We start from the raw sequence: 54,776 nt of genomic DNA, 5'->3' as shown, positions 1-54,776 counted from the left end.
GCCGGCCAGGAGCCGAACCGCCGGCTGGCCGACGAACTGATCGCGGCTGGCATGAAGGTGCACGTGATCGGCGGCGCCGACGTGGCTGCCGAACTGGACGCCAAACGTGCCATTGCCCAAGGTACCCGCGTGGCCAGCGAAATCTAGGCCCGACACGGCGGCGCCACTGCCAGGTGGGCAGCGGTGCCGATCGCAAAAAAAGAAAGCGCCCCGCAGGGGAGACGCATCGACATGGGTTCAGGGGGGGAGTTGAACCAGATGTCGTATTTAGCGTCGCTGCGGGGCGAGGGCCGCCGCCACTAGGGGGGAGGGGAAGTGGCGGGACGAGAGTGATTTTATGATCGACGCAATAAAGTATCTAATATATATTTAGCGCCTTATTAATTTGAAATCACTATATGTTTGATCTTCGCCAATTGCGCTATTTCGTTGCCGTCGCCGAGGAGCTCAGCTTCACCCGGGCGGCGCTGCGCCTGCACCTTTCCCAGCCGCCGCTGTCGCAGCAGATCCAGTCGCTGGAACAGGATCTGGGGGTGCGCCTGCTGGAGCGCACCAAGCGCAGCGTGGCGCTGACCGAGCCGGGCCGGATTTTCCTGGAGCAGGCCCGGCAGATTCTGGCCAAGGTCGACGAAGCACGCAGCCAGGTAGTGGCTGCGGCGGCAGGTTACAGCGGCCAGTTGCGGCTGGCCTATACCGTCTCGGTCTCGTTCCATCCGGCCATGCCGCAGGCCTTGCTGCGTTTTGGCCAGATCGCGCCCAACGTGCGCCTGCAACTCAGCGAGATGTATACCGAACCGCAGTTCGCCGCCCTGCTCGCCGGCCAGATCGACGTCGGCTTTGTTCGCGATGAGCCAGCGCATGAACAGGACGCGCGCGGCCTGCGGCTGAGCATGATCGATCGCGAGCCCTTGCTGCTCGCCCTGCCCGCCGGCCATCCCATGGCCAGCCGCGACAGCCTGCGCCTGGCCGAGGTGGCCGGCGATGCCTTCGTGTCGCAACCGCGCGAACTGGCTTCCACGCTGTACGACCGGCTGGTGAAACTGGCGACGCGGGCCGGCTTCCAGCCATCGATCACCCAGCACGCACAACAGATCAACGGCTTGCTCGCCCTGGTTGCCGCCGGCTTGGGGTTGGCCCTGGTGCCGGCCAGCATGCGTACCGTGCGCCTGGCCGGGGTCTGCTACGTGCCGCTGGAAGATCCCGATGCCTACCTGCTGCTGGCCGTGGCCTGTCGGGCCGACGACCATTCCCCGGCCCTGCAGCAATTCCTGGCCACGGTGGCGGAAACGGCCGTTGCACCGGGCTTGTGATAAGTCATTGGGGCCGTTACACTTGCGTGCTTACATTTTCGTTTAGTGTCAGGAGCTGGCCGTGAAGGTGCTTAACTCTTTGAAGTCCGCCAAGGCGCGGCATCGCGACTGCAAGATTGTGCGCCGTCGCGGCAAGGTGTTCGTGATCTGCAAGAGCAATCCTCGTTTCAAGGCTCGCCAGCGCTGAATCCAGTCTGGCGATGCCATGAGAAAGGCCGCGCAGGCGGCCTTTTTTGTGGGCGTTGATCAGGGCTCCGGCGACAATGCCCCGGAGCCCTCGACCACAGTCACGAGTAACGGACGTCGATGATTTCGTAGTGCTTGACGCCGTTCGGTGCGGTGAATTCGAAGCTGTCGCCGGCACTCTTGCCGATCAGTGCGCGGGCGATCGGCGAGGACACCGCGATCAATCGCTGCTTGATGTCCGCTTCCAGGTCGCCGACGATCTGATAGGTCACTGCCACGCCGGAATCCTCGTCCTCCAGGTCCACGGTGGCGCCGAACACTATGCGGTTGCCCGGTTTCAGCCGGGCGACATCGATCACCTCGGCGGTCGACAGCAAGCCCTCCAGTTGGGCAATGCGGCCTTCGGTGAAACTCTGCAGTTCGCGGGCGGCGTGGTATTCCGCGTTCTCCTTGAGATCACCGTGTGCGCGCGCTTCGGCAATCGCCGCGATGATGCGCGGGCGGTCGGCGGACTTCAGCCGTTCCAGTTCCGCGCGCAAACGCTCTGCGCCGGTCTTGGTGATGGGGGGGCGACTCATGCGATGAGCTCCTTGTGCAGTTCCTGCAGGCTGTGCACCTCGCCATCGCTGTGGAAATCCAGCGAATGCACGAGCGCACGGGCGCCTGCCACGGTAGTGGAATACGTGACGCGGTGCTGCAGTGCCTCGCGCCGTATCGAGAACGAGTCGGCGATCGCCTGCTTGCCCTCGGTGGTGTTGACGATGTAGACGATCTCGCCGTTCTTGATCAGATCGACGATGTGCGGGCGGCCTTCGAGCACCTTGTTGATCCGCTCGCAGGCCACGCCGTGCTCGGCCAGGTAGCTGGCGGTACCGGAGGTCGCCACTACGTTGAAACCGCGCGCGATGATTTCCCTGGCCACCGGCAACAGGCGTTCCTTGTCGCCATCGCGTACCGACAGGAATGCCTTGCCGATCATCGGTGCCTTGATGCCGGCCGCTTCGTGGCCACGCGCGAAGGCCGCGCCGAAACTGCGGCCCACGCCCATCACTTCACCGGTCGAGCGCATCTCGGGGCCGAGGATCGGATCGACGTTCTGGAATTTCAGGAACGGGAAGATCGCCTCCTTCACCGAGTAGTACGCCGGGATCACCTCGCGCGTCGCGTTCAGGCTGGCCAGCGAACGACCGGCCATGACGCGCGCGGCGATCTTGGCCAGCGGCACGCCGGTGGCTTTGGACACGAACGGCACCGTGCGCGAGGCACGCGGGTTCACTTCCAGGATGAATACCGTGTCGCCCTGAATCGCGAACTGGGTGTTCATCAGGCCGATCACCTTCAGTTCCCTCGCCATTGCGCTGACCTGGCGACGCATTTCGTCCTGGATGTCCGCGCTCAGCGAATACGGCGGCAGCGAGCAGGACGAATCGCCCGAATGCACGCCGGCCTCCTCGATATGTTCCATGATGCCGCCGATCAGCACGTTGCCCTCGGCGTCGGCGATCACGTCCACGTCGACCTCGACCGCGTGGTCGAGGAAGCGGTCCAGCAGCACCGGCGAATCGTTCGACACCTTCACCGCATCGCGGATGTAGCGCGACAGGTCGGCGTCGTCGTGCACCACTTCCATCGCGCGGCCGCCGAGCACGTAGCTCGGCCGCACCACCAGCGGGTAGCCGATCTCGCGGGCCAGCGCCAAGGCCTCATCGGCGTTGCGCGCGGTGCGGTTCGGCGGCTGCTTCAGGCCGATCTTCTCGATCATGTGCTGGAAGCGCTCGCGGTCCTCGGCCAGGTCGATCGAGTCGGGGCTGGTGCCGATGATCGGCACGCCGGCCGCTTCCAGCGCGCGCGCCAGCTTCAGCGGAGTCTGCCCGCCGTACTGCACGATCACGCCCTTCGGCTTCTCGACGTGGACGATTTCCAGCACGTCCTCCAGCGTCAGCGGCTCGAAGTACAAGCGGTCGGAAGTGTCGTAATCGGTGGAGACGGTTTCCGGGTTGCAGTTGACCATGATGGTCTCGTAGCCATCCTCGCGCAGCGCCAGCGACGCGTGCACGCAGCAATAGTCGAACTCGATGCCCTGCCCGATCCGGTTCGGGCCGCCGCCGAGCACGATGATCTTGTCGCGCTCGGTCGGCGCCGCCTCGCACTCTTCCTCGTAGGTCGAATACATGTAGGCGGTGCTGGTGGCGAACTCGGCCGCGCAGGAATCCACCCGCTTGTACACCGGGCGCACGCCCAGCGTATGGCGCAGGTGGCGCAACGAGGCTTCGTCGGTATTGAGCAGTTCGGCCAGGCGAGCATCGGCAAAGCCGAGCCGCTTGAGTTCGCGCACGCGCGGTTCGTCGAGCGCGGTGATGCCTTGCGCCACGACATCCGTCTCGGTCAGCACGATGTCCTCGAACGCCGCGAGGAACCACGGATCGACCCGGCTGAGGCTGTGCACCTCCTCCAGCGTCAGGCCGGCGCGGAACGCGTCGGCGAGATGGAAGACGCGATCGGGGCGCGGTTCGCGCAACTCGCGCTTGAGCGAAGCCAGGCCGTCCGCCGTGCTGATGTCCAGCCCGGTCGGGTTGAGCCCGGTCTTGCCGATCTCCAGTCCGCGCAGCGCCTTCTGCAGCGACTCGTGGAACGTGCGGCCGATCGCCATCACCTCGCCCACCGACTTCATCTGGGTAGTCAGGCGCGCGTCGGCGGCGGGAAATTTCTCGAACGCGAAACGCGGGATCTTGGTGACCACGTAGTCGATCGACGGCTCGAACGACGCCGGCGTGAGGCCGCCGGTGATGTCGTTTTTCAGCTCGTCCAGGGTGTAGCCGACCGCCAGCTTGGCGGCGATCTTGGCGATCGGAAAACCGGTGGCCTTCGATGCCAGCGCCGACGAGCGCGACACGCGCGGGTTCATCTCGATCACTACCACGCGGCCGTCCTCGGCGTTGATGCCGAACTGCACGTTGGAGCCGCCGGTGTCCACGCCGATCTTGCGCAACACGGCGATCGAGGCGTCGCGCAGGCGCTGGTATTCCTTGTCGGTGAGCGTCTGCGCCGGCGCCACCGTGATCGAGTCGCCGGTGTGCACGCCCATCGGGTCGAGATTCTCGATCGAGCACACGATGATGCAGTTGTCCGCGGTGTCGCGGACCACTTCCATCTCGAACTCCTTCCAGCCGAGCACGGATTCCTCGACCAGTACCTCGCCCACCGGCGACAGTTCCAGGCCGCGCTTGACGATCTCCTCGAACTCCTCGCGGTTGTACGCGATACCGCCGCCGGAGCCGCCAAGCGTGAAGCTGGGCCGGATGACCGTGGGAAAACCCACCTTGGCCTGTGTTTCCAGCGCCTGCTCGAACGTGCGCACGACCTCGGCCTTCGGGCACTCCAGCCCGATCTCGCCCATCGCCACGCGAAACAGTTCGCGGTCCTCGGCCATGCGGATCGCTTCACGCTTGGCGCCGATCAGCTCGACGTTGTACTTCTCCAGCACGCCGTGATCGGCGAGGTCCAGCGCGCAATTCAGGCCGGTTTGGCCACCCATCGTGGGCAGCACCGCGTCCGGGCGCTCCTTGGCGATGATGCGTTCCACCGTCTGCCAGTTGATCGGCTCGATGTACACCGCGTCGGCGGTGTCCGGGTCGGTCATGATCGTGGCCGGGTTGGAGTTCACCAGGATCACCCGGTAGCCCTCTTCCTTCAGCGCCTTGCACGCCTGCGCGCCGGAATAGTCGAACTCGCAGGCCTGGCCGATCACGATCGGGCCGGCGCCGATGATGAGGATGCTCTTGATATCGGTACGCTTAGGCATGCGTGCGGGCCTCCTGCATCAGTGCGGCGAAACGTTTGAACAGATAGCCGATGTCGAGTGGGCCCGGACTCGCCTCGGGATGGCCCTGGAAGCAGAACGCCGGGCGGTCGGTCAGCGCGAAACCCTGCAGCGAACCGTCGAACAGCGAGGTATGCGTGACTCGCACGTTCGCCGGCAACGTGGCCGGGTCCACCGCGAAGCCGTGGTTCTGCGAGGTGATCAGCACGCGGCCGTCGTCCAGGTCCTTGACCGGGTGATTCGCCCCGTGGTGGCCGAACTTCATCTTCAGCGTCTTGCCGCCCAGCGCCAGGCCCATCAGCTGATGGCCGAGGCAGATGCCGAACAGCGGGATCTTCGCGTCGAGGAATTGCCCGGTCGCCGCGATGGCGTAATCGCAGGCTGCCGGATCGCCGGGGCCGTTGGACAGGAACACGCCATCGGGCTGCATCGCCAGCACCTCGTCGGCAGGCGTCTGCGCCGGCACCACGGTGACCTCGCAGCCCTGCTCGGCGAGCAGGCGCAGGATGTTGAGCTTGGTGCCGAAGTCGTAGGCGACCACCTTGAAACGCGCCGCGGGCTGATTGAACGCGGTGCGGTCGAGGTCGTACACGCCCTGATTCCACACATACGGCTTGGCGGTGCTGACCACCTTGGCCAGATCCATCCCGTTCAGGCCGGGGAACGCGCGCGCCTTGGCCAGCGCGGCTTCGGTATCGACCTGCTCGCCGGCCATGATGCAGCCGGCCAGCGCGCCCTTGTCGCGCAGGATGCGGGTCAGCCGACGGGTGTCGATGCCGGCGATCGCCACGGTGCCGTGGCGCTTCAGGTAATCCGGCAGGCTTTCAGTGCTGCGCCAGCTGCTGGCCCGGCGCGGCACATCACGCACGATCAGGCCGGCAGCGTGCACGGCGGTGGATTCGACATCCTCGGCGTTGATCCCGGTGTTGCCGATATGCGGATAGGTCAGCGTGACGATCTGGCGCGAGTAGGAAGGATCGGTGAGGATCTCCTGGTAACCGGTCATGGCGGTGTTGAAAACCACCTCGCCAACGGTTTCGCCAACGGCGCCGGCGGCGTGACCATGGAACACGCTGCCGTCTTCGAGGGCCAGCAGGGCAGGAATAGGCATACGGTAACCGCCTTTTGGATGCAGCAAAGTCCGCAAGCCGCACGATTGCTGGCTTGTGGAGCTTGGAAGGGAAAGGATCTGGGCGGGTGGAAATGATAAGCGGCGACGCCGTTTCTGTCCACCTTACGGCGCATGAATCTTGCGATTCTTGGTCCATCTCCGCCGATCGGTCGGCGCTACACTAGGCCACATTTCGCCGGAGTCCGATGTCCCATGAGTGCTGCTGTCCTGCTCGATCCCGCCCGTCTCGATCGCCCGGATACCACGGTGCAGCACCAACCCTTTCCGTTCATGGTCGCGCATGGCCAGCTGCCGGATGAGGTGCGTGGCGACCTGGATCGCGATTTTCCGCGCTATACCAGCGCCGGCTTCTTTCCCTACGACCCGGCCGATTGCGGCCCGAGCGTCAATGCGCTGATCGAGAACATGACTTCGCCGGCATTTGCCGGCGCGATCGGCCAGCGGTTGGGCATCGACAATCTCGGCCAGTACCCGACCCTGGTGACCCTGTGCCGCCTGCTCAACAAACGCCACGGCACCATCCATACCGACAGCAAGTCCAAGGTAGCCACCGCGCTGATCTACCTGAATACGCGGTGGCCGGACACCAGCGATGGCTGCCTGCGCTTCCTGCACAAGATCGACGACATCGACAGCATCGCCGCCCCGGAGTTGGCGCCGCTCTACGGCGAGTTCGCCGTATTCAAGCGCTGCGAGAACTCCTTCCACGGCCATCTTCCCTACGAGGGTGAGCGGCGGGTGATCCAGGTCGCCTGGCTGATCAGCGAGGAAGAGAAACTGCGCAAGACGAAGCGTGGAAACTTCTCACGCACGTTCAAGAAATTGTTCGGCCGCTTCGATACCCGACTGGGCGCGGGCCGCGATCGCAACGCCTCGCACCGCGACTGAATCGACTGCGTCGTCATGATTGCGCTGCTTGGCGCAGGGCGAATCAGCGCAGCGTCGCGATCACGTCGTCCAGCTGCCACTGCCCCGGCGCACGACCCGCCAGCCAATGCGCCGCGTGCAAGGCGCCACGCGCAAAGATCGAGCGGTCGGTGGCGCGATGCACGAGTTCCAGTCGTTCACCCGGCCCGACCAGCATGGCGCTGTGTTCGCCCACGATGTCGCCGCCGCGCACCACGGCGAAGCCGATGCTGCCGTTGATCCGCTCGCCGGTGTGGCCTTCCCGGCCGTAGACCGCTGTTGCTTCCAGCGTGGTGTTGCGTGCCGCCGCTGCCGCCTGGCCAAGCGCTAGCGCGGTGCCGGACGGCGCGTCCTGCTTGCGGCCGTGATGCGCCTCGACGATTTCCAGGTCCCAGTCCGGCAGCGCCGCCGCCGCCTCGCGCAGCAGGCGCGCCAGCACCGCCACGCCGAGGCTGAAGTTGGCGGCGCGCAGGATCGCGATGCGCTGACCTGCATCGGCCAGGCGCGCTTCCAGCGCGGCGTCCACACCGGTGGTGCCGCTGACCAGGGCCGTGCCGTGCGCCAGGCAATGATCGAGCGCCAGCGCCAGCGCGGCCGGGCTGCTGAAGTCGACGATGACGTCGATCGGCGGCGCCTGTGTCCAGTCGTGCGCGTACCGCAATGAACCCGTGGTGCAGGCTGACACCGGCTGGCCATCGTGGGGCGAACCCGGCGCCACCACCGCATGCACCAGTTCGAAGCGGGCGTCATCGCCGAGCAGGCTCAGCAACGCATGGCCCATGCGGCCGGAGGCGCCGCTGAGGGCGAGGCGAAGGGGTCGGGTCATCGGCGGCGCTCTCCAGTGGTCGATCCGCACATGCTAGCGGGGGCGATGGCTTTTACGCGGTGACCCGCGACCAGAATTTCTTCACGCCGTCGACCCAGCCCTTGGCGCGCGGGGTGTGCTTGCCTGCGTCGCTGCTGTCGAAGGTGGCCTCCAGCGACTCCAGCAATTCTCGCTGCTGCTTGGTCAATCGCACCGGCGTCTCCACCACCACGCGGCAGATCAGGTCGCCGTGGCGACTGCTGCGCACCGACTTGACGCCACGGCCGCGCAGGCGGAACTGGGTGCCGGTCTGTGTCTCCGGCGGAATGCTGACCGGCACTTCGCCTTCCAGCGTCGGCACCGGCAGTTCGGCGCCCAGCGCCGCCTGCGAGAAGCGGATCGGCAATTCGCAGTAAAGGTCGTTGCCGTCGCGCTGGAAGATCGCGTGCTCGCGCACGTGCACTTCCACGTACAGGTCGCCGGCCGGCGCACCGGCCGGGCCCGCCTCGCCCTGCCCGGTCAGGCGGATGCGGTCGCCGTTGTCGACACCCTCGGGGATTTGCACGGACAGCGTGCGGGTTTCCTCGATGCGGCCTTCACCGTGGCATTTCCTGCACGGCTTCTCGATCGCCTGGCCGCTGCCGCCACAGTGCGGGCAGGACTGCTGGATCGAGAAGATGCCGTTCTGCATGCGCACCTGGCCGTGGCCGTTGCAGGTCTTGCACTTGCTGACCTTGCCGTCCTCCGAGCCGCTGCCGTTGCAGTGGTGGCAGTTGACCTGGGTCGGCACCTCGATCTGCCGGCTGACGCCGAACACGGCTTCCTCCAGGTCCAGCTCCATGATGTAGCGCAGGTCGGCGCCGCGCCGCGGCCGGCCGCGCCCGCTGCCACTGCGGCCGAAGATGTCGCCGAAAATGTCACCGAAGATGTCGCCGACGTCGCCGAAACCGGCACCGCCGCGGCCGCCCATGCCGTTCTCGAAGGCGGCGTGGCCGTGCTGGTCGTACATCGCGCGCTTCGAGGCATCGGACAGTACTTCGTAGGCCTCCTTGGCCTCCTTGAACTTGTCCTGTGCCGTGGGATCGTCCGGGCAGCGGTCCGGATGGTATTTCATCGCCAGCCGGCGGAAGGATTTCTTCAGTTCGGCTTCGCCGACGCTGCGCTCGACGCCCAGCACCTCGTAGTAGTCACGCTTGCTCATTCATGCATCCACACTGCTTGTCGCTGCCCTGTCCGGAGAAGTCGACGGTTCCGTATTCCGCTCAACAGACAGCCCGTACCGGGGGTTCCCGGCACGGGCTGGTTCATCGGCCGTGCCGACAACGGTGGCCAATTACTTCTTGTCGTCCTTCACTTCGGTGAACTCGGCGTCGACCACGTCGTCGGGCTGGGCCGAGCCGCCCGGTGCGGATTGTGCGCCGGCATCGGCCGGGCCACCACCCTGTGCGGCGGCGTAAAGCGCTTGCGCCACCTGCTCCAGTTTCTCCACCTTGGCCTCGATCGCCGCCTTGTCGTCGCCGTCCTTGACCTTCTCCAGATCGGACAGCGCGCCCTCGATGCTGCTGAGCTGATCGGCCGGCACCTTGCCGCCGTGCTCCTTCAGCGCGCTGCGGGTCGCGTGCACCAGCTGATCGGCCTTGTTGCGCGTGGCGACGAGCTCGTGGAACTTCTTGTCCTCTTCCTTGTTCGCCTCGGCGTCGGCGACCATCCGCTGGATCTCTTCCTCGGACAGGCCCGAGCCGGCCTTGATCTCGATCTTCTGTTCCTTGCCGGTCTTCTTGTCCTTGGCCGACACGTGCAGGATGCCGTTGGCGTCGATGTCGAAGGTGACCTCGATCTGCGGCATGCCGCGCGGCGCCGGGTCGATGCCCTGCAGGTCGAACTTGCCCAGCGACTTGTTCGCGCTGGCGCGCTCGCGCTCGCCCTGCAGCACGTGCACGGTCACCGCGGTCTGGTTGTCGTCGGCGGTCGAGAAGGTCTGCGAGGCCTTGGTCGGCACCGTGGTGTTCTTCTCGATCAGCTTGGTCATCACGCCGCCCATCGTCTCGATGCCGAGCGACAGCGGGGTGACGTCGAGCAGCAGCACGTCCTTGACCGAACCGCCGAGCACGCCGCCCTGGATCGCTGCGCCCACGGCGACGGCCTCGTCCGGGTTGACGTCCTTGCGCGGCTCCTTGCCGAAGAAGTCCTTCACCGCTTCCTGCACCTTCGGCATGCGGGTCTGGCCGCCGACCAGGATCACGTCGTTGATGTCGGATACGCGCAGGCCGGCATCGTTCAGCGCCGTACGGCACGGCTCGATGGTGCGCTTGATCAGGTCTTCCACCAGCGCCTCGAGCTTGGCCCGGGTCAGCTTGATGTTGAGGTGCTTCGGACCGGACGCATCGGCCGTCACGTACGGCAGGTTCACGTCGGTCTGGTGGTTCGAGGACAGCTCGATCTTGGCGCGCTCGGCGGCGTCCTTCAGGCGCTGCAGCGCGAGCGGGTCCTTGCGCAGGTCGATGCCCTGCTCCTTGTTGAACTCGTCGACGAGGTAGTCGATGACGCGCATGTCGAAGTCCTCGCCGCCGAGGAAGGTGTCGCCGTTGGTGGCCAGCACTTCGAACTGCTTCTCGCCGTCGACTTCGGCGATCTCGATGATCGACACGTCGAAGGTGCCGCCGCCGAGGTCGTACACCGCGATCTTGCGGTCGCCGCCCTTCTTGTCCAGGCCGTAGGCCAGCGCGGCCGCGGTCGGCTCGTTGATGATGCGCTTCACTTCCAGGCCGGCGATCTTGCCGGCGTCCTTGGTCGCCTGGCGCTGGCTGTCGTTGAAGTACGCGGGCACCGTGATCACCGCTTCGGTGATCGTCTCGCCGAGGTAATCCTCGGCGGTCTTCTTCATCTTCATCAGCACTTTGGCGGAGATTTCCTGCGGCGCCATCTTCTTGCCGTCGGAGGTCTGCACCCAGGCGTCGCCGTTATCGTGCGCGATGACGCCATAGGGGACGATGTGCAGGTCTTTCTGCACTTCGGCGTCGGTGAACTTGCGGCCGATCAGGCGCTTCACCGCGTAGAAGGTGTTCTTCGGATTGGTCACGCTCTGGCGCTTGGCCGAAGCGCCCACCAGTACTTCGCCGTCCTTGGTGAAGGCGACGATGGACGGCGTGGTACGGTCGCCTTCCGAGTTCTCGATGACCTTGGTCGTGCTGCCGTCCATCACGGACACGCAGGAGTTGGTCGTGCCCAGGTCGATGCCGATGATCTTGCCCATGTGTAAGCTCTCCAAATTTTTTCTTGCGGCCCCCGCGGCCGCGATGGTTTTCAGATGGGGACCTGCTCTGGCGATTCAATGCCGGCAAGGCCCCGGATGCGATTTCTTGCGCGCGGACCGGCGCGCCATTCAGGCAGGCGCCAGGCGATACGCCGCTCAGTCCTTAGCCACCGCGACCAGCGCGGGGCGCAGCAGGCGGTCGTTCAGCACATAACCTTTCTGCAGCACGCTGACCACGGTGCCCGGCGCCTGGCCCGGCGCCTCGACCATGCTCACCGCGTGGTGGCGTTCCGGATCGAGCGGCTGACCCAGCGGGTCGACCTGCGCCATGCCGTGGTTCTCGGCCACCTTCAGCAGCGCCTTCAGGGTCAGGCCGAGGCCTTCGCGCATCGAGGCGAAGTCGCCGCCCTCGATCGCCAGGCCGCTTTCCAGGCCGTCATAGACCGGCAGCAATTCGCTCAGCAGTTTCTCGTTGGCGAAGCGACGGGCCTGCTCCAGGTCGCGATGCAGGCGGCGGCGCTGGTTTTCCAGTTCCGCGTGTTCGCGCAATACCGTCTCGCGCAACTCGGCATTGCTGGCTTCCAGCTCGGCCACGCGCGCCTGCAGGCCTGCCAGTTCGGTGGTCGTCGACTCGGCGGCTTGGCCCTGGGTCGGCGCCTCGCCCGGCGACTGCGGATCGTTGTTCTGCATGCTCACTCCAAACGATTGTCATGGCCGGCATGCATGCCGACCGTCCAGATTTGCGAGAAACCCCGCCTCCCGCTGCGGTTATAGGGTCGTGGCGGCGCGATTCAAGGCGTCGCTGAGCAATCCGGCGGTGGCCTGCACCACCGGGATCACCCGCTCGTAGGCCATCCGGGTCGGGCCGATCACGCCGACCGCGCCGAGCACACGCCCCTGCGCGCCGTAGCTGGCAGTGACCACGCTGCAGCCATCAAGCGCGGTAAAGCCGGATTCATCGCCGATGAACAGGCGCACGCCCGGCGCCCGGGCGCAGACTTCCATCAGCTGCAGCAATTCATTCTTCTGCTGGAACGCCTCGAACAACTCGCGCAGGCGCTGCATGTCGGCCAGCTCGGAGTAGCCCATCAGGTTGGTCTGGCCACTGACCAGCACGTCCGGACCGCTGGAGCCATTCGCCGGCGGCGCGAACGAGGCGGTGGCCAGTTCCATCGTGCTGGCCAGCAGCTGGTTCAGCTCGCTGCCGGTCTTGCGTACTTCGGCCAGCAGGTGGGCGCGGATGTCGTCCACGCGCAGGCCGGCAAAGTGGCTGTTCAGGTAGTTCGCCGCCTGCTCCAGCTCGCGGCCGTCGAGCGGCCGGGCCAGTTGCACGATGCGGTTCTGCACCTGGTTGTCGCTGAACACCAGGATCACCAGCACCCGCGCATCCGGCAATGCCACGAAATCGATGTGCCGCAGCGGAAAGTCGGCCTGGCGCGGCACCGTGACCACCCCGGCGAAATGGGTCATCGCCGACAGCAGGGTGGAGACATTGCCGAGCAGGTCGCGCGTGGTGGTCGGCCCCGGCGGCAGTTCGCGCTGCAGCCGGGCCATTTCCGCGCGCGGCAGCGGCTGCAGTTCGATCAGACTGTCGACGAACAGGCGCAGGCCGCGCGGCGTCGGTACGCGCCCGGCCGAGGTGTGCGGCGAGGCGACCAGGCCGGCATCCTCGAGATCGGCCATGATGTTGCGGATCGTCGCCGGGCTCACGTCCAGGCCGGACGAACGCGACAACGTGCGCGAGCCAACCGGCTCGCCGTCAACCAGGTACTGGGCGATCAGCGTGCGCAACAGGCTGCGCGCGCGCGAGTCGAGGTCGTGGCCATGCGGGTTGATCATGCTGTTGTAGCAGTCCTTGAGACCCGACAGAAATAAGGTCTGCGCGCGCGGCTTGCAAGTGGAACGTGTCCAGGAGCCATCCGGCTGCCGCTACAATCCCACCACCCCATCATCAGCCTGCCCATGCTCACTTCGCTCTACGTCCGTCATTTTGCCGTCGTCGAAGCCGCCGAGGTCGCGTTCGGCCCGGGCCTGACCGTGGTCAGCGGCGAAACCGGCGCCGGCAAGTCGCTGCTGGTCGACGCGCTGATGCTGCTGGCCGGCGCCCGCGCCGACAGTGGCATGGTGCGCACCGGCAACGACCGCGCGGAACTGGCGGCCGAGTTCGATCTGGCCGACCTGCCCGAGGCCCGCGACTGGCTGCAACGCGAGGAACTCGACGAGGATGGCAGCTGCCAGTTGCGCCGGGTGATCCGTGCCGAGGGCAGCTCCAAGGCCTGGATCAACGGCCGCCCGGCGAACGCCCGCCAGCTTGGCGAACTGGCCGCGCTGCTGGTCGAGATCCACGGCCAGCACGAGCATCAGGCGCTGTTGTCGCGCTCGCACCAGTTGGCCCTGCTGGACGCCTACGCCGGTCACGACGACTTGCTGGCGCAGGTGCGCGACGGTGCCGTGCAATGGCGCGAACTGGGCGCGCGCATGCGCAAGCTCAGCGGTGGCGATGACCGCGGCCAGCGCATCGAACTGCTGCGGCATGAAATCGGCGAACTGGAAAAATGGACGCTACCGCCCGCCGAACTGGACGAACTCGAAGCGAACCACAAGCGCCTCGCCAACGCCGGCCGCCTGGCCGAAGGCACCGCCGGCGTGGTCGAACTGCTCGATGGCGACAGCGAATTCGCGTTGCGCCGCGCACTCGGCCGGGCGCATGCCGAACTGGGCAAGCTTGCCGCGCTCGACGGCCAGCTTGCCCCGCTGCTGGAACTGCTGGACAACGCCGGCATCGAACTCGGCGAAGCCGCCGACGGCCTGGCACGCTATGCGCAGGACGTCGACCTCGACCCGGAGCGCTACACCGAAGTCGACAATCATCTGGCCCGCCTGCACGAGCTGTCACGCCGGCATCGGCTGCCGGTGGCCGAGTTGCACGACCGGTTGGCCGCCTTGCACGCCGAGCTGGTCGAGCTCGAAGGTGCCGGTGACGCACTGGAACAGCTGGCGGCACAACGCCAACGCTTGCAGGACGATTACGCCAGCGCGGCGGCCCGGCTCAGCGGCGCGCGTGCGATGGCCGCCGCCAGGCTTGGCGACGAGGTCAGCGCGCTGATGGCCGAACTGGGCATGGCCGGCGGCCTCTTGCGCGTCGAGCTGGAACCGGCTGCCGGCAGCGAACCGGACCCGCAAGGACTCGAACGCTGCGAACTGCTGGTAAGCGCCAATCCCGGCCAGCCGCCGCGCCCGCTGCGCAAGGTTGCCTCCGGCGGCGAACTGGCACGCATCAGCCTGGCGATCGAAGTCGCCACCCTGGGCAAGGACACCGTCGGCAGCATGATCTTCGACGAGGTCGACACCGGCATCGGCGGCGCCGTCGCCGAAGTGGTCGGGCAGAAACTGCGCGCGCTGGGCGCCCAGCGCCAGGTGCTGTGCGTCACCCACCTGCCGCAGGTGGCTGCCCAGGGCCATGCGCACCTGCGCGTCAGCAAGCACAGCGACGGCGATTCCACCCGCACGCAGATCGAAAGGCTCGACGCCGCCGGTCGCCGCGACGAGCTGGCGCGCATGCTGGGCGGCGTCGAGATCACCCGCGAAACGCGGGCTCACGCGAAGCAGATGCTGGAGCGGGCACAGATCGCCTGATTCGACGAGGCCGTGTCACCCGGCCGGCGACAACATCCCGCGCTCGGTCGCCATCCGGTACAGGTCGAGTTCCGAGCCGGCACCCAGCTTGCCCATCAGGCTGGCGCGATGGATGTAGACCGTCTTCTGCCCGATCCCCAGCTCCGCCGCCACCTGCTTCGGGGCGCGGCCCCCGGCCAGCAGCAGGAAAACCTCGCGCTCGCGTGCGGTCAGCCGGTTGAGAGGGTCCAGCGCCGCATTCGGCCGGTCGGCCCGGCGTTGGCGCAAATCCGAACTGAGGAAACATTCGCCCTGCATCACCGCGCGCAGGCCCGCCACCAGTTCCTCTGGCGCCACGCCCTTGGTGACGTAACCGCTGGCGCCGCGGCGCAACGCCTCGGACACGTACGGCTCGCCATCATGCATGCTCAACACCACGATGTGGGTTTGCGCGTGGACGCTGAGCAGGTGCTCGATCAGCGGCAGCCCACTGCCGTCGGGCAGGGACAGATCCAGCGCGACCAGGTCGGGGCGCCAGTGGCTGACCGCCTCGACCGCATCGTCGGCGCTGCGGCACTCGGCTACCACGTCGAGATCCGACTCCATCTCGATCAGCCGCTTGAAGCCCTCGCGAACGATGGCATGGTCATCGACCAGAACAATGCTGTACATCCCGCTACTTTACACAGGGACCCCGCCGTTATGCACATCCGGCTTGCCGACGGCATGGCCGACCACCGTTGCACGGCGCACATGTAACATCCGCGCATGCGCCTGAAACCCCTACGCCTGCCCGACTCCGGCCCCGTGCTCGCCGCCGGCTACCTGCTGTTGTGGCTGCTGCTGTGGCTGACCGTGCAGCCGTACTGGATGCTGCCGTACGGGTTGCGCTTCGGCGCCCTGCTGCTCACCCCGGTCCGGTACTGGGGCTGGTTGCTGGGCGCCGAACTTGTCGCCACTGCCGGCATCAGCCTGGCCCATGGCCTGCCACTGGGCTGGTTCGGTTTCGCCGTCGACGAGTTGCCTGAGCCGCTGGTGATGGCCGCCGGCCTGTGGCTGCTGCGGCGATTCAACCTGCATGCCAGCCTGCACAGCCCGCAGGAGGTCACCCGTCTGCTGCTTTCCGTGGTGCTGGTGGTGACCGCCACCACCGCCGTCGATGCCGCACTGCTGGCGCTGGTCAGCACGCCGAGCTCGCCCGAACTGATGATCCGCGTGCTCGGCGAGGAACTGCTCAGCCATTACCTGGGCATCCTGCTGATCGTGCCGTTGATGATCATGCTGTTGCGTACCCGGATCGAGCAGCGCGCCCTGGCCAGCCTGTTCATGGATGGGCTGCTGGTGATGCTGCCTTCCATGACGATCCTGCTGGTGCTGTCCGAGCAGGCCGCGCCCCAGCCGCAATTCGCCCGCGTGCTGTCGCTGGCGCCGGTGCTGTTCTTCGCTTTCCGCCACGGCTGGCGCGGCGCCAGTCTGGCCATGCTCATCACCAGTCTCGGCATGACCCTGGTTGACCAGCATCTGGGTCATGCCCCGTCGAACGCCGCGGCCTACCTGTTTCTTGCGGTGGCCGGAACCGGTGCGCTGATGCTGGGGTCGGCCACCGATGCGTTGCGTCGAAGCAGCGAACGCGTGGCCGAGCAGAACATCTACCTGGGCGCGGTCAACCGTCGGCTGGACCAACTGGCCCATCAACTGCGCGACGCCGCCCGCGGCAACCTGCAGGCGGACGAAAACCAGCGTCGCCACCTGGCCGCCGAACTGCACGACGAACTGGGCCAGAACATTACCGCGATCCAGACCCATGTGAAGCTGGCCCAGGCGCGCCTGCACCAAGCCGGCATGGAGGACATCAGCACTTCGATCAATACCATCCTGGCGCATATGCGGCGCGCCCTGCACCGCCTGCTGGACGACTTGCGCCCCGCCGTGCTCGATGAGTTCGGGTTGCTGCGCGCCCTTGATGAAGGCCCCATCCGCGATCTGCTGAACACCGCCGGGATGACCTACCACACCGAACTGCACGGCGACCCCCGCCTGCTGGACGACGACACCCGCACCGCGATCTACCGGCTGGTGCAGGAAAGCGCGACCAATGCCGTCAAGCATGCCAAGGCCAGCGAGTTCAGGCTGCGCCTGCGTATCGGCGAGCGCCAGGGCATCGCGGTGGCCCTGCTCGACCTGCGCGACGACGGCACCGGCCTGCCCAGCCGCCTGCCCCGCGGTGGTCGCGGCCTGCAAGGCATGCGCGACAGGGTCACCTCGCTCGGCGGACAGTTCCGACTGCGTCCCGCTCCGGCCGGTGTGCACCTGCGGATTTTGCTGCGGGGCAACAACAATCCTCCCGAGATTGGTCGGCAAAACTAGGAATTTTTCCGATACCGGAAACGTGAAGCCGTCGTTAGCATCTGTCCATCGATGTGGGGGAGCCACCATCGCAAGATGGTGGATCAGAGTCACCGTGGGGACGGGGGCTCTGAAACAACGGCAGGAGGCCGTTTCGCCGCTACCTGGCGAGAGTCAAAAGGCAACAGCGAGCCATTCGCGTTGCCAACCGACAGGTAGGGGAGCAGCCGCGGGCGGACAGGAGTCCTCCTCGCGGCTTTTTTATGCCCGTTTTACCGTCTGGCATTCCTGGCGGAGCCCAAGATAGTCGCGACTCTTCTAGCCTTTGCGAGGAGCGCGCTGCTTCGGCCGCACGTACAGCACCAGACTGTGATCCTCGATCACATAGCCGTGCTTCGCCGCGATCTCGTGCTGCAGGCGCTCGATCTCCTCGCTGACGAACTCAATCACTTTCCCGCTGTCCACATCGATCATGTGATCGTGATGCTTGCCGCGGTCCAGTTCGTAGACAGCCTGGCCACCTTCGAAATTGTGCTTGACGATGATGCCTGCCGCCTCGAACTGGGTCAGCACGCGGTACACCGTGGCCAGGCCGATGTCTTCCTGGTGGGCAAGCAGTTTCTTGTAGACGTCTTCGGCGGTGAGGTGCTGGACGCCCTCCTCGTCGAAGATCTGCAGGATGCGCATGCGCGGGTGGGTCACCTTGAGGCCAACCCTGCGCAGCTCTTTGGTTTCCTGTTCCATGACCCACCCCCGCACACGGCGATTCCGAGCCGGTAGTGTATCATCCGACACCTTCATGATCCGGACGCAACACGCATGCAAAAGCTGATCACCCTGCTGGTTTTCGCCGTGCTGGCGCTTTCCATTGCCGGTTGCCATATCGTCTACAAACCCGACGTGCAGCAAGGCAACCTGCTCGACAAGAAAACGGTGGATCAGCTCAAGCCCGGCATGACCAAGCGCCAGGTGCTGGTGCTGATGGGTACGCCTTCGGTGAGCACGCCGTTCGACCAGAGCCGTTGGGACTACGTGTCGACCCTGTCGCACCGTGGCAGCGCCATGAAAGTGCGCACGTTCACCCTGACCTTCAACAATGACACGCTGGTGCGCACCGAGGGCGACTTCTTTGCGCAGGATGCCCAGCAACTGGTCAAGGACAGCAAGAAGTACAACGCCGGCTATCCGGTCAACGAGACCCAGGGCGACAAGAGCACGTCGCCGGACGACAAGAAGAATGACGGCGGTTTCGGCCAGGGCGACAACCCGGGCAGCAACGACGGCCATTGATCGGGGCGGCTCGCCCTGCCCTAACGGGCACGCCGGCGACGCGCTTCCATCGGATCAAGCAGCAGCGGCCGGTAGATCTCGATCCGGTCGCCTTCCCGCACAAGCCGGTCCGGCGCCACTTTTCGAGCGAAGACGCCTAGGCGGGCCGGATCGACCGCACCGCCCGGAAGCATGGTGACGATCCCCGAGGCGTCGATGGCCTGCATCACCGTGCAGCCATCGGCCAGTTCGACCCGACGCCGGATCGGCCGTTCCGTCCCCGCGTAAACCACTTCGACGCGGATCGTACGCTCAGCCATAGACACGCTCGGCCTCTCGGCAGAAGTCGTCCACCATGCGTCCGGCCAGTCCCTGGAAACCCAGCTTCAGCGCACCACCACCGAGCCGGCCGGCGTAGTCGAAATCCAGCGCAAACGCGACCTTGCAGCCGGCATCGCCGAGGGCGATGAAGTCCCACACGCCCTCAAGGCTGCGGAACGGGCCGTCGACCAGGTCCATCCGCAGGCGCCGCGGCGGATCGATCGTATTGCGCGTTGTGAAGCTCTGGTGGAGCCCTGCAAACTTGAGATCCAGTCGTGCCACCAGCACATCCTCCTTGCGCTCGGTGACCTCGGCGGCGGCACACCAAGAGAAGCGCTTTGGGTATGCTTCAACGTCATTGACCAGGTCGAACATCTGCGCTGGCGAATACTTCACCAACGCGCTGCGACGAATTTCGATCACGGCAACCCTCGATGGTTCTTGCATTCATCCCTGAGTGCGAGGATCAAGAAGCAGCCATCCATGGCTGCACCTATTGAATGAGCCCGTTCCCAACGGAACAGGGCAGACCACAGGGCGACGCGCCCGAGTTTAACGGACATGGCCAAGACAAAGGACAAGGACAACAAGGGCGGCGGCACCATCGCGCTCAACAAGCGTGCGCGCTTCGAGTACCACATCGACCAGCGCTTCGAGGCCGGCGTCGCGCTGCAGGGCTGGGAGCTGAAAGCATTGCGTGCGGGGCGGATCAATTTCGGCGACAGTTACGCGGTCGTCCTGAAGAACGAGATCTTCCTGGTCGGCGCATCGATTCCGCCATTGATCAGCGCCTCCACCCACGTCATCGCCGAGGACCGGCGCACCCGCAAGCTGCTGCTGCACCGCAAGGAGATCGACCAACTGGTCGGCGCCGTCGAGCGCAAGGGCTACACCCTGGTGCCCACCGCCATGTACTGGAAAGGCAACAAGGTGAAGGTCGAGATCGGCCTCGCCCGCGGCAAGCAGGAACACGACAAGCGCGACACCGAAAAGCAGCGCGACTGGCAGATCGAGAAGCAACGCACCATGCGTTCGCACAATCGCGCCGCCTGAATCCGCCGCAGTCTAACCATAAAAAAACCCCCGATCGCTCGGGGGTTTTGCGTTGGTGGAGGTGGCGGGAGTCGAACCCGCGTCCGAAGGCGTTAAATGCCCGGATCTACATGCTTAGCTCACCGTTCGATCTCGTTCCGCGACAAGCACGATGGGCGAAGCGCACCGCGGAACCAGCCTGATTGATCTAGCCTAGAACCGCCAGGCAGCAGCGTTCGGCGATCTCATGGTAATGACCCTACACCGACGAGCATGAGCACAAGTGGGTTCGGGGCTTACGCCTTAAGCGGCGAGAGCGTAGTTGTCGTCGTTGGCAACTATGAGTTTGCTGCTGGATTAACGAGGAAAGCTGCCCCCTCGGCATGCACCAAGTCATCTCACTACCCCCGTCGAAGCCAGGACACCCCCGGGGAAAACGATATGACCACGCCAGTATATGGGGGCGATGGTCACAACGGCAATGTCGGTCGATGCAGTCGGCACGAGTGCCCGATGGGCTGCGCAAACATTGACCATTCCTGAGCGGAGTGTTGTTCACGCGTTAAAGCAACGTCTATACTTGGTGGCTTACATGACCCTGTACCTGTCGCACTCGTGGGAATGATCTCGATGACTCGATTGCAATTGCTTGGCCTGGCCGTGGCCACAGCCTTCTTCGCCACCACCAGCGTTCACGCTGAAGGCGACAAGGCCGCCGGACGCAAACTCATTTATACGTGCGCTGGTTGCCATGGGATACCTGGCTACACCAACGCCTACCCGCAGTACCCGGTGCCGAAGATCGCTGGCCAGAACGAGCAGTACATCGTCAATGCGCTGCAGGGTTACCAGAGCGGCGACCGCAAGCACCCGACCATGGATGCGCAGGCGCAGAGCCTGTCCGCGACGGACATCCAGAACATTGCCGCCTATCTTTCCAGTCTCGCCAAGTAAGCTGCCAAGGACTTCCCGCATGAAACGTGCGATTACCCTGCTTTCATTCGGCGCCATCCTGGCGTTCGCTTCCACCCAGCTGCTTGCCACCGGCAACGCCGAGAACGGCAAGCAGAAGGCAGCCACCTGCTTCGCCTGCCATGGTGTCGACGGCAATTCGATCGATCCGCAGTACCCACGCCTCGCTGGCCAGTACAGCCTGTATCTGCAGCAAGTGCTGCACGAGTACAAGGATGGCCAGCGCAATAATCCGATCATGAAAGGCATGGTAGCCACGCTGTCCGACCAGGACATCGAGGACGTCGCCGCGTATTTCTCCGGCCTGCCGAGCAAGCTCGATACGCTGAAGGGCCACGTCAGCGGCGACAAGTAAACCCGCTGCCGCGTTGCAGGAAAACAAAGGCCCGCTTCGGCGGGCCTTTAGTTTTTGCGCGATCCGGACCAGGTTCAGGCAATTGCCGACTTGCCCTCGGCCTTGCTGTAGTAAGGCTTTTCGCCGACGGCGTGGTTGGTGGCGTCGCGCACTGCGGTGATTTCCGGCACCCGCTCGCGCAAGGTCTTTTCCACGCCCTGCTTCAGCGTCACGTCGACCATGCCGCAGCCGTGGCAGCCGCCGCCGAACTGCAGCAGCACCGCACCGTCGGCATCGATCTCCAGCAGGCTGACGCGGCCGCCGTGCGAGGCCAGCTTCGGGTTGATCTCCGCCTCCAGCACGTAGCGCACACGCTCGATCAGGCCCGCTTCCGCCCCAGGCACATCGCCCTTGATCTTCGGCGCGCGGATGTTGAGCTGGCCGCCGGTGGCATTCGGCTCGAAGTCGATGCTGGCGTGGTCCAGCCAACTGGCGCTGTCGCCGTCGACATGGAAGTCGAAGCCGGCGCACTCGATCGTCCACTCCCCGCCGGCCAGGTCCGCGGGCTCGCAGAATTCCAGTTCGCAGTTGGCCGCCGGCGTGCCCGGCGAAGTCACCCGCAGGCGGATACCCAGCCCGTCGATGCCCTGCTGTGAGAGAAGCCGCAGAAAATGCTGCTGCGCGCGTTCGGAAATGTCGATCATGCCTGCTCCAGTATCGCCCAACGGGTGCCGGTAGGCCTTACCGGCGAAACAGCACCATTTTAGTCCTGTTTCGAGTTCCATGCGCGCTTTGACTTTTGCGCGCACAACTTCGACGCTTCGCATCCTCAAGACTTTCAGCCCCGACGGAGATCCCATGAACGTAAACGATCTGGCCACCCGGCACTGTCAGCCGCGCAAGGGCAAGGAGCATGCGCTGGGCGGTGCGCAGGTGGCCGAGCTGTTGCAGCAACTGCCGTCGGGCTGGCAGTTGCGCAGTGACGGTGCAGCCATCGTCAAGGATTTCAGGTTTGCCGACTTCCATCACACGCTGGGCTTCATCAACGCGGTGGGCTTCATGGCCAATCAGGAAGACCATCACCCGGACCTCGAAGCCGGCTACGGCCATTGCCAGGTGTTGTGGTCGACTCACGACGTTGGCGGACTGTCGCTGAACGATTTCATCTGCGCCGCGCGGGTCGAGGCTTTGCTGGCGCGCTGATCAGAAGTCGGTGCGCGACTTTTCCTTCATCCAGAGCAGCCGCTTGCCTTTCACCGACAGCACGTCGAGGAAATCCTTCAGATCGTCCGGCAGCGGCGCGGAAAAGCTGTAAGAGCGCCCGTCCAGGTCGAAGCTCATGTGCGAGGCGTGCAGGAACATCCGGTTCAGGCCCATTTCGCGGAAGCGCTTGTTCATCTCGCGATCGCCGTATTTCGGGTCGCCGGCCAGCGGGTGGCCGATATGTGCCGCATGCACGCGGATCTGGTGGGTGCGGCCGGTGCCCAGCGTGGCCTGCATCAGGCGGGCGCTGGGGTACTGTTCCATTTCACGGAAAAACGTCAGCGATGGCTTGCCGTTGTCGGCTACTCGCACCATCCGCTCGCCGCCCTGCATGACCGATTTCAACAACGGTGCGTTGACGTCGAACTTCGCCTTGGACGGGTGGCCGAGCATCAGGCACAGATACTGTTTGGTGACTTCGCCGGCGCGGATCGCCGCCTGCAGGCCGGTCAGCCCGGCCCGCGTACGGGCAAACACCAGCACGCCGCTGGTATCGCGGTCGAGCCGGTGCACCAGTTCCAGGTGTTCCTGCGGTCGGGCCGCGCGCAGCAGCTCGATCGTGCCATGGCTGACCCCGCTGCCGCCGTGGCTGGCCACGCCGGCGGGTTTGTCGATGACCAGAAAGTGCTTGTCCTCGAAAATGACCGAATCGGCCACGGATGCCACCAGGCCGCTGGCGGGCATACGGCCCTCTGGCCTTTCCGCCACCCGCACAGGGGGAATTCGCAGCGTATCACCATCAGCGAGACGCGTATCCGGCTTGGCCCGCTTGCCGTTCACGCGTACCTGGCCGGTACGCAAAAGCCGGTAAATCATGCTCTTGGGCACGCCCTTGAGCAGGGTCACCAGCGCATTGTCGATGCGCTGACCGTCCCGCTCGGGGCCGATCTCGACTTGACGTACACCGTGAGGTGCGTCATGGGAAGTTGCCGTCTGCATTGAAAAAAACCTGCTTAAATAGGATACTCGGCGGGCGCTACATTCTGCCCATCGAAGTCTGGATCGGGTCGAATGCCCGCCCGTAACGTCGGCGAGGATTGCTCCGGTGCCTTCGGGCGGCCGGTCGCGACTCCCTTTCATCGTAACGGTTTGGGCCGCTGTTTGTCCGATGCCATTGCGGTGTCGGGGCGGCGGGCGCAGCTGACCGAATCATCCCGACGCCGGAAACGGTGCCGTTTTTTTGCCGCTTAACCGCAGCGGCGCGATCCCCGGCAGGCCGCCATTGTGGCGCCACCGTGGCGCGCGACGCGCGGCCAAGCCGAGGATTACCACCATGAAACGTATGTTGATCAACGCGACTCAGCGTGAAGAGTTGCGCGTGGCCATTGTCGATGGCCAGAATCTGTACGACCTGGACATCGAAATCCCTTCGCGGGAACAGAAAAAGTCCAATATTTACAAGGGTCGAATCACTCGAGTTGAGGCTTCACTCGAAGCCTGCTTCGTCGAGTATGGCGCCGAACGCCACGGCTTCCTGCCGCTGAAGGAAATCTCCCGCGATTACTTCACCCCTGGCCTGGACCCGCACAAGGCGAACATCCGCGAACTGATCAAGGAAGGTCAGGAAGTCGTCGTGCAGGTGGAAAAGGAAGAACGCGGCAACAAGGGCGCTGCCCTGACCACGTTCATCAGCCTGGCCGGCCGCTACATGGTGCTGATGCCGAACAACCCGAAGGCCGGCGGCGTCTCGCGCCGGATCGAGGGCGAGGATCGGCAGGCGCTGAAGGAAGCGCTCGACCACGTCACCGTGCCTGACGACGTCGGCCTGATCGTGCGCACCGCCGGCCTCGGCCGCGACGCCGAAGAACTGCAGTGGGACCTGGACTACCTGCTGCAGCTGTGGAAGTCGATCTCCGAAGCGGCCAGCAAGCAGAAGGCGCCGTTCCTGATCTATCAGGAGTCGAAGCTGTTCATCCGTGCCCTGCGCGACTACCTGCGCAGCGACATCGGCGAAATCCTGATCGACGACGAATCGCTGTACAACGACGCCCGCGACTTCATGCAGCAGGTGATGCCGAACGCGCTGCGCAAGCTCAAGCTGTACCGCGACGACACCCCGTTGTTCACCCGCTACCAGATCGAGACGCAGATCGAGAGCGCGTTCGACCGCCAGGTACGCCTGCCGTCGGGCGGTTCGATCGTGATCGACCAGACCGAAGCGCTGACCGCGATCGACGTCAACTCGTCCAAGGCGACCAAGGGCAGCGACATCGAGGAAACGGCGTTCAACACCAATTGCGAGGCAGCGGTGGAAATCGCCCGCCAGGCGCGCATCCGCGATGCCGGCGGCCTGCTGGTGATCGACTTCATCGACATGGACAGCCCGAAGCACCAGCGTGAAGTGGAAGATCGCCTGAAGGATGCGCTGAAACTGGACCGCGCCCGCGTACAGATCGGCCGCATTTCGCGCTTCGGTCTGCTCGAGATGTCGCGCCAGCGGCTGCGCCCGAGCCTTGGTGAGGCGACCCAGATCACCTGCCCGCGCTGCGAAGGTCACGGCCACATCCGCGGCGTGGAATCGCTGTCGCTGTCGACCCTGCGCCTGATCGAAGAACATGCGATGAAGGACAACACCGGCCAAGTGCTGGTGCAGGCACCGAGCAGCGTCGCGAACTTCCTGCTCAACGAGAAGCGTGCCAGCGTGGTCGAGATCGAATTGCGCCACAAGGTGCACGTGATGATCGTCGCCGACGAGAAGCTGGAAACCCCGCACATCGAGATTCAGCGCATCCGCGAAGCGGACATGGGCGAACACAGCAAGCCCAGCTACGAGCGCTTGACTGCAGTGGAAACAGCCGAGCTGCCGAAGATGGGCCAGGCCCTGGGCAGCGGCGAACAGCCTGCGGTGAGCGGTATCGTGCCAGCCAGCCCCGCTCCGGTGCGCGAAGAAATCGTCGCACCAGTTGCCTCGGCACAGCCCGCTGCGCGGCGTCAGCCGGTGGCGGCACCGGCCGCACGTACCGCACCGACCGGCGGCGTCATCGCACGCCTGCTGGGCTGGTTCCGCAACGCGGAAGCGGCGGCACCGGCACCGGCGCCGCAGCGCGCTGACAACAATAGCGACGGCGGCAACCGCAATCGTCGCGACGAACGCGGCAATCGCGCGGTCAATAGTACGAACGCGTCATCGTCGCGCCCGCCGCGGCGCGAAACGACCCAGCAAGGCTCGCCGAAATCCGCCGCCCAGCAGCAGGCCCGCAGCAACCGTCAGCGCAACAACGAGGCTCAATCGCGTCCGCCTCAGCAGGCACAAGTACAGACTGCCAAGGCAGAGCGCCAGCCCAAGCCGGCCACGGGCGAAAGCAATCAGGCACGAGCGGGCGAGCGCAAGCCGGGCCCGCAGCAGCAGGCGAAAACCGAACGACAGCCGCGGGTCGCCACGAATGAGCGCCCCATCGCCGCTCCGCTGGACGACGCGGCCAAAGAAGCCGAACTTCTGCTCACGCTGCCGGCCGCATCGACCGTACCGGAGTCCGCCGAGAACGCCATGGATGCAGATGGCAGCCAGTCGCGCCGTCGTCGCGGGCGTCGCGGTGGTCGCCGCCGCCGCCGTCATGACGAAGCCGGCGCGAACGGCGTGAGCATCGACAGCGAGCAGGCACAGGCACTCGATGACGAGGATCGTGACGAAACCACTGCTGCTTCTGCCACGGCGGTCACCCCGGTCGTGCGCAACGAACAACCGCCGCGTGAATCGTCGTCCGCGACCATGGCTTCAGGCGACGTGGCCGTGGCCGTGGCCGACCATGCCATGCCTATGCCGGCAGTTCGCCAACCGATGGCCGCCCAGCCGATCGAAAAGCCCGCCGCTACCACGGTTGCGGCGGCAGTCAGTGCCGCCATGCCCGCCGCCACGGCGTTCAACCTGCCTACCCTGCCGCCGATCCCCGATCAGGTGAAGTCTGCGGCGGCAACGAACGCCGCTGATGAGCAGGATATCGTCAGGGTCACCCCCACGGCTGTTCCCGCTGCACCGAAGCCTCAAGTCACTTCGACCAATGTGCACCAGGTGGAAGGGGTAGAATCCGCCCCCGTCGCACCAGCAACCATCGCTACGACCACGGTGACGCCGACGACGATCGATGGACGGGCCTTCGCCGAGGAACTAGCGGCGGTGCGGGCCGCCCCGGTAGCAGCGACTCCGGCAGCAGGCCCGACAGTCGTTGCTTCTGTGACTCCCGCCCCGATTGCAACGCCAATTGCTGCATCGTCTGCAGCGACGTCCCCGACGGGGACAACTCCGGTCCCCGCCCGGCAGGAAGACCATCCAGCCAGCGCGGCGATACCTGCAGCCACGGTCGACGTTTCGGAAAAACCGATGGTTGCCAGCCCGATAGCTTCGCTGCCGCTGCCCAAGCAAGGCGACTTGCTGGCCCCGGCAAAGCCGACACCGTCGGCTGACGAAGCAGGCAAGCCGGCATCGTCGCTGTCGCACGACGAGCCTGACGCACACAAGAACGACTCGCACGGCTGAGCCGCCGCGGCACCGGGCAACACAATAAAAAACCGGACGCGCGTCCGGTTTTTTATTGCCTCGAGCCACGCGGCAACGCGATCAGTTGCCGACGTGGTGATTCGGTGTATCGATCAGACCGTGCACCGTCATCAGATGGGCCAGGCTGAGCACATGGTCCACATGCAGCTTTTCCATCAGGCGTTGCTTGTAGGTGGATACGGTTTTCGGGCTCAGATTGAGCTGCTCGCCGATGATGGTCAGCGGCTTGCCGCGTACCAGCATCATCGCCACCTCAAGTTCGCGGCTGGACAGCACGTCGAACGGCGAGGCGCTGCCGTCGAGGGTGGCCAATGCAAGCTGCTGCGCAACTGCCGGGGCAAGATAGCGACGGCCGCCGGCCACCTGGCGCACTGCAGATACCAGCTCATCGGCACTGCAGCCCTTGGTCAGGTAACCAAGCGCGCCGGCATCGAGCAGGCGCTTGGGAAAGCGTGCGTCATCGACCACCGTCACGATGACGACATGCGTGGACATTTTCGAGCGGCAGACGCGCTCGGTGAGTTCGATCCCGCTCATGCCGGGCATGTGCACGTCGACCAGGGCGATGTCCGGCGCCAGCGTCCGGATCAGGTGCAGGCCCTCTTCGGCACTGCCCGCTTCGCCGCTGACATTGATGTCCGGCTGTTGCTGCAGGATCATTCGAAAGCCGGTGCGAACCAGCTCGTGATCGTCCACCAGAACCACATTGATCACTTGACGCCCTCCTTGGTTGGGCTGCATGAAATTAGGCCGCACAGCGCCCCATTGCAAGCAGTTCGGTGCTTCCGTTGTCCGCCCATGAGATGCTGGCCGTGACGTGCCGTGCCGGCAACATGCAGAAATGCCTCAGGCGCGGTTTCGGCGCCTGGCCGAACAATGCTCGGGCAGCCGGCGTGTCGCGGGTATTGGCTTCGCTTTCGGTGCCGTCGTCGGCATAACGCGCCAGCAGGATCGTGGAAATCGGCCCCGGCATTTCCACGCGAACCCGGCGCCCGAGGCGCTGATGCTCGTCGCGAGCCATTTCCCGGGCAAGCTTGATCGCCGCCCCCAGCTGCAGGTCACTGAACAACGTGATCCGGCAGCGGCAAACACGCCAGCCGCCCGCAGCCGATTGCTTCAGCGAAATCGTCACCATGACACCCACTCCCCTTCTGGTGAGGAACCTGGTAGCGACACGACCAGCCAGCCGTTCAATACCTTCGCCGTCCGGACACAATGTGTCACGGCCGGAAGGCTCGATATGTCGGCCGCCACCCACACTCGTTGTGCGGGAAGCGCGGTGCGACATCCTGCGGGTTCGAGTCCATGGCGAACCCGCCGAGACTGACTTCACGCGTCATGTTCCCGCAGTCGGATCTGTCTGATCATGCGCATGAAGGGCGAGCCGGTGCGCCACAACCCGGTCGTGATGGACGATCAGGCGGTCCAGGTAGCGTTTCTGCCGTTCAACAAGGTCACGCGCGGTCACGGTGCTGAGACCGGCTTGCGATACGCGTTGCAAATGCAGCTCGTCCAGAACCAAAAGTCGACGAGCTTCCTCGATGCGTTTATCGAGTTCGGCCACCACCTGCATTTGAGCCTTCCCGCCATCCTGTTCCCCCTTTTTTACATGCCCCGACCATGATCTGACCGTGAAAATTTGGGGTGTCCAGGCAGGGATCCGGATGGACGGAGAGCTTGTCCAGATCGGGTGCCGTGAATCGTGGCAAGTCAGCGGGAAATGCTGCGGAGTCAAATCAGTCAGGTCCGGGGGTTGGAATCAAGCCACGGAAGATACAGCCCCACCACGCCGACCTCGGTGCTGCCGGTGGCGCGCACCGCTTCGACCAGCTCGCGGTCGCTGCAACTGAAGCAACCGCACCAGTGGGCGCGGCTCAGCCGGTCGCGAAGATTTATCCGCTCGGGCGCGCTCGCCCTCACGCCGTGGCGCCCGTCCAGTTACCCTGCGGCTTCTGGTAGTAGCTGGCCAGGGGCACGATCGCGCCAGCGTCATGCATCTCTACCCGTGTGGTGAGGCCAGAGTCCAGGTGTTCAGCTCGAGCGGCATCCCTCGCCCGCGTGATGGCGGGGCCGAGGTGCAGTCCGTCCGCGAGCGTGATGCCCATGTAGGAGACGCTCCACAGCCCGCTTTCGTTCTGCTTGATGGCGTAGACGATCATGCGCGGCACCCTATGCAGGAAAGGTTGCCCCGATCGTAGGTCCGTGCTGACAGAGGGCAGTCCGAGCCTGACTCACGGGGCACCGGCATATTGGCGGCGCCCGCACTTGGACGGGATCGGCAGATCGCGCCACGGCGTGTAGGCGAAGGATGATCAGCACCGTGCTGCAGGGAGTTTGTCCAGACCCGCGCGCCAAGGGATTGCTGCAGTTACTCGAAGTGGTGTTCTACGACGATCTGAATGAAGAACAGCTCGACCCAATCGAATCCGATTTCTGATCAGCCGTAACCTGCAAACTTCATGTCATCGAACCCCGCAATGTTGAGCGAATCTTGTCGGGTTGCAGCAACGCATTGAATCAGACATTCAGACACAAAAAACCCCGCTGTTATGCGGGGTTCCGTGTGCTTCAGAGACTTCCTGAAACGTCTATTGGTGCCCAAGAGGGGACTCGAACCCCTACGACTTGCGTCGCTACCACCTCAAGGTAGTGCGTCTACCAGTTCCGCCACCTGGGCAGGTGTGTTGCTCAGTGCTTGGCCGGCGGCTTGGTGGCTGCCGGTACCTCGCCCTGACTCTGGGTCGGGGCGGGGGTTGCCGCCGGCTGTGCGGCCGGGACGGCGTTGTTGGTTGCACCGGGGGCCGCCGCTGGCACTTCCGAGCCGGCCGCCGGTGCGGCCGGGGTCGTCTTGCCGGCAGCCGGTTTGTCGGCGAGCGCGGCCATCACGCCCAGATCTTCCGCATTGGTATGCGGTGCGCCGTTGCCATGCAGGTAGATACCCATGCCGAGGCTGAGCAGGAAGAACAAACCCGCAAGCACGCCGGTGGCACGCGTCAGGAACGTGGACGAACCACGTGCGCCAAACACCGTGGCCGATGCGCCGCCACCGAAGCCCGAACCGGCGTCGGCACCCGCGCCGTTCTGCAGCAGGATCAGCACGATCATCGCCGCAGCGATCAGAATGTAAAACACGCTGAAAATGACGAACATAAGGTTTCTATTGAGCCTGTAGCGACTGATGCGCCGCGGCGCAGATTCCAAGGAAGTCGGATGCGGTCAGAGAGGCACCGCCGATCAGCCCTCCATCCACGTCCGCCTGCGCGAACAATTCCGCGGCATTGGCCGCCTTGACGCTGCCGCCGTAAAGCAGTCGGGTCAGACGGGCAATCATAACATCTTCCTTTTCCAGTTGGCTACGAATGAAGGCATGCACCTGCTGCGCCTGCTCCGGACTGGCGGTATGGCCGCTGCCGATCGCCCAGACCGGTTCGTAGGCGATTACCGCGGTGTCGAAACTGGCCACGCCATTGAGCGCCAGCACCGCCTGCAGCTGCCGTGCGATGACCGCTTCGGTTTCACCAGTTTTACGCTGCTCCAGGGTTTCGCCCAGGCACAGGATCGGCGTCAGGCCGCCGGCACGGGCTGCGGCAAATTTGCGCGCGACCAGTTCGTCGCCCTCGCCGTGGTACTGGCGGCGCTCGGAATGGCCGACCAGCACCCAGCGCGCGCCAACATCCGCCAGCATGGCGGCGGAGACTTCGCCGGTATACGCGCCCTGCCCCTCATGCTCGCTGACGTCCTGCGCGCCAACGCCCAGGCCGGAATCGGCGTGCTGCCAAGCCAGTTCGGCCACGTAGGGAAACGGCGGGAATACGGCCACATCGATATCGTCCGGCATGCCTGCGGCGACGTCGTTCACCAGGGCCTTGGCCATCGAACGGCTGCCGTGCATTTTCCAGTTGCCGGCGACGAATTTCTTGCGCATGTGCTGCTTCCGTTGCGGTCAAACGGCAAGCTTACCGATGGCCCAGGATATGGGCAAACCTGCGCAGACTACTGGCGCCGGTCGGCCGGGTCGGTCAAGAATGACGTTTCGTTCACGGAATGCCGCATGACGCCTCCCCGCCCGCTCAGCCTGATCACCGGCGCCTCATCCGGCATCGGTGCCGCATTTGCCCGGCAACTCGCCGCAATGGGCCATGACCTGGTGCTGACCGCGCGCCGCGCCGACCGGCTGGAAGCTCTCGCCACTGAACTCCGCGGACAACATGCCGTCCAGGTGACCGTGCTGGCGCACGACCTCGCGGACCCGACCACGCCACAGGCACTGTGCGATGCACTGGAGCAGCGTGGCCTGCAGGTCGACTGGTTGATCAACAACGCCGGTTACGGCGTACCCGGCACCTTCGTCGCCAACGGCTGGGTGGCCCACGCGGACTTCCTGCAGGTATTGCTGACCGCGCCCACCGAACTGGCTTGGCGGTTGCTGCCCGGCATGCGCCGGCGCGGTCATGGCCGCATCGTCAACGTCGCCTCGCTCGCCGGGCACGTCCCGGGGCCGGCCGGGCATACCTTGTACGCCGCCAGCAAGGCCTACCTGATCAAGTTCTCGCAGTCGCTGGCGCTGGAAAACCGCACGGCCGGGGTGAACGTCTGCGCCCTCTGCCCTGGTTTCACCTGGTCGGAATTCCACGACGTCACCCGCACCCGCGACAAGATGAACAAACTGCCCGGCTTCATGTGGCTGAGCGCGGAGGAAGTGGTGCACCAGGGCATCGCGGCGGTCGAACGCGGCGACGCCGTGTACATCCCGGGCCGGGTCAACCGCACCATCAAGGCCGTCATCCAGTTGCTGCCGGACCGGCTGGCCATGTGGCTTTCCGCGCGCGAATCGAAACGCTACCGGAATACCCAGATCTAGCTTCGCGGATTTGTGCCATCGGCTACTGTTCTCCGCACACACCATCGGCCTTCATCGCATGTCCCTGTTCCCTACCCGGATGCACCCGTTGCCTTATCGCAAGCCTGTCGAAGGCCGCGATTACTGGGTGGTCGACGACGCGCTGCCGAACGCCGACGAGGTGCGCGCGCGCTGCCTGGCCAAGACCGACTGGGAAATGGGCTATCCGTACACCGGCGAGGTATGGCCGGGCATGCGCGCCATGCCCGCCTTGCTCGACGAAGAGCTGGCCGCACTGGATGCACGGGTGTGCCGGCTGACCGGCGCGAAGAAAGTCTGGATCGAGCAGGCCGAGACCGGCATCCGGCTCAACCACAATTGCGTGCAGGTGGTCGGCTCGGTCGAAGGCGCGGTCAAGCCGCATACCGATTCATCGAACCTGTGTCGCTACGCCGCCGTGCTGTATCTCAACCCCGACGTGCCGGAGCAGTGCGGCACCAGTTTCTTCCGCCAGCGCATGCCCGGCGGCCAGCTCGGCGGCAATATCGTGCTGCCGCCGCACCGCAACCTGGCCGAGGCGCTGGGCAATCGCTTCGTGCAGCCGAATTCGTTTGTCGAAGACGTGCGCGTGGCGCATCGCTACAACCGGCTGCTGGTCTACAAGGCCAACCTGATCCACAGCGCCAGCGCGTACTGGGGACTGGAAACGGCGGCCAAACGCATGACCGCCGTATTCTTCTGGATGGCCTGATCGGTGCTCCAGATTCGCGGCTCTTCCGAATCCCGCATCCCGAATCCCGGCTAGATCAGCTTGATCTCGCGCAGGCGCTGCAGCAGATACTCGTGCGAGGTGATCGAGGTGTCGTAGTGGCGCGGGTTGTCCGGCGTGATGCATGAGTCGAGCGGGTCCAGCACCACGTCCGGATTCGGGTGCAGGAAGAACGGCACCGAATAGCGCGGCTTGCGCGCGTTTTCATTCTTCGGGTTGACCACCCGGTGCGTGGTGGACGGGTACACGTGGTTGCTCAGCCGCTGCAGCATGTCGCCGATGTTCACCACGATCGCGTCGCCCTCGGTGGTGATCGGCAGCCACTCGCCCTCGCGGGTGAGCACTTCCAGCCCTTCCGCGCTGGCGCCGACCAGCAGGGTGATGAAGTTGATGTCCTCATGCGCGCCGGCGCGAACGTTCGGAATATTGTCCTGGGTGATCGGCGGATAGTGGATCGGGCGCAGGATCGAATTGCCGACGTCGGTCTTGTCCTCGAAGAAGTTCTCCGGCTCGCCGATATGCAAGGCCAGCGCACGCAGCACGCGGGTGCCGAGCTGGTCCAGCGCCTCGTACAGGCCGTAGCCGTACTGCCTGAAATCCGGCACTTCGCTCGGCCAGATGTTCGGCGGCATCACGTCGGCGAACTTCGAATCGCGCGGGATCTCGCGGCCGATGTGCCAGAACTCCTTGAGGTCGGCGTACTGGCTGTCCTTGGCGGTCTCCACCTTGAACGGCGTGTAGCCGCGCGCGCCGCCGGCACCGGCGATGTGGTACTTCATCTTGGTTTCGGTCGGCAGCGCGAAGAAGCGCTGGAACACGTCGTACGAGCCTTCGATCAGTTCGCGCGCAATGCCGTGGCCGCTGATGCAGCAGAAACCGAATTCGCGGTAAGCCGCGCCGATCTCGGCGACGAAGGCGTCGCGGTCGGTGCCGTAACGGCGGATGTCGAGGGTGGGAACGTTTTTCATGGCTGTAGTCACCAGGTTGGGCGTGCGGTCGATTCATCCGCCACCGCAAGGGCGGGGCACGTCGGGCCAGTCCATGGCGACCCAATACCACTACAGGTTCACGAGCGTTCGGCTGCGGATTTTACAGTCCCCGCGAGCTTCTCCGCCAACCGCTGCACTTCCGCCGCATCGGCCCCCTCGATGGTGACGCGCACCAGCGGTTCGGTACCGGAAGCACGCAGCACCACCCGGCCGCGGCCGTGCAGGACCTGCTCCGCCTCGGCCAGTGCCCGTTTTACCTCGTTGCTCGCCAGTGCTTCGCGTGCGCCGGCGGCACGCACGTTGAGCATCACCTGCGGCATCTTCTGCAGACCCTGCCGCGCTGCGGCCAGGTCCACCCCCGAGTGCGCCAGCGCCTCCAGCACGGCCAGCGCGACGACGATGCCGTCGCCGGTGGTGGCACGGTCCAGGCACAGGACGTGGCCGGAAGTTTCGCCGCCGAGCACGCCGCCATGCTCCTTCAGCTGCTGCAGTACGTAGCGATCGCCCACGTTGGCGCGGATCAGCGGCACCTCGAACTCGGCCAGCGCAAGCTGCAGGCCGTAGTTGCTCATCAGGGTGCCGACCACTGGCCCCTTCAGCGTTCCCTGCGCATGCCAGCTGCGCGCCAGCACATAGAGGATGTCGTCGCCGTCGGCCAGTACGCCATGCCGGTCGACCAGCTGTACGCGATCGCCGTCGCCGTCGAACGCGATGCCGATGTCGGCGCCGTGCGCCAGCACTGCCTGCTGCAGGGTCTGCGGGTGGGTCGAGCCGACTTCGCGGTTGATGTTGAAGCCGTCCGGCTTGTCGCCGATCGCGATCACCTCGGCGCCCAGTTCGGCAAACACTTTCGGCGCCACCTGGTAGGTCGCGCCATGCGCGCAATCCAGCACCAGCTTGAGCCCGTGCAGGCTGAAATCCTCCGCCACGGTGCCCTTGCAGTACTCTGCGTAACGGGCCACCGCATCGTCGATCCGGCGGGCCCTGCCGAGCCGTTCGGACGGCACCGTGACGAACTCGGCGTCGATCTCCCGCTCGATCGCCAGCTCGACCTCGTCGGACAGTTTCTCGCCGTTGGCGGAGAAGAACTTGATGCCGTTGTCGTGGTGCGGGTTGTGCGAGGCGCTGATCACGATGCCGGTCTGCGCGCGCATGGAGCGGGTCAGGTACGCCACTGCCGGCGTCGGCATCGGGCCGAGCAGGCCCACGTCGGCACCGGCGGCCACCAGGCCAGCCTCCAGCGCGGCCTCGAACATGTAGCCCGAAATGCGGGTGTCCTTGCCGATCAGCACATTCGGCCGCTCCCTGCCGTCGCGCGCCAGTACGCTGCCGGCGGCGCGGCCCAGCCGCAGCATGAAGTCCGCGCTGATCGGCCATTGTCCGACCAGGCCGCGAATGCCGTCCGTACCGAAATATTTGCGTTGGGTCATCGTGTCCATCGTTCCGAAAGGTTTTTCCCGTCCCCGCCGCCGCTCCGCCCGGCCGATCAGTCGTCGTCGGGCCAGCGCGGTGCGCTGGATTTTTCCTCGCGCCGCGGCACGGTGTCGAGCGCATGCACCGCCTGCCATACCGCCAGCGCATCCACGGTGGCGGCCACGTCATGCACGCGCACCATGCGGGCGCCACGCTGAACCGCGATCAACGCGGCCGCGGCCGAGCCGGCCGCACGTTCGGCGGGTACGCCGCGGCCGGTCAGCATGCCGATCATCGACTTGCGCGACAGCCCGGCGTACACCCCGCTGCCGAGGTTGGCGAAACGCTCCAGCGCGCACAGCAGCGCCAGGTTGTGTTCCAGCGTCTTGCCGAAACCGAAGCCGACGTCGACCATCACCTTGCGCCGGTCGATCCCGGCCAGTTCGCAGGCGAACAGCCGGTCGGTGAGGAACCGATGCACCTCGCCGACCACGTCGTCGTAATGCGGCTCGGCCTGCATGCTGCGCGGTTCGCCCTGCATGTGCATCAGGCATACCGGCACGCCCAGTTCCGCCGCGGCCTCCATCGCACCGTCGCGACGCAGCGCATACACGTCGTTGATCATGCCGGCGCCGGCTGCCACCGCCGCGCGCATCACCTCCGGCTTGGAGGTGTCGATCGCGATCGGCAGCGTGGTGCGCGCGATCAGCTGCTCGATCACCGGCAGCACCCGGCGCAGTTCTTCCTCGGCTGGCACGTCGGCCGCGCCGGGACGGGTCGATTCGCCGCCGACATCGAGCATGTCGGCGCCCTCTTCCGCCATGCGCAAGCCATGCGCCACGGCGGCCTCCGTGCTGGCGTGCATGCCGCCGTCGGAAAACGAATCGGGGGTGACGTTGAGGATGCCGACCACCCGCGCGCGATCGAGCCGCAACGGGCGCCCGGCGCAATCCAGCACCGGCGAAAACAGATCGTTCGACATGCTCATGGCCTCGTCAATTTCAGGAACGGCGCGGCGCTCAGGCTTCGATCCTGCCGCCCAGTTCACCCATGTAGCGGCGATAATGGCGCAGCTCGGCGATGGAGTCGCGGATATCCGACAGCGCGGTATGCGCCGATTCCTTGCCGACGCTCTTGGCGATCTCCGGCGCCCAGCGTCGGGCCAGTTCCTTGATCGTGGAGACGTCCAGGTTGCGGTAGTGGAAATAGCGTTCCAGTCGCGGCATCTGCCGGTGCAGGAAGCGGCGGTCCTGGCAGATCGAGTTGCCGCACATCGGCGACTTGCCCGGCGGCACCCACGCACGCAGGAAATCCACCGTGGCCTGCTCGGCCATCGCGTGATCGGTTTCCGAGATCAGCACCTGCCGCCACAGGCCCGACTTGTGGTGCTGGTTGGTATTCCAGCTGTCCATCGACTCCAGCCGGTCGATTTCGTGGCGCATGGCGAATACCGGCCCTTCGGCCAGCACGTTCAGGTCCTTGTCGGTAACCACCGTGGCGATCTCCAGGATCGAGTCGTTGTCGGTGTCGAGGCCGGTCATCTCCAGATCGATCCAGATCAGGTTGTCTTCGTGTACTTGGCTCATGGGCTCTCCTTGTGGGCCGGAGTTTATCAGCCCCATGCCGGCCCGGCTTTCGGCCATGCGATCATGGCCCGATGCAGACCTTCTTCTGGCACGACTACGAGACCTCCGGCGCCGACCCGCGGCGCGACCGCCCCCTGCAGTTCGCCGGCATCCGCACCACCCTCGAACTGGAGGTCATCGGCGAGCCGGTGATGTTCTACGGCAAGCCGCCGCTGGAGATGCCGCCCCACCCCGACGCCTGCCTGGTCACCGGCATCGCCCCGCAACAGGCCGAACGCGAAGGCGTCAGCGAGGCCGAATTCGCCGCCCGCGTGCACGAACAACTGGCGGCGCCGGGCACCTGCGGCGTGGGCTACAACTCGCTGCGCTTCGACGACGAGTTCACCCGGCAGATGCTGTACCGCAACTTCTACGAGCCGTACGGCCGCGAGTGGGAGAACGGCAATTCGCGCTGGGACCTGATCGACCTGGTGCGCCTGTGCCAGGCGCTGCGGCCCGAGGGCATCGCCTGGCCGACCCGCGAGGACGGCTCGCCCAGCTTCAAGCTAGAACACCTGGCCGGCGCGAACCGGCTTACCCAGGAGCGCGCCCACGATGCCTTGTCGGACGTCCATGCGCTGATCGAGCTGGCCCGGCTGATCCGCGTGCGCCAGCCACGGCTGTGGGACTGGTACTACGGCCTGCGCCGCAAGCAGAAGGTGTTCGAACTGCTCGACGTGGTGAACATGACGCCGCTGGTGCACGTTTCCTCGCGCTATCCGGCCAGCCGCCACTGCCTGGCCGTGATCGCGCCGCTGGCGCCGCACCCGAGCCGCCCCGGCGAGGTGATCGTGTACGACCTCGCCACCGACCCGGCCACATGGCTGGCGCTGGACGAGGACGAGATCGCCGACCGCATCTTCACCGCGCGCGCCGACCTGCCCGAGGACGTCGAACGCATCCCGCTGCGCACCGTGCGCGCGAACCACGCGCCGGCGCTGGCGCCGCTGTCGGTGCTGCAAGGCGTGGACCTGGAACGCCTGCAGTTGGACCTGGCCCGCTGCCAGGCCCATCGCGACGTGCTGCATGCCGTCGACGGGCTCGCCGAGAAACTGCGCCGCGTGTTCCAGCGCGCCGCCGAACTGCCGCCGCCGGAAGACCCCGAACTGGCCTTGTACGGTGGCGGCTTCCTGCCCGACGCGGACAAGCGCCTGCTGGCCCAGGTGCGCGCCACGCCGCCGCGGGAACTGGGCACGCGCGCGTTCCCGTTCCGCGATCCGCGCTATGCGGAGCTGCTGTTCCGCTACCGTGCGCGCAACTGGCCCGAGACGCTGGATGCCGGGGAACACGCGCGCTGGGAAAGCTTCCGCCAGGCACGCCTCACCCGGCACACGCCGTTGACCGGGCTCACCCTCGACGACTATTTCGCCCGCCTCGATGAACTGCGCCACGATCCGCAGGCGCAGCACAAGCTGGCCCTGCTCGACCAGTTGCAGGCGTGGGGCGAACAGCTCGCCGCCAGCGTCGAACCCCTCTGACCCATCCGATCCGCCCTCAAGACCCGCCATGCCCCAGAACTATTTCACCCACGCCACCTTCCGCTTCCTGCGCGCGGTCGAGCGCAACAACAACCGCGAATGGTTCCACGCGCACAAGGACGACTACGAACGCCACGTGCGCGAGCCGTTCCTGCAGCTGATCACCGACCTGCAGGCGCCGCTGGCGAAGATCAGCCCGCACTACCGCGCCGATCCGCGCAGGAACGGCGGCTCGCTGTACCGCATCTACCGCGACACCCGCTACTCCAACAACAAGCTGCCGTACAAGTCGTGGCAGGGTTCGCGTTTCTTCCACCAGCGCCGGCACGAGATCCAGGCGCCCGGGTTCTACCTGCACATCGAACCCGGCGAGTGCTTCGCCGGCGGCGGCATGTGGCACCCGGAACCGGAGGCGCTGAAGCACATCCGCGAGTTCCTGGTCGACAACCCGGCCGCGTGGAAGCGCGCCACCCAGGGCAAGGCGTTTCGCGAGCACCTGCAGCTGGGCGGCGAATCGCTGGTCCGCCCGCCGCGCGGCTACGACCCTGCGCACGAGCTGATCGAAGACCTCAAGCGCAAGGACTTCGTCGCCACCACCGCCTTCAGCGAAGCGCTGGCCTGCTCGGACGAGCTGCTGCCGTGGACGGTGGCCACGTTCAAGCAGGTCGCGCCGCTGGTCGACTACCTGTGCGCGGCGCAGGAACTGGAGTTCTAGGCAGGAACCGCCGCGCGCCGCGCGGTCAGCAGCCAGGCCGCCACGGCGATACCGATCAGGGCAGTGAACGCCACGTAGTGCGCCGGTGCGAGCACGCCGAACCGCTTCACCAACAGGCCGATCAGCGGCGGCGTCAATCCGCCGAACAGCGCATAGGCGACGTTGTACGAGAACGACAGGCCGGAGAAACGCACCGCCGGCGGAAACGCCACCACCATCAGCGCCGGCACCACGCCGACCACGCCCACGGCGAAACCCGCCAGCGCATACAGCGCGACGAAATGCGCGGCACCGGCCCGCAGGTCGAAATACAACGCGTAGCCGCACACCAGCAACCCGATCGCACCGGCCAGCAGCGCCCGCGCGTAACCGGTGCGGTCGGCCAGCCAACCGTGGAAAAGGCAGCCCAGCGCCAGCGCTAACGAGGCCACGCTGTTGCCGAAGAACGCGCGCGCCGGCGCGACATGGAACGCCGATTGCACCAGCGTCGGCGTCATCAGGATCAGCACCACGATCGCGGCGGTGAGCATCCAGGTCACCAGCATCGACAGCAGCACGCTGGGCAGGTGCCGTTCGAACACCCGCCGCAGCGGCAGCCCCGAGGCCAGCTCCTTGCGCGCATGCATCGCCTCGAATACCGGCGTCTCGCTGAGCCAGCGGCGCAGCCACACCGCGAAGAAACCGAACACGCCGCCGGCCAGGAACGGCAGCCGCCAGCCGTGGTCGAGCACCTCGGCCGGAGTCATCCGGCTGTTGATTGCCGCGGCCACCAGCGAACCGATCAGGATGCCCACGGTGAGTCCCGAGGTAAGACTGGCGCAGGCAAAACCGATCCGCTTCGGCGGCACGTGCTCGGCCACGAACACCCACGCGCCCGGTACCTCGCCGCCCACCGCAATGCCCTGCACCACACGCAGCAAAAGCAGCAGCAGCGGCGCCAGCATGCCGATCTGTGCGTACACCGGCAGCAGGCCGATGGCCAGGGTCGGCACCGCCATCAGGAACACGCTGAGCGCGAACATCTTCTTGCGCCCCAGCTTGTCGCCATAGTGCGCCATCACGATGCCGCCCAGCGGCCGCGCCAGGTAGCCCGCCGCGAAGATGCCGAATACTTGCAACTGGGCCAGCCACGGCGCGGTGTCGGGCGGAAAGAACAGATGGCTCAACGGGATCGCGAAGAACACGAATACGACGAAGTCGTAGAACTCCAGCGCACCGCCCAGCGCGGACAGCAGCAAGGTCTTCACGTCGTGCGGGCGCAGACGATCGGACGGAAAGTTGTCAATCAGTGGGATCTGCATCGCGTGGGCGTTCCTGCCAATGACAAGCGCGCAACCTTAGCAGCCCCGTCAGCCGCTGCCATGGTGCAACCGCGTCAGGGATCCGCGTCCGGTGCAGGCCGTCGGTTTCAGCCCTGCCGGATCAGGCTTCGGAAAACGGAAAGGCCAGCACGTCGGCGATCGCGTCGGTGTCGGCCAGGCACATCAGCAGACGCTCCACGCCCAGCGCCACGCCGGCGCAGTCGGGCAGCGCGTCGAGTACGCCGAGCAGGTGTTCGTCGAGCGGGATCTCGCGCAGGCCGCGTGTGCGGCGCACCGCGTTGTCGCGCTCGAAACGCCGACGCTGTTCCGCGGCGTCGTTCAACTCGTGATAGCCGTTGGCCAGCTCGTGGCAGCCCAGGTACAGCTCGAAGCGCTCGGCCAGCGGCGGCTCGCCGGGACGGATCTTCGCCAGTGCGCACTGGCTGGCCGGGTAATCGTGGATCACCGTGATGCGATCGCGCGGAAACGCCGGTTGCAGCTTGTGCGTGATCAGCAGATCGAGCCAGTCGTCGCGGCCGAGGCCGTCCGGGCCGATGCCGTACTCGGCCAGCGGCGTGCGCAGCTCGTCGATCGTGGCGTGTGCGGGGTCGATGCCCAGCCCGTCGAGGAACAGTTGCCGGTAACTCGTCACCACCACCTCGGCGCGCCGCCCCACCATCGACAGTGCCGCCTCGACCAGCGCAACGGTTTCCTGCATCAGCCGGCGATGGTCCCAGCCGACCCGGTACCACTCCAGCATGGTGAACTCGGGGTTGTGCCGCCCGCCCGCCTCGCCGTTGCGGAACACCCGGCCTAGCTCGTAGCAGTCGCCGACGCCCGCCGCGAGCAGCCGCTTCAGCGGATACTCCGGCGAGGTGCGCAGCCAGCGTTCGCGCGCGCCGGCGTCGACATGGCCACTGAAGCGCGCGCTGAAGCTCTCGATGTTCGGCTCGGTATTGCCGGCTGCCGACAGGATCGGCGTTTCCACTTCAAGCACCTGGCGCTCGGCGAAAAAGGCGCGGATCAGCGCGTACAGCCGTGCGCGCAGTTGCAGGGCGGCGAGCGGCTCGACGCCCATCAATCGGCCTTGTTTCTGTCGAGCAGGGCGAGCAGTTGCGCCTCGTCCCATACCGGCACGCCCAGCTCCTGCGCTTTGTCCAGCTTGGAGCCTGCGGCTTCGCCGGCGACCACTGCGCTGGTTTTCTTCGACACCGAACCGGAGACCTTGGCGCCCAGCGCTTCGAGTCGATCCTTAGCCTCCTCGCGGCTGAGCGAGGCCAGCGTGCCGGTGAGCACGAATGTCTGCCCTTCCAGCGGCGCGGCCGTCGCCCTGGCCGTGCGCGGAATCGCTTCGAGCAGGCGTTGCATCGCCGCCTCGGCCTCGCGCAGCTCGGCCAGTGCGGCCGGATTGGAGAGATGGCTTTCCAGGCTGGTCGCCGCCGCCTGCGGTACGCCGGCGGTGATCCAGTGTGCCGACCCGCCGGCCAGCAACCGGTCCAGTGTGGGGAAATGTTGCGCCAACAGCCTGCAGCTTTTGGGCCCGAGCTTGTGGATACCGGCCATACCCAGCAACACGCCGAGATCCAGGCGTTCGCGCAGCAGCGGCGACGGCGCGCCCTCGTCGCTGAACGTGATGCCGGCTCCGAGCAGCGCGTCGACCACCTGCTCGTTGCCCGCCTGCGCAAAGAAGCCGGCGATCGAGGTGGCCACTTCGTCGCCGATATCCGGCAGCACGCGCAGCACGGCCGCTGGCGTGCTGCGCACGAAGTCGAGCCGGCCCAGCCACGCCGCCAGCGTCTTGGCCGTGCTTTCGCCGATGTGCATGATGCCCAGCGCATACAGGAAACGCGCCAGCGTGGTGTGCCTGCTGGCCTCGATCCCGGCCACCAGGTTTTCCGCCCACTTGGTTGCCACCTTGCCGGCCTTCACCGTCTCCGGCGTGGTCCCGTCGCGCTCGTCGATGGCCTGCTTCATCGCCACGAAACGTTCCACTGTCAGCGCATACAGGTCGGCCGGCGAATGCACGATGTCGAGTTCCACCAGCGCCTCGGCGAAGCGCTCGCCCAGCCCCTCGATATCCATCGCGCGGCGCGAGGCGAAGTGGATCAGCGCCTCCTTGCGTTGCGCGGCGCAGACCAGCCCGCCGGAGCAGCGCCACGCCGCGGCGCCCTCCTCGCGCAACAGCTCTGAGCCGCACACCGGGCAGTGCGTGGGCATCGTCCACGGCACCGTGCCGGCCGGGCGCAAATCTTCGACCACGCGCACCACTTCGGGAATCACGTCGCCGGCGCGGCGCACGATCACGGTGTCGCCCACGCGCGCGTCCAGCCGCGCGACCTGGTCGGCGTTGTGCAGCGTGGCGTAGGTCACCGTGACGCCAGCCACCTGCACCGGCTCCATGCGCGCGCGTGGCGTGGCGGCGCCGGTGCGGCCGATCTGCACCTCGATGCCGAGCAACCGCGTGGTCTGTTCCTGCGCCGGGAATTTGTGCGCGATCGCCCAGCGCGGCGCGCGCGAGACGAAGCCCATCTCGCGCTGGCCGGCGTAGTCGTCCAGCTTGTAGACCACGCCGTCGATGTCGTACGGCAGGCTGTCGCGTCTCGCGCCGATGCGGTGAAAGTACGCGATCAGTCCGTCGAAGCCGCGTGCGATACCCACCTCCGGCGAGACCGGAAAGCCCCACTCGCGCAGCTGCCGCAGCGTGGCCGAGTGCGTCGGCGGCAACTCGCCGCCCTCGACCGCGCCGATGGCGTAGGCGAAGAAACTCAGGCGCCGCTTCGCGGTGATCGCTGGGTCGAGCTGGCGCAGCGAACCGGCCGCGCCGTTGCGCGGGTTCGCCAGCGGCTTCTCGCCGTGCTTGCGGGCGTAGTCGTTGAACGCCTCGAAATCCTTGTGCAGCATGATCACTTCGCCGCGCACTTCCAGTAGGTCGGGCCAACCCTTGCCGCGCAGCCTCAAAGGTATGGCACGTACCGTGCGCAGGTTCGCGGTCACGTCCTCGCCGGTCTCGCCGTCGCCGCGGGTGGCGCCCTGCACGAAGACGCCGTGTTCGTAGCGCAGGCTGATCGCCAGGCCGTCGAGCTTGGGCTCGACCGAGAATACCGGTTCGCGCCGCTCCAGCGTCTGCTCGATGCGGCGCTCGAACTCGGCCACTTCGCGGAAGCGTTCGCGATCCGATTCTCCGTCCTGCTCGAACGCATTGCCCAGCGACAGCATCGGGATCGCGTGGCGCACCTCGGCAAAGCCGCCGTGCGCCCGCGCGCCGACCTTGCGGGTCGGCGAATCGGACGAGGCCAATGCAGGATGCTCGGCCTCCAGTGCCTCGAGTTCGCGCATCAGCCGGTCGTACTCGGCGTCGGTGATGTCCGGGTCGTCGAGCACGTGGTAGCGGTAGTTGGCCTGCTCGATCTGCGCCCGCAGCGCGGCGGCGCGGGCGGCAGTCTCGGCCGGGGCCGGGCGTTCGGTCATGCGGGTCTCCTTCGGATCTCCCCGCAGTTTAACGACACCGGCGTGCGATGGGACTTTAGCGGTGGAAGTGCCCCGCCGCTTCCGGCTGGTAGGCGATCTCAAGCACCTTCAGGCGACGCTTGCGGCCGTCCGGCGTGGGCCAGTCGATCTGCTGGTCGCGCGCCAACCCAAGCAGCGCGCTGCCCACCGGCGCCAGGATCGACACCGTGCCGGGCGCACCGGCGGCTGCCGGATACACCAGGGTCAGGGTCAGCTTCTCGCCGTTGCTTTCGTCCTCGAAGGTGACGGTGGAATTCATCGTCACGATGTGCTCCGGCATGGCAGCCGGCTCGACCACGTCGGCGCGATCCAGTTCCGCGCGCAACGCATCGAGCTTGTCGGCCTCGGCGGCCGGCAGGCGTTCCAGCAACGCTTCGATGCGTTCCATGTCGATGCGGGAAACAGTGATCGGTGGCTTGCTCATGGCTTTTCCTGATACTCGCGGCTCCTGCCGCACAAAAGCACACGCCGGAACGAAGACGCCCCGGCGCGTGTGGTTGTTAGTGGCCGTTATGCCTATCTGGGCATGACTGGCAGGTGAAACAGCGTCCACTGTGCGGATACCACGGGCGAAAATCAAGCTGTCATAGCAGCTACCATGCGGGAAATGCCTCCCCACACTGCCGCGGACACCCACGCCGTCGCCTCTGACGCCCCCGTGCCAACGACGGATGCGGCTGATTTGCGTGAAATTTCCACGCGTGAGCGCTTCCGCGGACTGCTGTGGCTGGTGGCCGCCGCATTTTTCATGCAGGCACTGGATTCCACCGTGGTCAACACCGCGGTGCCGGCGATGGCCGAAGCGCTCGCGGTGACCCCGCTGGGCATGCGCACCGCGCTGACCAGCTACGTGCTGACCCTGGCGATCCTGATCCCGGCCAGCCCGTGGCTGTGCGACCGCTTCGGCACGCGGCGCGTGTTCGGCGCGGCGATCGTGGTGTTCGGCCTGGGCTCTCTGCTGTGCGGCGTGGCGCAGACGCTGCCGCAGCTGGTCGCCGCGCGCGTGGTGCAGGGCATCGGCGGCGCCGCGCTGATGCCGGTGGGCCGCTACGTGCTGGTGCGCAGCATCGACAAGCGCGAGTTCGTGCGGGCGATGAGCACGGTGGCCACGTTCGGCCTGCTCGGTTCGGTGCTCGGCCCGTTGCTGGGCGGCGCGATCGTCGAGTTCACCTCGTGGCGGCTGATCTTCCTGATCAACGTGCCGGTGGCGGTCGCCGGGGTGTGGATGAACCTGCGCGACATGCCCGATTACCGGCTCGACCGGGCGAACCGCTTCGACCTGTCCGGCTTCCTGCTGTTCGGCGCCGCCTCGGCCCTGCTGCTCACCGCTTCGGAACTGGCCGGCAGTGCGCCGGTACCGTGGCTGCGGATGGGTCTGTGCGCGCTGGTCGCCGTGCTGCTCGGCGCGGTCTACGTGTGGCACAGCCGGCGTATCCCGTATCCGGTGGCGGACCTGCAACTGCTGCGCGTGCGCAGCGTGTGGGTGTCGCTGGCCGGCGGGCTGTTCACCCGGCTCGGCATTTCCGGCATGTTCCTGCTGCTGGTGCTGTTCCTGCAGGTCGGTTGCGGCTGGTCGCCGCTGATGGCCGGCCTGATGATGGTGCCGCAGGCGCTGGGTTCGATCATCGCGAAGTGGGCGGTCAACCGCGCCCTGGTGCACTACGGCTACCGCCGCCTGCTGCTGGGCAACACGCTGATCGTGGCCGCGCTGCTGGCCACGTTCGCCTTGCTCGGCCCGGGCTCGCCGGTGTGGGTGATCGCCTTGCTGACGTTCGCCTACGGCGCCTTCGCCGGCCTGCAATACACCACGATGAACACGCTGATCTACACCGACCTCGACATCAAGCACGCCTCGATGGCCTCGTCGATGGCCTCGACCGTGCAATACCTCGCGATGAGCTTCGGCATCGCACTGTCCACCTTGCTGATGGAAGCGATGCTGCAGGGCCACGCCCATGAAGATTATGTCGTGGCGTTCCGCTGGACGGTGATCCTGCTGGCGGCGATCACCGCAGTGGCCAGCCGCGTGTTCGGCCGGCTGCGGCACGATCGCCCGTTGCCCGGCGCTGCATGACGCGGGAGGCTGCATGTAGCATGCAGTCTTTGTCGAAAGTCCGGGCACGCGCCGCATGCACCACGCCAGCGAGATCCTGTTCACCCTGTTCGTCGTGTTCGTTGCCGCCCAGATCGGCGGCGAGATCGCGCAGCGGCTGAAGCTGCCCGGCGTGGTCGGCGAGATCGCCGCCGGCTGCGCGATCGGCCCCTCGCTGCTGGGCTGGATCACCCCGGAACAGATCGCCACCGGCACCCCGCTCGACGTACTGGCCGAGATCGGCGTGATCCTGCTGCTGTTCGCGGTGGGCCTGGAAACGCGGCTGGAAGACCTGAAGAAGGTCGGCAAGGTGGCGTTCGTGGTCGGCGTGGTCGGCGTGCTGGTGCCGTTCGGCATGGGCAGCGTGTGGGCCCACGGCAACGGCTTCGACTGGGACCGCTCGCTGTTCGTCGCCGCCGCGTTCGTGGCCACCTCGGCCGGCATCACCGCCCGCGTGCTGCAGGAACTGAACGCGCTGCAACGCATCGAGAGCAAGGTGATCCTGGGCGCCGCGGTGATCGACGACATCCTGGCCATGCTGCTGCTCGGCGTGGTGGTGTCGCTGCAGGGCGGCGGCAGCATCAACGCCTCGCACCTGCTGGTGGTGCTGGCCGGCGCGGTCGGCTTCATCGCGGTGATCGGCTGGGGCGGCGCGCGGGTGATGCGCTGGAACTCCGCCTGGCTGGACAAGCCGCTGGGCCCGCATTCGCCGCTGATGATCGTGCTGGCGCTGTGCCTGGGCCTGGCCTGGCTGTCCACCCAGTTCGGCCTGGCCGCGATCATCGGCGCGTTCCTGGCCGGCATGATCGCCTCGGAAACCCGCCAGCAGCACACCCTGGAAAAACAGACCCAGCCGCTGCTGGCCCTGCTCACGCCGTTCTTCTTCGTGGTCACCGGCAGCAAGGTCGACCTGCACGAGCTGGCCAGCGCGGACGCCCTGCTGATGCTCGCCGTGGTCACCGCGATCGCGATCGTCTCCAAGTTCATCGGCGGCTGGCTCGGCTCGCTGTCGCTGGGCCGGCGCAGCGCCACCATCATCGGTTTCGGCATGGTGCCGCGCGGCGAAGTGGGCATCGTCGTGGCCACCCTGGGCCTCGCCGCCGGCGTGTTCGACAACCGCATCTACGCCATCATCGTGGCGATGTCGCTGCTCACCGCGATGGTCACGCCGCCGGTATTGGCCTGGCTGCTGAAGCGATCCGGCAACGGAGAATCCGCCGTCGTGGTGCCTGATGTGAAAGGCTGAAGGAGCACTCGGCTTGTCAGCACCTCGGCTCCTGCTCGCCGGGCTTGCAGAACGCCTGCGAGACCTTCCCGAAAGTGAAAACATCCGTTACAGCGTGGACCTACCGTGTCCGGCGCGGCGGTAATCCCCTGGCGTCATGCCGAAGCGGCGATGGAACAGTTCGCCGAAATGCGATGGGGTGGAGAAGCCCAGGCTGTCGGCGATGGCGGCGACGCTTTGCCTGGATTCCAGCAGGCGCCGGCTGGCCAGGTGCAGGCGGTGCGTGCGGACGTAGTCGCTCCAGCTCATGCCGACCTGCTGCTTGAAGCGGCGGCTGAAATAGGCCGGTGACAGCGCGCACAGCGCCGCGGCCTGTTCCGCGCCGGGCGCGTCGGCCGGATTGCTGCGCAGGCGGTCGATCGCCGGGCGCAGGCGCTGCAGGCCGCCGGCGTCCGCGGCCAGTTTCCGGCCCTCGATGGCGGGGGCGCGGACGGCCGCACGCAGCAGCAGTTCGATCAGCGGCAACGCCAGCGGGTCCGCCGCATCCAGCCCGGTGAGCCAGTCGGCGAGCAGCAACAGGCGGCGATACGTTGCGCGGTCGGGCCGGGCACAGAACGGGTGCTGCAGGCGCTCCAGGCCGGCGGTGCGCGCCAGCGTCTCGCCGGCGTCCGCTTCGACCTGCACCAGCACCCAGTCGCGCGGCCCCGCGCCCAGCGCAAAGTCGTGATGGACCATCGAGGGCACGAAGGCGATGCAGCGGGGAGCCAGCGTGTAGCGCCGGTCGTCGGCGACGAAATGCCCGGATACCTTGCCGAACAGCACCAGTTCGTGCACGTCGTGGAAATGCACGAACGGCTCGGATGCGGTGGCCTCGCGCCCCTGCCGGATGCGCTCCGCGCGCACCGTGGCGCCCGGGCGCAGTTCGACCGGTTCGCAGATCGGGCGGTCGAGATGCGGCAGCGCCATGTCGAGTTCCTCCCCCGGCGTTCCACCGGTCGTGCGTCGCCTCAGCGCGTGCCGAGCACGCGCACCTGCATCGGGTGCAGGACCGTGTCGACCGCTGCGCCCGTGCCACCATCCAGCAGGTCGACCCACGGCGTATCGCCGGTCAATGCGGGTTCGAGCACCGGCCGCGCATCAGTATGGCCGAGGTTGACGAGCAGCAGCGTACGCCGTGTCCCCTGCTCGCGCAGGATGCACAGCACCGCGGAAGCATCGTCGCACAGGATGCGCTGGCTGCCTTCGCGCAGCTCGGGTCGTGCGCGGCGCAGCGCCAGCAGTTTCCGGTACCAGTGGTACAGCGAATCCGGCCGCGCCTGTTCTTCCTCCAGCGATACGCCGTCGTTCGAGCGGTTGTAGCGCTCGGTCCACCAGCGCTGCGGGCCCTGATACCAGGTGGCCGAGCCCGGGGCGGCGAGGTCGGCTTTCCAGCGGAACGCCTCGCGCATGGGGATCTGGATGCCGTCGGATACCGGGGCGTTTTGCAGCGGGCGCCCGCGCATGCCCAGTTCCTGCCCGTAGTAGATCAGCGGCTCGCCCTTCAGCATCAGCGCGATGGCGGCACCGGCGCGGGCCCGTGCCGGGTCGCCGTCGACCAGCGACATGAAGCGGTCGATGTCGTGGTTTTCCAGCATGATCACCTGGCCCTTGCCCGGCGGCGTGGCGGCGGCCGTGGCCCGCAGCGCCTTGACGATGGCGTGCTTGTCGAGCTGCACCAGCGCACCGCGCAGCGGAAACGCGAACACCAGGTCGGCGTGGCCTCGCGTCAGGAATTCCTGGCCGTAGCCCCAGCCGGCTTGTTCGGCGAGGATGCGCAGCTCCGGCCGCCGTGCCTTCAGCGCGCGGAACATCGGCGTCCAGAAATCCGCGAACAGGTTCTTGTCCAGGCCCTTGTGGTCGAGGTCGTCCATCATGTGATCGATGCGGAAACCGTCGACGCCGTCGCGGCCGCTGCCGTCGCCGTGGGGGTCGGCCCAGAACAGCAACAGGTCCAGGAAATAGCGTTTCACCGCCGGCTGGTTCAGGTCGACCATGGCGATGCCGATCTGGCGGCCGTCATAGCCGGCCCACGTGGCGCGGTCGAGGAACGGCTCGGCGATGCGATGCCCCGGGTCGCGCCACAGCAGGTAATCGGCGTACTTCGCGTGCGGCCTGCCGATCGATTCGCGCCACCACGGGTGGCCCTCGGCGACGTACTGGAACTCCTCGTCCAGATAGACCTTCAGCCCGCGCGCGTGCGCGGCGCGGACGAACGCGAAGTAATCGTCCATCGAACCGTAGGCCGGTTCGATCGCCTTGAAGTCGGTGGCGAAATAATTGTGGTAGTACGGCGAAGGCTGCAGCGGCGTGAGCAGGATCGAGGTGATGCCCAGCTGCTTGAGGTAGTCGAGCTGGGACGTCAGGCCCTCGAGATCGCCGATGCGGTCGCCGTTGCTGTCGCGGAAGCTGCGCTCGAAGATCTGATAGAACACTTCGTCGGCCGGCTGCGCCCGCGGCGGTGTGGTCGCGGTCGCGGCCCGGGTGGAGCACGCCGCCATCGCGAGCATGATCGTGGCGGCCCAGGCGAGCGTGGACTTCATCAGGTTCATGCGTCGTCCCCTTCTTCGGTGTGGGCATGCAGCATCTGGCCGAAGAAGCGCAGCGTGTCGTCCAGTGCGGCGGCCCAGTAAGGCCAGTCGTGCCCGCCCTCGCCTTCGGCGTACTGATGGGGGATGCCGGCCCGCTGCAGCGCGCGGTGCAGCGCGCGGTTCGCGTCCAGATACGGATCGTCGCGACCGCAGGCCAGGCGGACCGGCGGCAGCACATCGGTGGCGCCGGCCAGTGCGGCCAGGACGCTGCGATCGGCCGGGGCCTCGCTCCAGCCGGTCCGGCCCTCTTCGATGAGCCCGTCGAACTGTGCGACGTCGGTCACCGTCGACAGCGCGGCGGCAGCGGCGATGCGCTGCGGATACTTTCCCGCCAGCCGCAAGGCGCCGAAGCCGCCCATGCTCAGGCCCGCCAGCAGCAGTGGCGAGCGCGTCGTGCAGCCTTCGATCACCTCGCGCGCCAGCGCCGGCACCTCGTCCATGATCCAGCGCTCGGCATCCTGGCCCGCCTGCGCCACATAGCCCGATCCGTCGCCCCACAGGCCATCCGACGGCATCAGCAGCGCGACCGGCGGCAACGCGCCTTCGGCGATCAGCCGCGCGGCGGTGAGGTGGGCCGCGCCTTTCAGCGCCCATGCCCAGTGCGAACCGAACACGCCATGCAGCAGCATCACCATCGGCAGGTTCGCCACGCCGCGCGCCGCGGGCGGCACGAACAGGGTGACGTCGACGCGTCGGCCGAGCGCGCGGCTCTTGGCGGTGGCGAACTCCAGCCCGGCCGCCGCGATGGCGGGATCGGACTGCTCGATGGTGCGAAAGGTCGGCCGGCCGGTATTCATGCGATGCGCAACACTCCTTTCATGCTGCGCCCGGCCAGCATGTCGTCGAAGGCGCGGCCCAGCGCGTCCATCGGATAGCGATGGCTGACCAGCGAGGCGAGTTCGAGCCGGCCACGGGCGACCCAGTCGAACAGGCGCGGGAAATCGCGGTCGGGCACGCAGTCGCCATACAGCGGCGCCATGTAGCGCTTGTTCCAGAACAGCTGCGGCAGTTCGAACGTGGCCGTTCCGTGCGCGCCGCTGACCTGCAGCGCGTCGCCACCGTTGCGCGCAAGCTGCAGCGGCAGCAGGGCGAGCGCGGCCGTGCCGGTGGCTTCGAAGGCATGATCCACGCCGCGGCCTTCGGTCAGCGCGCGTACCGCGGCGACCAGCTGCGCATGCTGCGGATCGTCGTCGGCGGCCGGCAGCAGGTGGGTGGCGCCCAGCTCGCGGGCGCGCTCGAGCCGGGCCTGCACGCGATCGATGGCGATGATGATGCGGGCGCCGCCGATCCGCGCGCCCTGGATCACGTTGAGCCCTACCCCGCCGCAACCCAGCACCGCCACCGACGCGCCCGGCGCGACCGCAGCCACGTTCACCGCCGAACCGACGCCGGTCATCACCGCGCAGCCGAGGATGCAGGCCACGTCCACCGGCAGCTCCGCCGGCAACGGCGTCACCGCCTCGGCGCGCACCAGCGTATGCCGCGCGAATGTCCCGAGGTGGAACGAGCGCTCGATCGGGCGCCCATGCCAGCGTGTCGCGCCGGCGTGGGCACGGCTGTTGCCCAGCCGCGGCACGTCGAGTTCGTGGGTCCGCTCGCACAGGGTCGCGGCGCCACGGGCGCACTGGAAGCATCTGCCGCAGGGGATCGCCCAGTTCAGCAGCACCGGTTGCCCTGGCTCGAGTCCGCGCACGCCCTCGCCGACCTGTTCGACATGCCCGGCACCCTCGTGGCCCATCACCAGCGGGCCGGGCCAGTGCAGCGAGGCATGGTCGGTATGGCAGATGCCGGCCGCAGCGATGGCGACGCGCACTTCGCCCGGGCCGGGCGGCTCGACCTCGATCGTCCCGATCGCGAATCCGCCCCTGCCGTCGGCGATGAGCGCCGGCCCGCTGGCGATGCCGGCGCTCATGTCGCGCGTTCGAACAACAGCGGATTCTTCGGCGTGTCGATGACCGCGCCGACTTTCGCGCCGGGACACCAGCGCTCCCAGTCCGCCTGCTGCATGGCGTTGCTGGGCGCCTTCAGCTTCATGTCGCGATCCATGTAGATCACGGTCATCACCGAACGCGGCCGCGCCGAGCGGTTCGGGCCGGCGCGATGGAAGGTCCAGCCGAGGTGGAAGCTCACCTCGCCCAGCGCGAAAGGCTCGTCCACCACGCGGAAACCCTGCGCCTCCATGTTCGCCGTGATCGCCCGCTCGCTCTCGTCGGAGATGCCCAGGTCGCGGCCGAACTCCACCGCCTGGCTGCCGGCGAAGAACGCGAGCGGCCCCATCTCCTGCGGCACCGCCTGCAGCGGCACCCATGCCGTGATCGTGCGGTCGCTGTCGACCGGCCAGTAGTACTGGTCGGCATGCGCCGGCGTGATGCCGCCGCCCGGCTCCTTGTACAGCGACTGGTCGTGATACAGGCGCACGCCGTCGACCTGCAGCAGCGCCGCGGCCAGGCCGGCGAGGCGGCGGCCGGACACGAATTCGCGCACCCGTTCGCTTTCCTCCCACAGGTTCATCACCTGCAGGAAGGCGCGGTCGTAGGTGCTGCGCTGCTCCAGCGGCAGCGTCTGGGTATTCAGCGCGATGGTCAGTCGCGTGATTTCTTCGCCGTAGTGGCGCAGCTCGTCGGCGTTGAACACGTCCTTGAGCTTGATGAAACCGTCGCGGCGGAAATCGGCGACCTGCCGTTCCGACAGAAGGTAAGGTCGAGCAAGGTCGAGCGTCATGCCGGCGTCTCCACGGTTCCCAGCGTATCCGCAGCAGGCGCGACGCCAGGCGGGTTCATGTCGACCGCCATGGTAGGAACCGGCGCATCACCGCACATCGGCGACATGTGTCGAACGAGCCGGCCGGACTATCGGATTCATGACCTCGGTTCAGAGCGCGATCCGCACGCGCAGCGTGCACAGCCCGGCGACCAGCAGGCTCGCCCCGCCCAGCGCCAGCGCCCACATCGGCTGGCCGTGGAAGAACAGCTTCAGCAGTTGGCCCAGCACGCTCGCGGCCACCAGCTGCGGAATGACGATGAAGAAATTGAAGATGCCCATGTACACGCCCATCTTGGCCGACGGCACGCTGTCGGACAGCATGGCGTAAGGCAGCGACAGGATCGACGCCCAGGCAAAGCCGACCCCGAGCATCGACAGCAGCAGCCAGTGCGGATCGCGGATGAGCAGGAAGGAAAGCAGCCCCGCGCCGCCCAGCCACAGGTTGACCAGATGGCTGGCACGCAACCCCCAGCGGCGCACCATCAGCGGGATGGCCAACGCGGCGAGTGCGGCAAAGCCGTTGTAGGCGGCAAACAGCACGCCGACCCAGTTGGCCCCGTCGTTGTACGCCGCCGAGCGCGGATCGCCGCTGCCGAAATGCACCTGGGTGACCGCGGCGGTGGCGTAGATCCACATCGCGAACAGCGCGAACCACGAGAACAGCTGCACCCATGCCAGCCGGCGCATCACGTCGGGCATCGCGCGCAAGTCGCCGAGCACCTGCGCGAGCATGCCGCGGCTGCGGGTCCGCGCCAGCCACAGCAGCGAAACGCCATACGCCAGGAGCCCGCCGGCCAGCAGGTAGAGTTCCTGCTGCAGATGATAGTGGCCGACCAGCACGGCGCCGGCCACACCGGCCATGGCCCAGGCGATTCCGCTGCGCGTGCCGCCCGTGGCGCGTGGATCCTGTTCGTCGATCGGCACGGGGTCGAATGCCCGCAACTGCTCGGGCGCATATTCGCGCGTGCTGAGCACGGTCCACAGCACCGCGCCCAACAGGACCGCGCCGCCGGCGTAGAACGAATACTTCACCGTGTCCGGAATGCCGCCATCCGGCGCGACATTGCCGAATCCGAACCTGGCCAGCAGCCAGGGCATGGCGGAGGCAACCACTGCCCCGATGCCGATGAAGAAGCTCTGCATCGAGTAACCCAGCGGACGCTGGCGAACCGGAAGCTGGTCGCCGACAAAGGCGCGGAACGGCTCCATCGAGACATTGATCGACGCATCCATCAGCCACAGCAGGGCCGCCGCGATCCACAGCTCCGACGCATTCGGCATCCACAGCAGGGACAGCGAGGCAAGCACCGCGCCGACCAGGAAATACGGACGCCGGCGCCCCAGCCGCGTCCAGGTGCGGTCGGACAGATGCCCGACGATCGGCTGCACGATCAGCCCGGTGATCGGCGCGGCGATCCACAGCACCGGGATCTGCTCCAGCGACGCGCCGAGTGTCTGGAAGATGCGGCTGACGTCCGCCGTCTGCAGCGCAAAGCCGAACTGGATGCCGAGGAATCCGAAACACATGTTCCATATCTGCCAGAACGACAGTTCGGGTTTTGCCTTCATGCGGGGGCGATTCCGGTTGCCTTGGGAAGGGGAAACCCGGGCGATCATGGATGCAAACGATGCCCGTCGCATGTTGTACGGCAACATGGCCGGTGCCGGTCACTCGGCGATCGGCACCTGTGCGGCGCCGTGGCGATGGCCCGTTCGCATGGTCGATCACTGCCTGTACACGCATCCGGCTGTATGACGGCCGCCGATCACGGATGGCCACAAACCGGTCGGCATCGTCGATGAGGCGGGTGAAGTCGCGACGCGTTGCCGCGCCCCGCCTTCCACCGCCGCGATGGCCCGCGTTCCCGCATCGGCTCGTTGAACTATTTGCGCCGCAAGGCGAACTAAGCGGTTGATCCGGCGGCTGCGCCGCGATGGCTGCGGGCTCGTGTCGCGAAAGCTGGCCGCAATGCGGCCACCTCAAAATGGCCGGCCGTGACGAGACTCGAACTTCGTACCCAGCATAAGGAAGCGTTGCCATGTGTGGAATCGTTGCTGCCGTCGCCCAGCGGGATGTCGCGCCGCTGCTGATCGCCGGCCTGAAGGCGCTGGAATACCGCGGCTACGACTCGGCCGGCCTGGCCGTGCTGGACGGCGGCCAGGTTCGCCGCGTGCGCGCCAAGGGCAAGGTGCGCGAGATGGAGGCGTTGTACCTGGCCGATCCGCTGCCCGGCGGCACCGGCATTGCGCATACCCGCTGGGCCACGCACGGCGTGCCGAACGAGGCGAACGCGCACCCGCACATCGCCGGCCGCGTGGCCATCGTGCACAACGGCATCATCGAGAACCACGCCCGCCTGCGCGCCGAGCTGC

General features: G+C 66.5%; 55 protein-coding genes, 1 tRNA gene, 1 other RNA gene and 1 pseudogene (1 of these 58 running past the window's edge). 22 read left to right on the top strand and 36 right to left on the bottom strand.

The features are described 5' to 3' along the window. The 3 genes from KK131_RS00285 to ykgO all read left to right on the top strand — a co-directional run. Positions 1-147 carry the 3' end of an NADPH-dependent 2,4-dienoyl-CoA reductase gene (locus KK131_RS00285; protein ID WP_214554403.1) on the top strand. 1,872 nt of this gene lie to the left of the window's left edge, so the window shows 147 of its 2,019 coding nt (coding positions 1,873-2,019); its start codon lies beyond the left edge, outside the window; its stop codon occupies positions 145-147. A 251-nt stretch (positions 148-398) separates the two neighbouring features. Continuing rightward, positions 399-1,310, top strand: a complete 912-nt coding sequence (locus KK131_RS00280; protein ID WP_214554401.1) for a LysR substrate-binding domain-containing protein — start codon at positions 399-401, stop codon at positions 1,308-1,310. A 61-nt stretch (positions 1,311-1,371) separates the two neighbouring features. Beyond that, positions 1,372-1,497 (top strand): type B 50S ribosomal protein L36, encoded by a 126-nt coding sequence (gene ykgO / locus KK131_RS00275; RefSeq protein WP_007080705.1) that lies wholly within the window; start codon positions 1,372-1,374, stop codon positions 1,495-1,497. A 100-nt stretch (positions 1,498-1,597) separates the two neighbouring features. Here the strand turns inward: ykgO and greA are convergent, their stop codons facing one another. From greA to carA, 3 genes are read right to left on the bottom strand one after another with little or no spacing between them, the layout of a single operon-like run. Next, a complete protein-coding gene (greA, locus tag KK131_RS00270) occupies positions 1,598-2,074 on the bottom strand; it encodes a transcription elongation factor GreA (RefSeq protein ID WP_214554399.1) in 477 nt (158 codons plus the stop codon). Next, complete coding sequence (gene carB, locus KK131_RS00265) at positions 2,071-5,298, bottom strand: carbamoyl-phosphate synthase large subunit (protein WP_214554397.1); 3,228 nt, start codon at positions 5,296-5,298, stop codon at positions 2,071-2,073. Before carB ends, greA begins: the two co-directional genes overlap by 4 nt. Beyond that, positions 5,291-6,427: a glutamine-hydrolyzing carbamoyl-phosphate synthase small subunit gene (gene carA, locus KK131_RS00260; protein ID WP_214554395.1), complete on the bottom strand. Its 1,137-nt coding sequence runs from the start codon at positions 6,425-6,427 to the stop codon at positions 5,291-5,293. Before carA ends, carB begins: the two co-directional genes overlap by 8 nt. Before the next feature lie 213 nt (positions 6,428-6,640). On the opposite strand from carA, the gene KK131_RS00255 reads away from it, so the two are divergent. Continuing rightward, positions 6,641-7,336 carry a 2OG-Fe(II) oxygenase gene (locus tag KK131_RS00255; RefSeq protein ID WP_214554393.1) on the top strand — a complete coding sequence of 232 codons (696 nt, stop codon included), beginning with the start codon at positions 6,641-6,643 and terminating at the stop codon, positions 7,334-7,336. 43 nt (positions 7,337-7,379) lie between these two features. Here the strand turns inward: KK131_RS00255 and dapB are convergent, their stop codons facing one another. The 5 genes from dapB to hrcA all read right to left on the bottom strand — a co-directional run bounded on the left by dapB (position 7,380) and on the right by hrcA (position 13,251). Next, the gene (gene dapB, locus KK131_RS00250) at positions 7,380-8,180 is read right to left on the bottom strand and encodes a 4-hydroxy-tetrahydrodipicolinate reductase (RefSeq protein WP_214554391.1); all 801 of its coding nucleotides are present in this window, start codon (positions 8,178-8,180) and stop codon (positions 7,380-7,382) included. A 52-nt stretch (positions 8,181-8,232) separates the two neighbouring features. Beyond that, positions 8,233-9,360 carry a molecular chaperone DnaJ gene (gene dnaJ, locus KK131_RS00245; protein ID WP_214554390.1) on the bottom strand — a complete coding sequence of 376 codons (1,128 nt, stop codon included), beginning with the start codon at positions 9,358-9,360 and terminating at the stop codon, positions 8,233-8,235. Positions 9,361-9,492: 132 nt separating this feature from the next. Next, positions 9,493-11,412 carry a molecular chaperone DnaK gene (gene dnaK / locus KK131_RS00240; protein WP_214554389.1) on the bottom strand — a complete coding sequence of 640 codons (1,920 nt, stop codon included), beginning with the start codon at positions 11,410-11,412 and terminating at the stop codon, positions 9,493-9,495. A gap of 156 nt (positions 11,413-11,568) precedes the next feature. Next, positions 11,569-12,102, bottom strand: coding sequence for a nucleotide exchange factor GrpE (grpE, locus tag KK131_RS00235; protein WP_214554388.1), 534 nt, complete (start codon positions 12,100-12,102; stop codon positions 11,569-11,571). 78 nt (positions 12,103-12,180) lie between these two features. Beyond that, positions 12,181-13,251 carry a heat-inducible transcriptional repressor HrcA gene (gene hrcA, locus KK131_RS00230; protein WP_214554387.1) on the bottom strand — a complete coding sequence of 357 codons (1,071 nt, stop codon included), beginning with the start codon at positions 13,249-13,251 and terminating at the stop codon, positions 12,181-12,183. Positions 13,252-13,374: 123 nt separating this feature from the next. On the opposite strand from hrcA, the gene recN reads away from it, so the two are divergent. Then, positions 13,375-15,048 (top strand): DNA repair protein RecN, encoded by a 1,674-nt coding sequence (gene recN, locus KK131_RS00225; protein WP_214554385.1) that lies wholly within the window; start codon positions 13,375-13,377, stop codon positions 15,046-15,048. A 15-nt stretch (positions 15,049-15,063) separates the two neighbouring features. Here recN and KK131_RS00220 read toward each other — a convergent pair whose 3' ends face one another. Then, positions 15,064-15,699 carry a response regulator transcription factor gene (locus KK131_RS00220; protein WP_214554383.1) on the bottom strand — a complete coding sequence of 212 codons (636 nt, stop codon included), beginning with the start codon at positions 15,697-15,699 and terminating at the stop codon, positions 15,064-15,066. A 96-nt stretch (positions 15,700-15,795) separates the two neighbouring features. Here KK131_RS00220 and KK131_RS00215 point away from each other — a divergent pair, with 96 nt between their 5' ends. Beyond that, positions 15,796-17,394, top strand: coding sequence for an MASE1 domain-containing protein (locus KK131_RS00215; protein WP_214554382.1), 1,599 nt, complete (start codon positions 15,796-15,798; stop codon positions 17,392-17,394). A 297-nt stretch (positions 17,395-17,691) separates the two neighbouring features. Here the strand turns inward: KK131_RS00215 and fur are convergent, their stop codons facing one another. After that, positions 17,692-18,117: a ferric iron uptake transcriptional regulator gene (gene fur, locus KK131_RS00210; RefSeq protein ID WP_056385637.1), complete on the bottom strand. Its 426-nt coding sequence runs from the start codon at positions 18,115-18,117 to the stop codon at positions 17,692-17,694. A 75-nt stretch (positions 18,118-18,192) separates the two neighbouring features. On the opposite strand from fur, the gene bamE reads away from it, so the two are divergent. After that, positions 18,193-18,663 (top strand): outer membrane protein assembly factor BamE, encoded by a 471-nt coding sequence (gene bamE / locus KK131_RS00205; RefSeq protein WP_214554381.1) that lies wholly within the window; start codon positions 18,193-18,195, stop codon positions 18,661-18,663. Between the two features lie 20 nt (positions 18,664-18,683). On the opposite strand, the gene KK131_RS00200 is transcribed toward bamE, so the two are convergent. Both KK131_RS00200 and KK131_RS00195 read right to left on the bottom strand, forming a co-directional pair. Next, on the bottom strand, positions 18,684-18,962 hold the full coding sequence (locus KK131_RS00200; RefSeq protein ID WP_214554380.1) for an RnfH family protein: 279 nt from the start codon (positions 18,960-18,962) through the stop codon (positions 18,684-18,686). Beyond that, the gene (locus KK131_RS00195) at positions 18,955-19,386 is read right to left on the bottom strand and encodes a type II toxin-antitoxin system RatA family toxin (RefSeq protein WP_214554379.1); all 432 of its coding nucleotides are present in this window, start codon (positions 19,384-19,386) and stop codon (positions 18,955-18,957) included. Before KK131_RS00195 ends, KK131_RS00200 begins: the two co-directional genes overlap by 8 nt. Positions 19,387-19,524: 138 nt before the next feature. Between KK131_RS00195 and smpB the strand changes: the two genes are divergently transcribed. Continuing rightward, positions 19,525-20,016, top strand: a complete 492-nt coding sequence (gene smpB, locus KK131_RS00190; protein ID WP_214554378.1) for an SsrA-binding protein SmpB — start codon at positions 19,525-19,527, stop codon at positions 20,014-20,016. A 53-nt stretch (positions 20,017-20,069) separates the two neighbouring features. On the opposite strand, the gene ssrA is transcribed toward smpB, so the two are convergent. Further along, positions 20,070-20,424, bottom strand: a transfer-messenger RNA (tmRNA) gene (gene ssrA, locus KK131_RS00185). Between the two features lie 201 nt (positions 20,425-20,625). On the opposite strand from ssrA, the gene KK131_RS00180 reads away from it, so the two are divergent. Continuing rightward, positions 20,626-20,949, top strand: a complete 324-nt coding sequence (locus tag KK131_RS00180) for a cytochrome c (protein WP_214554376.1) — start codon at positions 20,626-20,628, stop codon at positions 20,947-20,949. A 19-nt stretch (positions 20,950-20,968) separates the two neighbouring features. Then, positions 20,969-21,322: a cytochrome c gene (locus KK131_RS00175; RefSeq protein ID WP_214554374.1), complete on the top strand. Its 354-nt coding sequence runs from the start codon at positions 20,969-20,971 to the stop codon at positions 21,320-21,322. A 74-nt stretch (positions 21,323-21,396) separates the two neighbouring features. Here the strand turns inward: KK131_RS00175 and KK131_RS00170 are convergent, their stop codons facing one another. Beyond that, a complete protein-coding gene (locus tag KK131_RS00170; protein WP_214554372.1) occupies positions 21,397-22,005 on the bottom strand; it encodes a NifU family protein in 609 nt (202 codons plus the stop codon). Positions 22,006-22,159: 154 nt separating this feature from the next. On the opposite strand from KK131_RS00170, the gene KK131_RS00165 reads away from it, so the two are divergent. Next, entirely contained in the window at positions 22,160-22,504 is a 345-nt protein-coding gene (locus KK131_RS00165) for a 4a-hydroxytetrahydrobiopterin dehydratase (RefSeq protein WP_214554370.1), read from the top strand. On the opposite strand, the gene KK131_RS00160 is transcribed toward KK131_RS00165, so the two are convergent. Next, the gene (locus KK131_RS00160) at positions 22,505-23,503 is read right to left on the bottom strand and encodes an RluA family pseudouridine synthase (protein ID WP_214556603.1); all 999 of its coding nucleotides are present in this window, start codon (positions 23,501-23,503) and stop codon (positions 22,505-22,507) included. A gap of 334 nt (positions 23,504-23,837) precedes the next feature. Here KK131_RS00160 and KK131_RS00155 point away from each other — a divergent pair, with 334 nt between their 5' ends. Further along, a complete protein-coding gene (locus tag KK131_RS00155; protein ID WP_214554368.1) occupies positions 23,838-27,038 on the top strand; it encodes an Rne/Rng family ribonuclease in 3,201 nt (1,066 codons plus the stop codon). A gap of 81 nt (positions 27,039-27,119) precedes the next feature. Here the strand turns inward: KK131_RS00155 and KK131_RS00150 are convergent, their stop codons facing one another. Both KK131_RS00150 and KK131_RS17585 read right to left on the bottom strand, forming a co-directional pair. Then, positions 27,120-27,773: a response regulator gene (locus KK131_RS00150; RefSeq protein ID WP_214556602.1), complete on the bottom strand. Its 654-nt coding sequence runs from the start codon at positions 27,771-27,773 to the stop codon at positions 27,120-27,122. A 31-nt stretch (positions 27,774-27,804) separates the two neighbouring features. Further along, entirely contained in the window at positions 27,805-28,194 is a 390-nt protein-coding gene (locus tag KK131_RS17585) for a hypothetical protein (protein ID WP_250887161.1), read from the bottom strand. Positions 28,195-28,425: 231 nt separating this feature from the next. Here KK131_RS17585 and KK131_RS00140 point away from each other — a divergent pair, with 231 nt between their 5' ends. After that, positions 28,426-28,683 (top strand): hypothetical protein, encoded by a 258-nt coding sequence (locus tag KK131_RS00140; RefSeq protein ID WP_214554365.1) that lies wholly within the window; start codon positions 28,426-28,428, stop codon positions 28,681-28,683. Between the two features lie 116 nt (positions 28,684-28,799). Here the strand turns inward: KK131_RS00140 and KK131_RS00135 are convergent, their stop codons facing one another. Both KK131_RS00135 and KK131_RS00130 read right to left on the bottom strand, forming a co-directional pair. After that, positions 28,800-28,979, bottom strand: a complete 180-nt coding sequence (locus KK131_RS00135; RefSeq protein WP_214554363.1) for a DUF3606 domain-containing protein — start codon at positions 28,977-28,979, stop codon at positions 28,800-28,802. Continuing rightward, positions 28,976-29,218, bottom strand: coding sequence for a hypothetical protein (locus KK131_RS00130; protein ID WP_214554361.1), 243 nt, complete (start codon positions 29,216-29,218; stop codon positions 28,976-28,978). Before KK131_RS00130 ends, KK131_RS00135 begins: the two co-directional genes overlap by 4 nt. 149 nt (positions 29,219-29,367) lie before the next feature. Between KK131_RS00130 and KK131_RS17700 the strand changes: the two genes are divergently transcribed. Continuing rightward, the gene (locus tag KK131_RS17700; protein ID WP_284731437.1) at positions 29,368-29,496 is read left to right on the top strand and encodes a hypothetical protein; all 129 of its coding nucleotides are present in this window, start codon (positions 29,368-29,370) and stop codon (positions 29,494-29,496) included. Between the two features lie 155 nt (positions 29,497-29,651). On the opposite strand, the gene KK131_RS00125 is transcribed toward KK131_RS17700, so the two are convergent. From KK131_RS00125 to tpiA, 3 genes are all read right to left on the bottom strand, one after another. Next, positions 29,652-29,736: transfer RNA gene (locus tag KK131_RS00125), tRNA-Leu, on the bottom strand. A gap of 11 nt (positions 29,737-29,747) precedes the next feature. Beyond that, on the bottom strand, positions 29,748-30,209 hold the full coding sequence (secG, locus tag KK131_RS00120) for a preprotein translocase subunit SecG (RefSeq protein WP_214554359.1): 462 nt from the start codon (positions 30,207-30,209) through the stop codon (positions 29,748-29,750). A 7-nt stretch (positions 30,210-30,216) separates the two neighbouring features. Continuing rightward, entirely contained in the window at positions 30,217-30,984 is a 768-nt protein-coding gene (gene tpiA / locus KK131_RS00115; protein WP_214554357.1) for a triose-phosphate isomerase, read from the bottom strand. 126 nt (positions 30,985-31,110) lie between these two features. Between tpiA and KK131_RS00110 the strand changes: the two genes are divergently transcribed. Beyond that, entirely contained in the window at positions 31,111-31,920 is an 810-nt protein-coding gene (locus KK131_RS00110; protein WP_214554355.1) for an SDR family oxidoreductase, read from the top strand. Positions 31,921-31,999: 79 nt separating this feature from the next. After that, positions 32,000-32,650: a DUF6445 family protein gene (locus KK131_RS00105; protein WP_250887216.1), complete on the top strand. Its 651-nt coding sequence runs from the start codon at positions 32,000-32,002 to the stop codon at positions 32,648-32,650. Between the two features lie 50 nt (positions 32,651-32,700). Here the strand turns inward: KK131_RS00105 and KK131_RS00100 are convergent, their stop codons facing one another. The 4 genes from KK131_RS00100 to orn form a co-directional block, all read right to left on the bottom strand. Then, positions 32,701-33,636 (bottom strand): 2-oxoglutarate and iron-dependent oxygenase domain-containing protein, encoded by a 936-nt coding sequence (locus KK131_RS00100; RefSeq protein WP_214554351.1) that lies wholly within the window; start codon positions 33,634-33,636, stop codon positions 32,701-32,703. A 98-nt stretch (positions 33,637-33,734) separates the two neighbouring features. Beyond that, positions 33,735-35,087, bottom strand: coding sequence for a phosphoglucosamine mutase (glmM, locus tag KK131_RS00095; RefSeq protein WP_214554349.1), 1,353 nt, complete (start codon positions 35,085-35,087; stop codon positions 33,735-33,737). A 56-nt stretch (positions 35,088-35,143) separates the two neighbouring features. Further along, a complete protein-coding gene (folP, locus tag KK131_RS00090) occupies positions 35,144-36,058 on the bottom strand; it encodes a dihydropteroate synthase (RefSeq protein WP_214554347.1) in 915 nt (304 codons plus the stop codon). Between the two features lie 31 nt (positions 36,059-36,089). Next, positions 36,090-36,656 carry an oligoribonuclease gene (gene orn, locus KK131_RS00085; RefSeq protein WP_214554345.1) on the bottom strand — a complete coding sequence of 189 codons (567 nt, stop codon included), beginning with the start codon at positions 36,654-36,656 and terminating at the stop codon, positions 36,090-36,092. Positions 36,657-36,727: 71 nt separating this feature from the next. On the opposite strand from orn, the gene sbcB reads away from it, so the two are divergent. Both sbcB and KK131_RS00075 read left to right on the top strand, forming a co-directional pair. Next, on the top strand, positions 36,728-38,173 hold the full coding sequence (gene sbcB / locus KK131_RS00080; RefSeq protein WP_214554343.1) for an exodeoxyribonuclease I: 1,446 nt from the start codon (positions 36,728-36,730) through the stop codon (positions 38,171-38,173). Between the two features lie 28 nt (positions 38,174-38,201). Beyond that, positions 38,202-38,888 (top strand): DUF2461 domain-containing protein, encoded by a 687-nt coding sequence (locus KK131_RS00075; RefSeq protein WP_214554342.1) that lies wholly within the window; start codon positions 38,202-38,204, stop codon positions 38,886-38,888. Here the strand turns inward: KK131_RS00075 and KK131_RS00070 are convergent. The 4 genes from KK131_RS00070 to rnk all read right to left on the bottom strand — a co-directional run bounded on the left by KK131_RS00070 (position 38,885) and on the right by rnk (position 44,120). Next, positions 38,885-40,189 (bottom strand): MFS transporter, encoded by a 1,305-nt coding sequence (locus KK131_RS00070; protein ID WP_214554339.1) that lies wholly within the window; start codon positions 40,187-40,189, stop codon positions 38,885-38,887. The two genes, KK131_RS00075 and KK131_RS00070, sit on opposite strands and share 4 nt — an antisense overlap. 121 nt (positions 40,190-40,310) lie before the next feature. Next, entirely contained in the window at positions 40,311-41,267 is a 957-nt protein-coding gene (epmA, locus tag KK131_RS00065; protein WP_214554337.1) for an EF-P lysine aminoacylase EpmA, read from the bottom strand. Then, the gene (gene ligA, locus KK131_RS00060; protein WP_214554335.1) at positions 41,267-43,657 is read right to left on the bottom strand and encodes an NAD-dependent DNA ligase LigA; all 2,391 of its coding nucleotides are present in this window, start codon (positions 43,655-43,657) and stop codon (positions 41,267-41,269) included. Before ligA ends, epmA begins: the two co-directional genes overlap by 1 nt. Positions 43,658-43,712: 55 nt before the next feature. After that, on the bottom strand, positions 43,713-44,120 hold the full coding sequence (rnk, locus tag KK131_RS00055) for a nucleoside diphosphate kinase regulator (protein ID WP_214554333.1): 408 nt from the start codon (positions 44,118-44,120) through the stop codon (positions 43,713-43,715). 174 nt (positions 44,121-44,294) lie between these two features. Between rnk and KK131_RS00050 the strand changes: the two genes are divergently transcribed. Together KK131_RS00050 and KK131_RS00045 are read left to right on the top strand one after the other, a co-directional pair. Continuing rightward, the gene (locus tag KK131_RS00050; protein WP_214554332.1) at positions 44,295-45,770 is read left to right on the top strand and encodes an MFS transporter; all 1,476 of its coding nucleotides are present in this window, start codon (positions 44,295-44,297) and stop codon (positions 45,768-45,770) included. A gap of 55 nt (positions 45,771-45,825) precedes the next feature. Then, positions 45,826-47,034 (top strand): cation:proton antiporter, encoded by a 1,209-nt coding sequence (locus tag KK131_RS00045; protein WP_214554330.1) that lies wholly within the window; start codon positions 45,826-45,828, stop codon positions 47,032-47,034. An 87-nt stretch (positions 47,035-47,121) separates the two neighbouring features. Here the strand turns inward: KK131_RS00045 and KK131_RS00040 are convergent, their stop codons facing one another. From KK131_RS00040 to KK131_RS00015, 6 genes are all read right to left on the bottom strand, one after another. Further along, positions 47,122-47,979 (bottom strand): AraC family transcriptional regulator, encoded by an 858-nt coding sequence (locus tag KK131_RS00040; RefSeq protein WP_214554328.1) that lies wholly within the window; start codon positions 47,977-47,979, stop codon positions 47,122-47,124. 41 nt (positions 47,980-48,020) lie between these two features. Further along, a complete protein-coding gene (locus KK131_RS00035; protein ID WP_214554326.1) occupies positions 48,021-49,601 on the bottom strand; it encodes an alpha-amylase family glycosyl hydrolase in 1,581 nt (526 codons plus the stop codon). Continuing rightward, the gene (locus tag KK131_RS00030) at positions 49,598-50,437 is read right to left on the bottom strand and encodes an alpha/beta hydrolase-fold protein (RefSeq protein ID WP_214554324.1); all 840 of its coding nucleotides are present in this window, start codon (positions 50,435-50,437) and stop codon (positions 49,598-49,600) included. Before KK131_RS00030 ends, KK131_RS00035 begins: the two co-directional genes overlap by 4 nt. Next, positions 50,434-51,552, bottom strand: coding sequence for an alcohol dehydrogenase catalytic domain-containing protein (locus tag KK131_RS00025; RefSeq protein WP_214554322.1), 1,119 nt, complete (start codon positions 51,550-51,552; stop codon positions 50,434-50,436). Before KK131_RS00025 ends, KK131_RS00030 begins: the two co-directional genes overlap by 4 nt. Continuing rightward, a complete protein-coding gene (locus tag KK131_RS00020) occupies positions 51,549-52,361 on the bottom strand; it encodes a phytanoyl-CoA dioxygenase family protein (RefSeq protein WP_214554320.1) in 813 nt (270 codons plus the stop codon). Before KK131_RS00020 ends, KK131_RS00025 begins: the two co-directional genes overlap by 4 nt. Before the next feature lie 150 nt (positions 52,362-52,511). Continuing rightward, entirely contained in the window at positions 52,512-53,972 is a 1,461-nt protein-coding gene (locus tag KK131_RS00015) for an MFS transporter (protein WP_214554318.1), read from the bottom strand. Here KK131_RS00015 and KK131_RS00010 point away from each other — a divergent pair. After that, a complete protein-coding gene (locus KK131_RS00010; protein WP_214556717.1) occupies positions 53,929-54,159 on the top strand; it encodes a hypothetical protein in 231 nt (76 codons plus the stop codon). The two genes, KK131_RS00015 and KK131_RS00010, sit on opposite strands and share 44 nt — an antisense overlap. Positions 54,160-54,442: 283 nt before the next feature. After that, positions 54,443-54,776 (top strand): annotated as a pseudogene (locus KK131_RS00005) (glutamine--fructose-6-phosphate aminotransferase); the annotation flags it as partial.

It is taken from the genome of Rhodanobacter sp. LX-99 (assembly GCF_018599185.1).
Classification (GTDB): Bacteria; Pseudomonadota; Gammaproteobacteria; order Xanthomonadales; family Rhodanobacteraceae; genus Rhodanobacter.
This window is presented reverse-complemented; position numbering and strand designations above follow the sequence as displayed.

Bases quoted from the DNA above. Each gene is read 5' to 3' on its own strand.
- KK131_RS00280 (WP_214554401.1), top strand. From the start codon at position 399: ATGTTTGATCTTCGCCAATTGCGCTATTTCGTTGCCGTCGCCGAGGAG.
- greA (WP_214554399.1), bottom strand. From the start codon at position 2,074: ATGAGTCGCCCCCCCATCACCAAGACCGGCGCAGAGCGTTTGCGCGCG.
- carB (WP_214554397.1), bottom strand. From the start codon at position 5,298: ATGCCTAAGCGTACCGATATCAAGAGCATCCTCATCATCGGCGCCGGC.
- carA (WP_214554395.1), bottom strand. From the start codon at position 6,427: ATGCCTATTCCTGCCCTGCTGGCCCTCGAAGACGGCAGCGTGTTCCAT.
- KK131_RS00255 (WP_214554393.1), top strand. From the start codon at position 6,641: ATGAGTGCTGCTGTCCTGCTCGATCCCGCCCGTCTCGATCGCCCGGAT.
- dapB (WP_214554391.1), bottom strand. From the start codon at position 8,180: ATGACCCGACCCCTTCGCCTCGCCCTCAGCGGCGCCTCCGGCCGCATG.
- dnaJ (WP_214554390.1), bottom strand. From the start codon at position 9,360: ATGAGCAAGCGTGACTACTACGAGGTGCTGGGCGTCGAGCGCAGCGTC.
- dnaK (WP_214554389.1), bottom strand. From the start codon at position 11,412: ATGGGCAAGATCATCGGCATCGACCTGGGCACGACCAACTCCTGCGTG.
- grpE (WP_214554388.1), bottom strand. From the start codon at position 12,102: ATGCAGAACAACGATCCGCAGTCGCCGGGCGAGGCGCCGACCCAGGGC.
- hrcA (WP_214554387.1), bottom strand. From the start codon at position 13,251: ATGATCAACCCGCATGGCCACGACCTCGACTCGCGCGCGCGCAGCCTG.
- recN (WP_214554385.1), top strand. From the start codon at position 13,375: ATGCTCACTTCGCTCTACGTCCGTCATTTTGCCGTCGTCGAAGCCGCC.
- KK131_RS00220 (WP_214554383.1), bottom strand. From the start codon at position 15,699: ATGTACAGCATTGTTCTGGTCGATGACCATGCCATCGTTCGCGAGGGC.
- KK131_RS00215 (WP_214554382.1), top strand. From the start codon at position 15,796: ATGCGCCTGAAACCCCTACGCCTGCCCGACTCCGGCCCCGTGCTCGCC.
- fur (WP_056385637.1), bottom strand. From the start codon at position 18,117: ATGGAACAGGAAACCAAAGAGCTGCGCAGGGTTGGCCTCAAGGTGACC.
- bamE (WP_214554381.1), top strand. From the start codon at position 18,193: ATGCAAAAGCTGATCACCCTGCTGGTTTTCGCCGTGCTGGCGCTTTCC.
- KK131_RS00200 (WP_214554380.1), bottom strand. From the start codon at position 18,962: ATGGCTGAGCGTACGATCCGCGTCGAAGTGGTTTACGCGGGGACGGAA.
- smpB (WP_214554378.1), top strand. From the start codon at position 19,525: ATGGCCAAGACAAAGGACAAGGACAACAAGGGCGGCGGCACCATCGCG.
- KK131_RS00180 (WP_214554376.1), top strand. From the start codon at position 20,626: ATGACTCGATTGCAATTGCTTGGCCTGGCCGTGGCCACAGCCTTCTTC.
- KK131_RS00175 (WP_214554374.1), top strand. From the start codon at position 20,969: ATGAAACGTGCGATTACCCTGCTTTCATTCGGCGCCATCCTGGCGTTC.
- KK131_RS00170 (WP_214554372.1), bottom strand. From the start codon at position 22,005: ATGATCGACATTTCCGAACGCGCGCAGCAGCATTTTCTGCGGCTTCTC.
- KK131_RS00165 (WP_214554370.1), top strand. From the start codon at position 22,160: ATGAACGTAAACGATCTGGCCACCCGGCACTGTCAGCCGCGCAAGGGC.
- KK131_RS00160 (WP_214556603.1), bottom strand. From the start codon at position 23,503: ATGCAGACGGCAACTTCCCATGACGCACCTCACGGTGTACGTCAAGTC.
- KK131_RS00155 (WP_214554368.1), top strand. From the start codon at position 23,838: ATGAAACGTATGTTGATCAACGCGACTCAGCGTGAAGAGTTGCGCGTG.
- KK131_RS17585 (WP_250887161.1), bottom strand. From the start codon at position 28,194: ATGGTGACGATTTCGCTGAAGCAATCGGCTGCGGGCGGCTGGCGTGTT.
- KK131_RS00140 (WP_214554365.1), top strand. From the start codon at position 28,426: ATGCGCATGAAGGGCGAGCCGGTGCGCCACAACCCGGTCGTGATGGAC.
- KK131_RS00130 (WP_214554361.1), bottom strand. From the start codon at position 29,218: ATGATCGTCTACGCCATCAAGCAGAACGAAAGCGGGCTGTGGAGCGTC.
- KK131_RS17700 (WP_284731437.1), top strand. From the start codon at position 29,368: ATGATCAGCACCGTGCTGCAGGGAGTTTGTCCAGACCCGCGCGCCAAG.
- secG (WP_214554359.1), bottom strand. From the start codon at position 30,209: ATGTTCGTCATTTTCAGCGTGTTTTACATTCTGATCGCTGCGGCGATG.
- tpiA (WP_214554357.1), bottom strand. From the start codon at position 30,984: ATGCGCAAGAAATTCGTCGCCGGCAACTGGAAAATGCACGGCAGCCGT.
- KK131_RS00110 (WP_214554355.1), top strand. From the start codon at position 31,111: ATGACGCCTCCCCGCCCGCTCAGCCTGATCACCGGCGCCTCATCCGGC.
- KK131_RS00105 (WP_250887216.1), top strand. From the start codon at position 32,000: ATGCACCCGTTGCCTTATCGCAAGCCTGTCGAAGGCCGCGATTACTGG.
- KK131_RS00100 (WP_214554351.1), bottom strand. From the start codon at position 33,636: ATGAAAAACGTTCCCACCCTCGACATCCGCCGTTACGGCACCGACCGC.
- glmM (WP_214554349.1), bottom strand. From the start codon at position 35,087: ATGACCCAACGCAAATATTTCGGTACGGACGGCATTCGCGGCCTGGTC.
- folP (WP_214554347.1), bottom strand. From the start codon at position 36,058: ATGAGCATGTCGAACGATCTGTTTTCGCCGGTGCTGGATTGCGCCGGG.
- orn (WP_214554345.1), bottom strand. From the start codon at position 36,656: ATGAGCCAAGTACACGAAGACAACCTGATCTGGATCGATCTGGAGATG.
- sbcB (WP_214554343.1), top strand. From the start codon at position 36,728: ATGCAGACCTTCTTCTGGCACGACTACGAGACCTCCGGCGCCGACCCG.
- KK131_RS00075 (WP_214554342.1), top strand. From the start codon at position 38,202: ATGCCCCAGAACTATTTCACCCACGCCACCTTCCGCTTCCTGCGCGCG.
- KK131_RS00070 (WP_214554339.1), bottom strand. From the start codon at position 40,189: ATGCAGATCCCACTGATTGACAACTTTCCGTCCGATCGTCTGCGCCCG.
- epmA (WP_214554337.1), bottom strand. From the start codon at position 41,267: ATGGGCGTCGAGCCGCTCGCCGCCCTGCAACTGCGCGCACGGCTGTAC.
- ligA (WP_214554335.1), bottom strand. From the start codon at position 43,657: ATGACCGAACGCCCGGCCCCGGCCGAGACTGCCGCCCGCGCCGCCGCG.
- rnk (WP_214554333.1), bottom strand. From the start codon at position 44,120: ATGAGCAAGCCACCGATCACTGTTTCCCGCATCGACATGGAACGCATC.
- KK131_RS00050 (WP_214554332.1), top strand. From the start codon at position 44,295: ATGCGGGAAATGCCTCCCCACACTGCCGCGGACACCCACGCCGTCGCC.
- KK131_RS00045 (WP_214554330.1), top strand. From the start codon at position 45,826: ATGCACCACGCCAGCGAGATCCTGTTCACCCTGTTCGTCGTGTTCGTT.
- KK131_RS00040 (WP_214554328.1), bottom strand. From the start codon at position 47,979: ATGGCGCTGCCGCATCTCGACCGCCCGATCTGCGAACCGGTCGAACTG.
- KK131_RS00035 (WP_214554326.1), bottom strand. From the start codon at position 49,601: ATGAACCTGATGAAGTCCACGCTCGCCTGGGCCGCCACGATCATGCTC.
- KK131_RS00030 (WP_214554324.1), bottom strand. From the start codon at position 50,437: ATGAATACCGGCCGGCCGACCTTTCGCACCATCGAGCAGTCCGATCCC.
- KK131_RS00025 (WP_214554322.1), bottom strand. From the start codon at position 51,552: ATGAGCGCCGGCATCGCCAGCGGGCCGGCGCTCATCGCCGACGGCAGG.
- KK131_RS00020 (WP_214554320.1), bottom strand. From the start codon at position 52,361: ATGACGCTCGACCTTGCTCGACCTTACCTTCTGTCGGAACGGCAGGTC.
- KK131_RS00010 (WP_214556717.1), top strand. From the start codon at position 53,929: ATGTTCCATATCTGCCAGAACGACAGTTCGGGTTTTGCCTTCATGCGG.
- KK131_RS00015 (WP_214554318.1), bottom strand. From the start codon at position 53,972: ATGAAGGCAAAACCCGAACTGTCGTTCTGGCAGATATGGAACATGTGT.